Below are 50,170 nucleotides of genomic sequence, written 5' to 3'. Positions count from 1 at the left end.
TGGCTGATTTGCTCAGGCGTAAGCACGGCGGCGCTGTTGAGCCGACGCAAGTCCTGTAGGACGTCGGTATGCTTCTCCAGCAGGCTGTTGATGTTCGCGGTCTGCGGCACATCCGTTGTGATCGGATTTCCACCCTGGTCGACAATCGCGCTGGTCCTCGTCTCTGTCGCGGTGCGGTCGAGCAGGTTGCGGATGGATTGCGGCACATTCGGCGACGTGAGGTCGGTGCCCTGATTTCTCAGTTCGGTCCGGATGGCGGCGTTCAGGCTCTCGGTCGGCACCGACACGCTGTCGGTCGGGTCGATCGCCGCGCGTAGTTCGCGCGTATGTTGATCGGCTGCCGCCTGCTCGGTGCCGCGAATTTCGCGGAGGCCCGCGCCGGTACGAGCGCGATCCACTTCCGGCAGGCTCTCGCCCATTTCCCGGATCCGCCCTTCGGTGCCGGCGATTCCCCGCTCAACAGCCGTTTGCGCGCCGCTCACCCGCTGGCTGGCCGCGCGGCCGACAATGTCCTCTGGCGGAACAGCGCCCGCCGGCGGCGGGGCTACCTCGTCGGCGAAGCCGCGAATCGCTCCCGCGCTCTGGTCGTGCCGGGCCTGCGCCGTACGAAGCTGGTCGCCGGTCGCCTTGCCCCCGATCTCCACCTCTTTGTTGAGCAGCACCGGGTCGTTCGTGCGCTGCGCCAGGCTCGGCTCGAAGCCGGGGATTCGCTCTTTGAGCGCGTCGACCCGGGTCATCTCCTGCTGGGTACCCGGGGACCGTAGTATCGGCGCGACTTCTTCCGCCACGGCGCTCACCGCTTGCTGCCCGCGTTTCTCGGCGGCGCGAGCGCGGACGCTTTCCGGGATGAACTTCGCTTCGTCCGGTACGAAAAGGTGACTGAACTTTTGCGCGGTGGCGGGGGCGGCTTTCGCCAGCAGCCTCGTAGGCGACACCATGCCGTAAGTGGCCGGCGCCATGCCGCCGAGCACGCCCGCCAGCGTTTGCCCCACAACACCTTGGTCATTGTCCTTGGCGATCTGCTGGCCCGCCCCGGCGCCCACGTTGCTAACCACATCCGATGCGGTTGTCGCGACCGGCTTCTGGGCAAAACTTTCGAGGATCGAGTTGACGGAGCGGCGGCCCGCCTCCATCAGCGTAGGCGCCGCCTTTTCCGCCACGCGCACGCCTGCGCCCGCTAAGCCGGCGCCGCCGGCGAGCAGGGGAACCGACTCGCCGACAAATTGGCCACCGGTTTGCAGACTGCGGCCGATCGGCGTTTGCGGCTCGGGTACAGGATCGGCAGTGTACTGCTTGATGAGGTTCTCGATCGGGTGCACGCCTTCGCCACCAAGCGCCTTGCTGGCGAAATACGGAACCACGTCGAGCGCGCGGCCCGCCGTTTCGGCCAGCGCGGTGTTGAACCCCTTGAACGGCTGCAACGCTTCCGCCGCGAAGCCGGTGTCCGGCGGCTGGAAACTGGGCGCTTGCTCCGTGGGAGTCAGCTCCGGCAGCCCCTGCTCAGGGGTTATGCCCGCCTCCGGCGTGTCGAACTGGTCGAAGAAGTTCGGTCGCGCCGTGGGTTTCAACGGTGCCCCTGCCGGGGCGTCGAACTGGTCGAAAAAGTTGGCCATCACTGGCCCCCGAGCGCACGATCCGCGGCGCCCGGCCCGTACTTCTGGTCGAACTGGTACTGCAACCGCGGGTTCGTTCGCAGAGCCTCGATGGCGGCGGGCGGGGGTTCAGCCGCTTCGGGCGCTGAACCTTGCGGAGCCGCAGGAGCGCCATCCGCCGGCTCGGTCAACATCCCGAGCGCCTTTTCGTTGTCATTGAGCGCAGCCTGGTACTGCTCGCGCAAGCGCCCCGGCGCGGTTCGCACCAGGACTTCACGCAAACGCTGGTTCTCCGTCGAGAGCTGGTCGACCAGTGTGCCGATCTTGTTGGCTTCCGAAACCGGGTTCTTAAGGAAAGCATCTCCGGGTAACAGGGCCATAACGCGCCGCTGCTCCTCTACCGGGAACTCGCCCCTCGACGAGCTTTTGAACGCGCGCATGATGGTCTGGTTCATCAGGTTGAGGCGGGCGCGTGAGCGCTCGATGTTCGCGCCGACTTCGCCCGCGTACCCTCCGGTGATCATGCCCCACAGCCGGTTCGCCTCAGCCTGCCCGAAGGCCACCGGACCCGTTGTACTGAACGCATCCGCGGCGGCGGCGCTCGTCTCGGCCGGCGGTGTTGCCAATGGTTGCGTCAGCCTTTGGTTCTCTTGCTCGGTTCGTGCCTCCCCGACGGCGACGCGCGGGTCGGTGGGCAGCCACCCCCCGGTTGCTGGAACGGTGCTGCCGTCTGCCTTGGTGACGGTGCGGTTTCCGTCGTAAGATATGCCGGCCTCGTGTGTAAGGGGGTTAGTCATCGGGCGCCCGATGGGAGGCGCGGTCGGCTGCCCGCCGATAACCGATTGCGCGGCTGGCGGGAGCGCCTGTACGGCCTCGGGGGTCGCCCCGTACTGCTGCCCGAACGCGCCTTGGTACTCGGTGCGCGGCAGCACCGGCGTCTGGCCGTAAGCTTCGCTCTGTGGCGCAATAATCGGCCCCGTCGGCCCCAAGATGTTCGTCGGCTTCATCCCCGCGACACGTTCACGGGAGGTGTCCGACGCTGCCGCGCGAGCGGCCGCTGCGTTGAGCGCCTGTGTCACCCCCGTAGGCGTACTGCCGAACGACGTACCCGGCACCGCCATCATGGCTGGCGTCCACGTCGATGGATCGGTCGGGTTCTGTAGAACGGTGCGGCCTTGATTGTAGCCGAATCCCTTCTTCGGATCGATGCCGCTCAACACCATCAACCGCGTCATCTCAGCAGGGTCAGCCCCACGAGCTGCAGCGTCCGCGAAAAGTGGAATATTGGTGTTCTCGCGCTGAAGCCCCTGCAACTTTCCTCGCGCCAGCGCGCCCGTCATCTGGCCGGGGCCGAACGCCGTCTCGCCAAGTTGGGCGAGAACCTTCCCGAGCGGGTTGTCGGTGTTGTATGAGTTTACGATCGTTGGCACGTTAGCGGCCCCACGGGAATGCGGTGGATGCGCCCCACCACGGAGCGGCTGGCGCCGCGGTCGACACCGCATGGCCGAGCGCCTTCGGGGCGCTCGCGCCAAACACCGCTGGGTTCAAGCCACCAGCCGCCGCGCCCCCGAGCGAGCCGAGCCCCTGCAAGATGCCCCCGAGCCCTGACGGCGGCCTGCGGTTTGCGTAGCCCACCAGGTCTTGCTCCAGCGGCAGCATCGAGGTGTTGGCGCGCGAGAAGTTGTTGAACGTGTCGATCATCCGGCCGGGCTGGAGCATCGCGCGGTCGTTCTGGCCCCACGTGTCGCCGTAGGCCGAGAACTTACCCTTCGCCTTCGCCTCGTTGGTGGCGTCGTTGAACGCGCTCAGCATCCGGTTGGCGATCTGGCCCTTGACGACCGACGGCGCATTGCCGGACAGCGGGATCGCGCCGGCGTCGGCCGGCTGCGCGTTGGTGTCGATGGCCTGCGAACGCTGCTCGACGTTCTCGGCCTGCTTGGCGGTTTGCTTCGTCTCGTCGAGCTCGCCGCGCGCCTTGGCGGCTTGTTCCTGGTTCTGCGCGTGGAGGTTCCGCTGCCGCTCCATGTACTGTTCGAGCACACGATTGCGGGCTGCGGCCTCGTTGGCGGCGGAACTCTGGGCTTCACTTTGCTGGAGCAAGCCGCCGCCGGCGGACGCCGCGGTGCTGGCGAGCATGATGCCGGCTGTGATTGGATCGCACATTATCGGTAACCCCCGCTACCCGGCGGGAACAAAGACCGCACATCGTGCGCGATGTTTTGAGATTGGTAGCCTTGCATTTCTCGGCGATCACCAAGGCTCATGCCCAAACCCCCGTAGGAACGTGCTCCCTCGGGGAGAGTGTTCGGGTTCGCGAGCCCCGCACGAGTCGTGTTGTAAAACGCACGCTCTTGCTGGCTCTGCCCGCCGGACATCGCGGCGGCCAACGCCTCCAAAAGCTGAGCGAGCGTACCTTCGCGACCGGGAAGCGGAGCGTATTTCGGGGGAAGATCAGGCATTACTTATACACCGCCGAACTGCCACCGCCCGAAGACGGCGCAAAGAAGCTCCTGACGCGCCCGCCGGCCGGGTTGTACGCGTCGGCGCGAGCGAAGTTGGCGAACGGCGCCAGCACGTTGCCGAACAGGTCGCCAAGCTGTGAAGTCGATTGCGGCGGCGTCAGCGCGGTTGTCTGACCGAGCGCCTGCGCGGCGATCATCTTGGGATCGGCGGCCGCTTGGTTAAGCGAGTAGAGATTCGACTTCGACTTCTCGACCCGGTCCCGGAACGCATTCTCGGCGTCGAAGGCTTCGTTGGTGGCCCGGCCAGTCGCCTCGGTGCGCGTGCGCTCCAGGTCGCCGAACGCGTTGCCGGCGATCGAACTGTTCAGCACACCGCGATCCGCCAGCATGGCGGACAGCTTGCCGCTGGACTTGTCGTACTGCCTCTGGATCTGCGGCGTCTGGGTGCCGAGGTAATCGCTCCGGACACCCTGGTAGTACGGGCCGTCGAACTGTCGGAAATTGCGGTCGATCTCGCGCTGGCCGGTTCGGACATCCCCCCGGCGCTCCTTTTCCTCCTGCCGCATCCGAATGCGGTCTTGCCCAGCCTGCTGGCGCGAGGCCGCGCCGGGGTCACCGAAAATGTCACACACGGGATGGCCCCCTGGATTGGCCGAGCGGGAACCGCCCGATTTGCGGAAGCGCCTTCACGGCCTGGTCGTAATTGGCTTGGTTTGCGTCGAACGGCGCCGGAGCGTTTGCGGGGTTGAGCGCCGGGAACCGCCCCACCTGGGGCAGCCGCTTCGCCGCTTGATCGTAGTTGGCTTGGTTCTCGTCGAACGGCGCCTGCGCGGGGGTCAGCCCCCGCTCGCCCAATTCGAGCCAACCGGTAGCCGTCTTCGGGCGTTCCTGCCCGATCGTCTGCCACACGTTGCCGGAAGTGGACTGGCCGCCGGAGTCACCGAAAATGTCACACACGAAATCGCAAGCCCAGACTTTGGGAACCGGGGCGGCGATCTCCGGGGCATACGTCCGCGTGGCTAGAGTGTAGACTATTAGGCCGGCGTAGGCAAGCCCGTGTCTCGCTTTTCGACAACCGGCGCAGGAGCTTCCAGCGGCTTCAGCCGGAACAGCAGAGCTTGGCCGTTGTATTCCCCCATGAACTCGTAACCGAACAGCTTGTGCCACCGAACTATGTCCGGGTGCCGGGAGTTGGTGTAACTGTCGAATTTGACGCCCGGGTACAAAAGCTGCAATGTTTTCATGTATTTACGGGCAATCAACATGGTTCGTAAGCCATGCTCGAAGAACGCCTGACGGTAGCGCGTCCACGTGAACCGGGTGTATGGATCGCGGTTTGCGGGGATATGCCCCAAAACAGCGATCGGCTCGCCACCCCAAATGAGGGCGTCGACCGGCCCTTGCTTGCACAGTTCCCGTGTGAGCGGGAGGGCCTGCCACCACGTCTTGCCCCGTAGGACTTCAGATGCCGATACTCCCGACAAATCCGCCATCACGGCGTGAACGTCGGCCAACGTGGCCTCGCGGATGAAAGGCTTCACCGTGATTCATCGCCTTTGAAGTGCATCGACGCCGTCGAGATTGTCGCAAGCCCGCCCTTGGTGCACTCGAATTCAAACGCGAATTGCGCCGTTCGGGCCGACACCGGGATGTGGGGGATGACCGACGTATTCTTGTAGATGCGCCCGATCTCCACCTTCTCGTCTTCGTCGTTCGGGTTGACCAGCACTTTCACAAGCCATTCGTTCTGACACGAGATATCGAACCCGGTGATTTGCTTCTCGGTGTTGGGAGCGTCCGCATCCATGAACGGCGTGCTCACCAGCACGGGCATCTCGTCGGCTTCCGGGTACTCCACATGGCTCTGCCCGCCGTAGAGGTAGATTATGTCCCCACCACGGCAGTACAGCCGGCGGCCTCTGCGTACGAAATCGGTGATCGGCACCGGCGGCTCGTAGAAGCTCCACGCCGTTATCTTGCTGGCCGGAAAGAACGACAGCACGTAAACTCTCTCTCCAAGAGCCAGCCAGAACCGGCTGTCGCTGGGCTCGATGGTGGCCACTGCTTGGCTCGCGACCGTCGACGCCAACACCGCGAGATGATCCTGGATAAACGTATCCAGCGGGGCGCCGATGTCCGTCACGAAAGAGGCGTTGATGGTGTCGCGCGCCCGGATCGACCGAATACCGTTTGAATCGAGATAGTAGACATCGTTGTTGCCGTAGGTGATAACCGACCGCCCCGAGTGCGTGCCGGTGTTGTCGAGCGTCTGTTCGTGCTTGATCTGCTCGGCGTCCGCGAAGATCGCGTACATCCGGACCTGATCCTTAGCGAATAGCGCGATGAGGTTCTGGTACTCGGCCGCCCCCACCAGGATGCCGGACCCTTGCGATTCGTTCGACGTGTCGATCGTGACGGCGCCGGACGACGCATCGCTATCCGTCCAGTTGGTGGGATCGTTGAGCTTGGACCCGCGCAGCAGCGTCTCGGCCAGTGCCCAGATGCGGGACTTGTAGGCGAACACAAACGCACCCGCCGAGCTGCCGCCATCGCCGGTCAGCGAGTACGATGTGCCCTCCACCGTGACGGTGTACAGGTCGGCGCCCTCGTAAGTTCCGCCGAGCGCGATCGTGTTCTTCTGGCGTCTCGCGTTAGCGTGATTGACGCCGCCTGAAAAATTGGTCTCGTTGACGGTTACCGCGCTGTTGTGGTTGGTGGACATCGAACGCCCGTTGGCGGCTGTCCCCTCGCCGACCGGGGCTTTTATGAATATCTGATTGCCGTCGCGGGTCGCCGTGTACCCGTGGACCGCCGTCTTAGCGTTGATCTGGCTCTTGGTTTCAGCGGTCAACCGGCCTTCCTGCGTGGGTATGGGGTTGACCGCCACCTCCGCGGCGGCCTTCAGCAATTGCACGCCGTTGCTGGTCGTGATCTGGGCGATGCGCGGCTTAATGGTTGCGCTCCCCGGCACGTTGATTGTGACCCGCCCCTCGGCGCGCACCTCCGCGACTTCCTCGACGGCGGCCTGCGTCTCGGTGTTGACGGCTGTTTGGTCGTCCACGCCGCCCGCGCCGTTGATGGCCGACGCCGAGATGGTGATTTCCTCGCCGGCGGTGCGCGCTTCGAGCAGGATCGAAGCACCGGAGGCGGTAGCCGAAACGTCTTCCGATTCGTCGATCTTGGCCGCCAGGTTGGAGGCAAACTGCGTGAAATCGCCCGACGCCGGGTCGAAGTCCGATACCAGTACGCCGTCGTAGAAGTGGTACGTCGTGCCGTCGTCGAACGCCGCGACGACGTACAGCTTGCCCGCAAATGCCGCGACACCCAGAACTTCCGTCATGACGGGATCGCCGGGCGCCTGGAGCCGCTGGTAGTTCACCCCGTCGGGCACGGACGCTTCGAGGTCTTCCGACCCGAACACGTATATGTCTTCGCGCAGGCGGGCCATGCTGTGCGTGCCGGCCGGAAGGGTGAACGTAGGGACGAACCGCTTGGCGCGCTCGATGTCGCCGCCGCGCGTGATGTGGGCGTTCTTGAGCACCCACAGCGTACCGGGAACACCCGTCACCCGGGGGCGGCGGCGGTCGAGCCCGAATTTGAAGTCTTTGATGTGGAGCTGGGCCATTTACTGGGGCCGGTCTTTGGCGTGCGAACGCTGCATCGCCGCCGCTATGGCTTGAGAAATCGTTGGGTACTGCCCCGTGGGCTCGTTCACGCCCCACCGGTGCATCTGAACCGCTGCGTCGGGGGGCAACTCCACGCCGTTCACGATGGAAGGCATGTTTGTGTACGGGCCGCCGCCGACGGTGATCGTTCTCTCGGTTGAGAAACTGCCATCGCCGTTGTCAATAACTGGGCGCGACCAATCAATCGGCCGTTCCCAGATCGGCGGTGTCATTGCGGCAAGACGGCGGAATAACTCCTCCATCCGTCACCGCCCCACCAGCACCGCCAGCGTGAACGGCTTCTTTTCCAGGTGGCCGCCGAGCGTGTAGGTGCGGCTGCCGCCCTTGCTTCGCCCCTTGAGCCGCGTGTAGAGCGCCTGCGCGGCCGCCCCCTTGGCGCCGGCGTCCTTGCTCTCCTGCCGCGCCAGCAGCTCGGCCGCGCTGAACAGCACCACGAGATTGTCGTCGAGCAGGCAAATGTCGCTGTCGTTCACGAGCCGCGTGAACTTCCGGAAGCCCGTGAAGTGGAGCTTCTGGTCATTCGTGTCGGGGATCGGCCAGACTTCGATCTGTTCCGCGTCACCGGTGAACCGCACATCCCACTTCAGAACGGGGCCGTTGCGCTCGTCTTCTTCGCTGTCGATTGAGTTATAGTCGTTGGCGTCTATGCCTCGCTCGACCGGGTAGGAAAGGCCCGACCACCGGACATCGATCCGCTCGATCCGGTCATAGTCCATCGGCGCGGGGATGTCGGGGTCGGATGGCACCGACGGCGGGTCGTAGTAGCGTTCGCCCTGGAGCAGCGGGATGGTTGCGAACTGGCGCAGATGCGGCCAGTCGTAGTCGGCGTAGAGGGCTTCGTAGTTGCGGTTGATCGTGCGCTTCAGCGACGCCACGTCGCCGGTGCTGACCGCTACGTCATTGGTGCGGCCCAGTTCATCACGTAACATCGTGACCATTTCGAGGAACTGGGAACCGCGCACTGGTTACGCCTCGATCTGCGCCGGCTCTGCCTTGGGGAGCTTGGTGCGACGAACGTCCTTCATGGCTTCCAGATCAACGATCTCGCCCTCGTCATCCACGACCGGTGTGACCGTGGTGGCCAGCTGGATGTCGGAGACTTCGCGCGGCAGCGCGGTGCCGATGCCGAATATGCTGTTCACCAGCACTTCGCCGGAAGTCTTGGACGACGTGTATCGGCGCGCCAAGTACGCGCGCTCCTGCACATCGTTGCGCCGAGCGGCCTTCTTGGATTTGGTCGGCACGATATCGACAACGCCGGGATTGCCGCGCTCGTTGCCGCCGTGAATCTTCTGCAGCACTTGGATCTCGGCTGCTGTCACCGTCTTGCGAACCTGATTTTCCTTGGAGCCGTGAAGCTGCACGGTGCAGTCGTAGAGGGGTCGTAGGTCAGACATCGATCACCTTCTAGTGGGGAGAGAGGTGCAGTTCTGCACCTCTCTCAGTTTTCAACTTAGCCAGCGAACTGGTCGATGCCGCGGTTCGCCGGATCAGGCAGAACCACCAGCAGCTTGAACGACGTGGAGCCGTCGGCCCCCGTGTTCGGGTCGTAGGTGCCGCGCACGTCGCCGGTCGTACCCGTCGGCGTGGTGTTGACACCCAGAACCAGCGTGCCGGCAACCGCCGCTGCGCCATCTTCGAGTTCGGCCAGCACATACGCCGCGCTGCCGATGTAGGCCGGCAGGCCGAGCACGTCCAAGGTACCGACCGAAGCCCCCGTGATGGTCGCCGAGGTCGTGACCTCCGTGACCTTCTTGAACGCCTTCGTGCCGGTGTGCCCTGTACCAGAGGCCGAAACCTCGACCATCACGTTGCCGTAAACGTCCTCACCCGTGATGGTGATGACCGCCGTGTTGGTCCACGCCCCCACAAGAGCGCGGGGCGCGTCCATGATGGCCTCGCCGCCAGACACGAGGATGCCGTCCAGGTCGAACGCCGTTCCCACACCCGTGACGGTTTGGGATTCCGCCACCCCGTTCGGGTCCGCCGTGACAGGCGCACCCAAGTCGATCAGGTATACGTCCAACGGGACGGTCGCGATCGGCAACTCGAACGCGCCCGGGGCCTGGTCGTCGGACCCGAGAATGTCGAGCTGCGCGTTGATGCGCGAGCCGGCCGCGATGGTGGTCGACCCATTGTAAGTGACGGTGATCTCCGACGCGCCGAAGGACAGCGAAATCTCGCCGGCCGCCGCCGTGTAGAGGTACTGATGGGTGTCAACCCAAGCAGCGTGTTTGTTGCCGCCCGCGAACGTACCGGACGACGTGTTCTCGGGGTAAGCCACCGTGAACGTGCCGGCCGTAACGACCGCCGAGGAGACAGTGGTTTCTACGATCTTGAAAGTCATCTGTTTTCCCCTTAAGCGATCGAGTACACGCCGTGGCAGTTGCGCTGGTCACAGACCAGGCCACCAACCCACGTCTTGGCGCGATACATGACGTACTTCTCGGCAGGCCGAGCCGGCTTGTGGTCCTGCATGGACTCGCCCTCGATCGCCATCGGGTAGATGTGCCGAGAGTCGAGCGCGTACAGGTACTTCGACTTCGACATGTCATCGAGCGTCGGGTCGTACATGATCGGCTTGCCCTTGAAGGCAATGTCCGCCACGCTGGCGTCGATCGAGCCCTTGTTGGCCCAGCCGTCGAGCGTGTAGTTGCCCTTCGCGCGAAGTTCCTGCTCGAACCAGTCCATGAAGTCGGAACCGGCCAGGAGGACATCCGGGCGGCCGCCGAAGCGGCGGAGCTGCCGGAACTCGCGCTGAAGCGTCTGCACGACGTTCTGATCGGCAGCGGTCGTCGCCGTGAGCGCGAGCGCCGCACGGTTGCGCCACCAATCGTTGGCCACCTGGTCGATGCCGCCGACCGTCACCGCGCTGGTGGGGTCGTCGAGTACGAAGCTGGTGAGGCCGGGCACTTCCTTGGCGTCCTGGGAACCGTCTTCCCAAAACATGTTGTTCATGCCCCGCTCGCCGCCTTCCTGCATGTCCTCGACCTTGTCGTCGAGCAGGTTGGCAAGGCGAATCATCTCACCTTCGTGGGCGGTGGTGCTCTGCTCACCAGGCGAGATCGAGATGCCGTTCTTCAGCAACTCGTGCTTGGTGACCTTGATGCCCCAGTGAACGAGCTTCCACGGGTACACGGCGGTCTTGATATTCGCCGGGTTGCCGTAGCTGACATCGTCGTCGTGCTCGAAGCCCTGAATGTCCGTGGTGTAGATACCCTTCACCCGGACAGTCATGTTCTCCAGCGCGCCCGGGAAGGACTTCTCCTTGCCCATCAGCTTGTCGAACAGCGGGCGATCCTGGATCGTCTGCTTGACGATCTTGCCCTTCTTGAAGTGGAAGTCGATCGCGGCCTGGGCCGCATTCTCAAGTTCTGCTACCGTAAACGGCATTTCCTCTACGCCTTCGTGTTATCCGTCACGACGCGAGCCGCTGCTTGATCGCCTCAAGCACGCTTGTTGGCTCCGCGACCGCGCGGTTCGAAGTCTCACCGGAGTTGTTGGGTTTCACTTCAGTGACCGCCGGTCGGAACCGCTTGATCTCTTTGGTGACCTTGTCGTGGATGCCGTTCAGCATCTTGGACAGGTCATCATTCGACCGCGGGTAACCATCCCGACGAACATGAAGCTCGACCAGTTCGTGAACTCGGTCAGCCTTCAAGTGCCAGTCAGGATCCGAAGTACGTTTTGCCGTTTCCCACTTAGTCGCCGTGTCAGAAACCGTCCGAACTATGTCGGCCTGCTCACGCTGCCGTTTGTCCTGCTCCGTCTGCTCGGCCGTCTTCTGGGCACGAACATCGGCGAAGTGGGTACGACTGCGAAGCTGAGCCATCTCCTGAGCGTGTTCCTGGGTGACATACCCAAGACGAACTTGCTCTTGCAGGTCGGCCGGTAGAACAGCGCCCGCCTGCTTTTGGAAATGCTCGACGATGGGGCCGAGTGCTTGAAGCACCCCGTGGGGATCAGTGCCTTCCTTTATCAGCGAGACAATCCGCAACGTGTTGTTGAACTCGTCGCTAGACAGATTGGTCTGCTGCATGTAGGCGCGTAACTGGTCTGCTTCCGCCGCTTTTGGCTTGAGGCTTGCGACCTCGTCCGTCAGCGTTTTCCGCTCGTTTGCCAGATACTCGATCCGACGCCTCGTCTTGCCGGATAGTGCGGTCAGCTCCTCTTCGGTAACGTCGGGTGGCTCGCCGTCGGGGTCTTCCCCCTCGGGCTTGTCCTTCGTTTCCTGGGTTTGCGAACCTGGCGGGGGTTCTTCAGCCTTCGGAGCCAAGGCAGCCTTTACGCTGTCGAGGATCGTAGGCTCTGCGCCACTCGCCGCTGACGAATCGGCTTTTGCGTCGGAAATGCCTGCGGGTGATTCAGGCGTTACACCCTGGGTAACGGTACTCTCCGCGGCTTGCGCCGCAGCGTCCGGGGACGAATCCGGCATTACGTCTCCATTTTCAGGGCGCTCGCCCCAAGGCCTCGTAAGGCCCTCGGGCAAGCGTCATGCCAATCTGTAGGTCTACACCTATCACATATTCCGACAGGCTGTCAAATCTGCGTGAGGGGCTACATCACCCCCGGCGCCTGACCGGTCATCGGCCCCGGGAACGCCGGCTGCCCGCCGGCTTCGTTCTCGTTCTCCTGCGGCCCTTGGGCGTTATTCGCTCCTTCCGGCCCCTGCTGGCCGGGATCGCTCTCAGCGCCCTCGCCGGCCCCGAATGGCGAAATCGGCTTCGACGCCATCGCGTTCATCGCGGTGATCGACGGCGCCCCGGCAACGTACAGTTCCTCCATGTCGATACCGAGCAATTCGGCGTACTTCTCGGCCAACGGTTGCGGGTTCACGCCCGGTAGCTGGATCAGGTACGGTAGCGCCCGCTCCATGTTGGCGAGATCGGCGGCTTGGTTCGGCCGGCCGCTCGACCCCGCCTTGATCTCCAGCAGCAAGTCCTTGGCGATCTCCTCGCGGGTCGGCGGCGCATCCGGCCACACAGCACCGGGGCCAGCGATCTCGATAGCGGTATCCTTGGTGACTTCCAGCAGCATCAACTGGCCAGTCGCCTTAGCGAGCGCGGACAAGAACTCGTCCAGGTCGTCAATATTGTCGGCGATCGACGACATGCGCGACTGCTCGGCGATCGACGATTCGGTGGCGGTGCCGCCCGAAAGCGACCCCAGATTGGCCTCCTGGGTGCCGACTGCACGAAGCGCGTCCTGGTACGCCGTCTCGACCTCGTACTGATTCGGGTCGATCCCGACGTGATCGAACTTCTGGACCTTCTTGTTGATGTCCTCGTTCGGCGACAAATTCACCTCGATGACGGCGTGCGCCGGCGCGGACTCCATTCCCTTGAGATCGGCGTCTTCCAACGATCCTTTCCCCGCGAAATACTTCGGCCGGTTCGCGTGCCGATGTTCCCGCCGCGCCTCCCGGGCGCGGTTCATGTCGAACTGCGCATGGCGCATCAGCCACACGTCGGACTGTGGGTATTTCTGGTTCTCGTGCTCCACCTCGTTGAATACGAGCGGGAACAGCGGGAAAAATCGCTCCAGCTTCACGTCAGACGCCTGCGGCTCGACGACGAAATCCGGATAGCCCTCGATCAGCACGAAGCACTGCCGGTTTCGCTTGTCGTGAACCTTGTGGACCCGGCACATGGTCATTTTCTTGTCGCCGTTGCGCTTCTCGGCGCTCTTGTACTTCGTGTAAGCGTCCTTCAGATCGAGCGGTTTCCCGTCCGCGCCGTTGTACGTTTCCGCAACTTGCCTCGGCGTCATGTCGAACCAGCGGGAATACCAATTCGCCCCACGAAGCGTCTTCAGGTTCTTCAGGTTCTCGTCGATGATGATGTTGCGCGGGTTCGGCCAATCGAACACCGGCCCCTCGCGAACGACCAAGCTCTCTTGCTGCTGCAGGTCTTGCAGATTGAGCCGCAATTCTTCAATGGTCGGGCTGTCTTCTTCCAGTTTGCCCTCGGCCATCTGCCCCATCGCGGCCTCGGTGGCCTTGATCTTGGCCGTCACGTCGGAAATCTGCGCGTCCACATCAGGCCGCGGCTCTAAGATGCGCTGGTAGCCAAGCTCACAGAAGCCAACCGAACACACCTTCGTGCGCCGCACGAGCGCCTTCAGTTCAGCCTTGAAGTCGCAATCCTGCTCGCCGGTGTAGTGGCCCCATAGGATTTCCAGCGTCTTGCCAATCTTGTCGACCATCTTGTTGTATTGGTCGACCGCGACTATTTCCTGCGACAGCGCGTCCATCTCAGGGGGCAGCGGCGTCATGACGCCGGCTTCCGCTGCCTCCGCCTGCATAGCCATCGCCTGCTGGAGCATCTGAAGCGACTGCGGATCGCCGTCCCAGACCTGGTACATCAGTTGCTTGCGGCGCTTCGCGAGTACGCGAGGATCCTTGGCGTACAGCGCAGCGACGATCTGGTTGATGTGCCGCGGAATGATCGGCACCGTGTACTTGTCGGCGTCGACCCATTTCTTGTCGGCGCCCTCCGCCGCCCACTGCTCGCATTTGTCCATGCGCTTGAAGACGTGGTCCCAGTGCTTCCTGGCGCATTCGATACGCTCGAACCACTCCTTGACGAGCGCGGCGCGCGCCGGCTCGACCTCGGGGCCGACGCCGTCATACGACGTGTTCTCCGCCTGCGGGGAGTCCTTCACCCCCGGATCCATTACATCAACCACTTTCAGAACCCCGCTGACCCGGCGGCACGCTTCTCGGCGCCCGCCCGTTCCTTGGAACTTTTCAAAATCCACTCGATGCTGCCTACCGGCGGGCCTTCGGCCTCGTGTCGTTCGACAGGCGCCCTGATTTCCTTCATCAGGCCCAAGCCGATGTAGGCAAGCCAGTCCACGAAGTCGTCATGGGCGCCGGTCGGGAAACGCAGCATCTCGCCCCGCGCCTGCTGCCACCACGGGGCGAACCGCGGAAACCGCACCTTCCCCATCCGCATCCGGCCCTGGATCGCCCGGGCGCGAAGCGCCTTGTCGGTCTTGTGCGGGCTGATAGGGTCCAGCGCGACGTACACGCGCTCCTCGCGCATCCGCTTGAGCAGAAACGGCCCAAACGACTTCGATATGTTCTCGTCCTCGATCCACCACAGCATCGGCTTGTGGTTCTTGAACTGGATCAGCAGTTCGTCCACCGCCCTGTCGGTTGCAAATCTGTCCCGCACAAGGGTAGGCAATACCCAAATGTCATCATTTTCATCAATGCCCACGCACCCCATGACGGTGAAGTCGCGGTCCTGCTTGGTGCTGACCGCGTGATCGCTGGCGCCGTAGACGCGGAGGTTCTTGGGCAGCTCGTCCCGATCGTACTCGACCAGGTCGGCCGCCCGGAAGTAGTCACCGTCCTCGGGCGACGGCTGCCCCATGTAGAGCGACGAGAACCCGCGCTTGTCGAGCCGCTTGGCACGCGCCAGCCGCTCCAGCGAGTGCCGGTCTTCCCACAACGCGACAAGCGGCTTATCGCCAAACTGCGCGCGTACGAGATCGTTTTTCGGTGTCTCCAGTGTGAGCCCGAGGGCTTTCGCCAGATCTGGGTCAGCAATCACGGCGGGGATGTTGATGGACATCCAATCATCCGCGATACCGGCGTACTCTTTGTCGCGGTCGGGATGCTCAGGGTCGCAGAGACGGCCGATCAGATCGTCGCTGTTCCACCGCGTGTGGACCACCACCATCGCCGAATCGTTGTGAATGCGGGTGGACGCGACGCGCGTGAACCAATTCCATAACCGCTGTCGGTAGATGTCGGACTGCGCCTCCTCGTCGGACTTGATCGGGTCGTCGACCACGAAAATGTCGGCGGGCTTGCCGGTGCCCGAACCGCCGACGCCCACGAACGCGGCCTTACCGCCGGCGGCGGTGATGAGCATGTCCTTGGCCTTGCCGCCGGTACGCAGTTCGCACTCGGGGAAGACCTGGCGGAACATCGGCGACTCGACGATCGCCCGCACATCGTCGCCAAAGCCGTTCGCCATGTCCTGGTTGTAGCTCCCCAGGATCATGTTGATTCGTGGATTGCGGCCGATCTGCCACGCCGGAAAAGCCCGGCTGATGATCTGGCTCTTACCGGTCTGCGGGGCAATCGACAGCGCGAAATTGCGCGCGCCGGTCTTCGTCAGTATCTCGCGCCGGTCAATCTTATGCAGTATCTCGCAGAGCAGCCGCGCCTGTGGAGTGACCTGGTAAAGCGACTTCGCCGGGTCGTCGATATCCTCTGGGTCCGGCATCGTCAGGCGCATGAACGCCAACAGATCGTCGTGCGCCTCCCGCACCGCGATGAGGCGTTTCGTTGCCCTGAGAAGTTCCTGTTTGTCAGCGCTCACTTCCGCTTCCGTTCAGCCGGCCCCGAGCCGATCATCCAACTCTCGACATCGTCGAACGACCGCCGCACACCGTGAGGCGGGACCCGCGCCGATCGTGTGCGCGCCTGTTTCATGCCGCCACCGCCAGCATCTGCGGCGAGATGACGACGCGCGACACCTCACCAAACTTCTTGTGGTAGGTGATGACCTTGGCTGAGCGGCCGGCGAGCCACCCACCGTTCGCCGCGTAGGCATCCGGCGCGGACAACGTCTCGTGCCGCTCCACCTTCATGAGGTTGGTGGACTTGAGTTCGTCGGAGTGCAGATGCCCTATGTGGGCGTAGCTGTGCTTCGTGCGGCCGAACACGTCGCGGAACTGACCGGCGAACACCGAATCCACGTCGGCGATTTTGCGCTTGTGGCCGTGGTGATAGAACAGCGACGTTTCGCCGTGCTCGTAGCAGTAGTAGGTACTGGCGCTACTGTCGACCGTCACGCGCGGCTCATCCTCGAAGAACGCCGCGAACATCTCGCGCAGCCACGCGCCGCCGGCGGGGTCGTGGTTGGCGTCCGCCATCACGATGTGGACGCGCTCGTGTTTGGCCAGCAGCCTCGCAACGATCTGGCGCAAACACCGGATAACGACGCGAATCATTTTCTGTAATCGGCTGTCCGCGTCGAGCACGTGCGCGTGCGTCGGCGTGACGCTGAGGTGCGAGTCGTGGTGCAGCAAATCGCCGAGCTGCGCCAGGATGGCGGTAGCGGCCGGCGGTGACAGTTCGATCGCGGCGGTGAACCAATTGAGTAACGTCCGCTCGGCTTCTTTCAAATCCCACGCTTCTTTGCGGGCGTTTTCTTCCGGCCATGCCAGCATGCCAAAATGCAGGTCGGTGACGGTGAATTGATTGAGCAACTCGGTGTCGCCCGGCCGAAGCGGCGCCGCGACCGGCTCCGCCCGCGGGACTTCCTCCTTGAGCGCCGCCACCACGGCGCGCATCGCGGCTTCCTGCTGCTCGGCGTCAGGCATGTACCGCGGCCACGATTGAACTATGCGCCCTTCGGCGTCTACGTGTGCGGTGATCTTGCCGAGTACGTGTGTCGGCGGCGGTTCGTACCTCTCGCCGTGCTCTTGCTTCTGTGTGACGTGCTGACTGCCGTCCGGGGCGGTCGTGACCTTCGTTATCTCGAACCCCGGCATGGCCGGCGGTTCATCAAGCAACAGCCCCCGCCGCGCCGCTACCGCGAGCCGGGAATGGAACGTCCGGCGGTCAATGCCGAGCGCGTTGGCCGCCAAGTACTTGCGACCGTGCGTGTGGAGGGCGTCAACCGCCTCCTGTAGTACCTCGTCTGACAGCGGGGGCGTCGGCATCAGTCGGTCACCGCCACCACGTCCTCACAACCTCGATCGCGATGTTGGCGGCCCCCGCCAGCACAAACGTCATCACCGACACCACCTTGAGCCCAAATCGCTTGGTTCGCCGGTAGTCCTCGACGTGCGGGTGCATTTCCGCCACCTTTTCGACCACTGCGGGGAGCTGCGTCTTCATGTCGATCAGATCCCTTGCAATCGACTCGGTTTTCGCCTCGTGGGCGGCGCCGCGCGCCAATAGCGTCTTCACGGCGTTGTTAACCTCGCCCAACCGGAAAGACACTTCGTCGAGCGAGCTCATAACGTTGTAGGTTTCTGCGACATTTGTCGTCCTACGTCAAGCCGGTCACTTTCCTGTTGCGTCACCTCCCGGTTGCGCGCTAGACTGCCCCGCATGGTTGCTCTCCCGTGTCCCCACTGTGGGCACTTCCCCCGTATGGTCGCCCGCGAACCAGCGTGGATCTGGACGTGTGAGTGCGACCCGGTGCCGGAGCCCGATTACTACGCTCCCGACGAAGTGAGCGAAGCGGACGAACTGTACGGGCCGAAGTAATCACCCCTGAAACCCACCCGAGCACGCCGCGAAGTCGTTCGTGCTCTGAGGGGCGTTCAGGTTAGCGGTGCTGCCTGACGACAGGAAAAACTCCGGCTGCGTCGGAACGCTGCCCGTTGCGTTGAAGCCTTGCTTCACGTAGCATCCGACGATAGCCCCGCGCACGCTGTTGTTTATGCCGCTGATGCACTGATCCACCACGGTATTGTTGCGACTGAAGAACTCAGTCCCCATGATGGCGACCTGCTTAACCCCAGCGCCGGAAAACGTAATCATGTTGCCGTTTCCGGTCGTCAACTGGCAGCCGCTCATGCGCAATTGGACGGAGCTGTCGTCTGTCTTTCCGTTTTGCACAACCAAACTCTTGGCCTCTGAGCCAGCGGTGTTGCCTGCGTCCGCGACGCAGTTGCTGAAACCGACGTTGATGAACGAAGCCGGACCGCTAGACCCCATCGCTAGGCGAATGCTCGCGACCTCGGCGCGGTCGAACACGCAATTCGTGAAGACGCGATTCCCGATCAAGCGGCTGGTCGCCGAGATGTCCAAAGAAAAACCCATATTGGCGTTCGTCATGTTGAACTCGCAATTTTCCACCTTCCAGGCATCGCCTAGATTGTTCTCGCCGGGGTGCATCCAGATGCCCCGGCCACCCAAGTTGGTGCCTCCTCCAATCGAGCTGACGAACGAATTGGTGAGCTTGATGTTTGCGCTTCCCACGTCGTTGAAGGCCGCCTGAGCGCCTATCGTGCTGGCGGCGATCAGGTCGATGCGAATCCGATCCATATTTCCTTGGCGAGCATTCGTCTCATCAGCGACGTTACCCAGGATGATCCCATCGACACACCGATCAATTTTAACGTCATCGAGTTTCCAGTTTCGGAGGGCATTTCGTATATCGAACGCCGACCCGACCAGATCGGCGTCAGCGCCGGAGAGCAGCCCGTGGTCGATCCCGATGTGCGAAATATGCCAGCTACGCGCGATGTTTAAACTGTCCCCGATTCGGAAAACGTTCGTATTTGTGGTGCCGGTTTTTTTGATGATCGTCAGTTGCTGGTGCGCCCCACGGATTTCCCAATCGCTCGCCGTGATTGCACCCAGGACGCCACCCGAGACACGAGAAATGCCCTCGGGGACGAAGATTTTCTTGTATACATCCGAATTGAGCATCCCGACGACGGTCAGCCACGCAGTGCGGTCGTCCGTAGAGTCATCCAGGAGCATCCCGAACATCTTGGTGTTGACGGTCTCCTCGTCGGGCTCCCACCAGTCGTTTCCGGCGTCCTGGAACTTCGCAGTGTGGGTAGGCTCGGACGTGCTGACGTTGCGCCAGTGGCCATGGCCGCCATCGCCGAGCGACGCATAGCCGTGGACGTAGAGCCGGTCGTACGCCGACACGTCAGCCGCGGCCGCGGCCGTCGTGGTGGAAAACTGCGGAATGCTGCCGAGGTTCGCGAGCGTCGCGGGCGCGTCGCCAACGTCGAGCGCACCTTCAATCTCGAAATTGCCGAGTTGGTCGACCTCCCAGACCTTTACGCCGGCCGTAGACCCGCGGCGCAGGTACGCCGAAAGTTTGCCGGTCTGCGTCCCTGTTCTTTCCGCGAGTATGGAAGCGGTAAACTGCTCGCCCCCCGTGGCCACAGCAAGCGCCAAGACTGACTTGTTTCCGGTGCCGTCGTTATTGGATACTCGGGCCGAGTGGCCCAACTGCGCGTTTGTGAGCGTGCCGCCTACGGTGGTCGTAGCCGTGTCTGCGGTATTCCGCTGGAAGATTTGTGGGTTAGAGTTGACGAACGTATTGCCCGACGCCAAATGCGCCAAAACAGCCGGATCGGGCGTGAACTCCTGGCCTGTCAATATAAGGCCGGCACCGGCCATGTATGAATTGGCCGCCTGGGTCTGAACCCACGTGATATTGGTCGAGCCGACGGTCGGGGCTTCGGTGTTCGAACATTTCCATTTCGTGGCGGCGTTCGCGGTGCCCTCCAGCACCAGCACTTGCCGGCCGACGAACTCGTCCGATTCATCGTTGTCGGTCGCGCGAGTCGGAGTGCCTGTCGCCTCGACCGTGTAGACGCCGTTGTTCGTCGCGCCTGCCTGGTTCTTGATGAGGATGCGATCGCCGGTGGCGAGCACTACGCCGTCTACCGTGTCGCCATCCTCGAAGCTCGAAGCAAGCGTTCCGGCGACCACGGTCGCCACGCGCACCGGATCGAGATCGACAAACCCAGTCGCTAACAGCGTCTCGGCGAACACCTTGACGGCGTGCTCGGTGACGAGATCGGTTTCACTGTCGTCGCCGAGCGTCACGTCATTGCTGAGCCCGGCCACTGCCGCAGCGCCAAGCTCCAGTGCGGTGCGGGCGCCAGATGCATCGGCGGCGCCGGTGCCACCGTTGGCGAGCGCCAGGATGGACGACCCGACCGCCGCAGCCTCGGAGAGATCGATCGAACCGAACGCCAGTGCGTCGCCGGCGGCGCTGCCACGGAGAACCTGGTAGGCCGCGGCCTGCATATCGGCGCGATTGGCCGTGCTGTTGCCAGTGACGCCCACCACCGAGCGGGCGGAGCCTTGCGCCAACTTGGCATTCGACACCGCGTTGTCGGCGATGGTTACGACCCCTTCGGAGTCGACCGTGATGTCGCCCGACAGGGACAAGGGGTCGGTGGCCAGGTCCAGCAGGAGTTCCCAGAAGCCGGTGTTCAGGTCTTCCGAGAAATCCGCCGTGGACGTGTGCGACTCGATGGCGCGGTAGAGCGACGTGAAACTGATGACCGTATCGCCGACGACGTAGACGGTGCCGGCCGCCCAGACGGTGGCGGGATTGATGCCGACCAGTACTTCGGCTTTGAGCTGGTCGAACCCGACAGACTGGTTGGCGAGCGCGGTGTCGTCGCGCTGGATGAGCGCGAGATTGGCCAAAATCTCGTTGAAGGTGTTGACGACCGCGTTGAGCTCGGTGTCGAGCGTCTGCCCCGGGAGCGGGGTCGACGGCGAAAGCGCCTGGAGGTCCTGGAAATTGGCTACGCGTTCGTAGGGAGTCGGTTGTGCCACGTTGCGCCCGTGCGGTCAAACGCCGTGGGCGAAACGGCAGAACGTCCCTAGTGGATACTACACTGTCGGAATATGAGACGCAAGTAGGGCGCTAAAGCCCCGTCGCGTCAACGTGAACGTTCACGCGCCCGAGCGCGCCACCTGTAGCGCTGGCCGTCCCGACCTGTACGCGCAGGCCGACGTTGGTTGCGTCGACGCTGTGGACACGCATGAAATCGACAACAAAATCAGTCACAGCCGTTTCCAGGGACAGAGACGCCACAACCTGCAAGAGTAAAGGCGTCTTCGCAAGACCGTGAGCGATTGTGACGGTCTTTAAGCCGGTCGAATCCAGTTCAAACGTCCCAGACAGTTTCGCCTGGGTCTTGTACCCCTTTACGGCGCTGAAGATGTTCCCTGTCCCGCCATCGGACACCACCTCGACTTCCCCGCCACAAACCACGTTGTTGTTGGCACCAGAGGCAAATTCTAAATCCGAGGTGTCGTTGTCGGTGCAGATGTTATCGCGGTAAACGCCATCGTCAGCAGCGGACACGATGCCCTTGTCGTTCCCGGTGACGCGATTGCCGTGTACAATGGCGCGGGAATTGTTGAGAGCAACTTCAATGCCTGTGCCGCACCCCGTAATGTGCTGCCCCTCGATCAAGCTCTCCACCCCATTGCCCGCGGCGTGAACGCCGCGTTCTGCCCCCTCTACATAGCCTGGACCAATCGACAAAGCGCCTTCTTGGTCGTGGATACCGCGTGTATTCGTGACACCAGAAGCCCCGGGGGACGCGATCAGGCGGTGGCCGTAGACATAACTCTGCCGCGGGCCGTGGCCGCGCCCCTGCGTCGTGTTGGTGCTTTTGCCGCGAATCCCGCTCTGGTTCTTATCGTGTGCGCCAAATTCAAGGATGGTGGGGTTGCTGATAACCCACCCACGACCCATGAAATCGAGAGACGCTGACGGACTTGTGGATGCAACCCCGCCGATCCCGCACCGCCTCAGCCACGCCCGATCGATGACGTTTCCGTAGCTAATCGAACCGTAGTCCTTGACATCGATGCCGTCGTAAAGGCTGTCTTCGCCGTGGAACCCGACAATCTGACAATCCTGTATGGCCCCGCCTTGCAGACCGATCAGGTAGTGCGGATTATCGTGGAAGTAGCAGTCGATCAGTCTCCATCCGCGTGAACCCCACGCGCGTATGACCGCGCCTTCGTGTTCGCCGAGAAGCGGCCAGCACCGTACCTCTCGGAACATGGCGTAATCGTCTTGTGTGTCAGACTGGACTCGCATCGCGAGGTAGTACGTCCCCGCCGTGGATGGGGTCCATTGAAAGTTGACACCGCCCGCAGCGCTGAGAATTGCCGTCGTGCTGACTGCCGCCCCCGTCTGAGTATCCGAGACAAATACTCGTGCGCTGGCGCCAACCGCCACATCAGTGACGCGACATGTGATCTGATAAACCACCGAGCCGTCGATGTTTGCCTGAGGCACCTCAAAAGGATAACGATAATCTCTATTAACCACCGCACCACTGGCGTCGTTCTTGGTGACCTTGAAACTGGTCGGCCGAACAGACGTGTCTTCCCCGCGGAAAATCTCGAATGTCGTTGCGGAACCGCCTGCGCCTTCGACCCATCCTGCTGTTCCGGTAAGCTCAGGATCACCCGCGACCTGTTGCAACCCAAGACCGCCGTCAACCTCTAGGCCGTAAATCCCCCCGCCCGTGAAGTAGAATACACCACGGTCTGTGACCTCGCTGAGCGGCCGCCAGTCCCACACGTGCCCCGCGTCCTCCACAATCCCTGGGGTGCGCTTACGCACCAGTTTGGCGCCATAGCCATACACAAACAAATTACTTGGCGTCCCCTGAAGGCAAAATTCTTGCCCTGACACCTTCAACACTTGGTACGTCTGAGGCCGCAGCATCAACATGCACGGGCGGCCGAGAGCCGTCGCCTTGTCGATAGCCTTCTGGATCGCTGCCGTCACCCTGCCGGCGGCAGCATCATCCAGCCCCGCCCCGTAGGTGATGTTGGGCTCGATGTCGTAATCTTCCGGCGTAATGACGTTGCCGTGAACCATTTCCGCGAGGTTGCGGAACACGGCTTCTGCGTCATCAGGCGCTTTGACGTTGACCGCTACATCGGTGAGAGACCCGCCCGTGAGCGCGACATCGTCCGCGGCCTGGGTGGCAATCGTGCCGAGACCCAGGGCTGTGCGGGCGGCCTCTGGCGCTACCGCAACCGGGTTCTCGCTCGAACCCTGCCCGACCCAGAACTGGTCGGCGGCCAAGTCAGGCAAACCGATGTTTTTCCGGGCTTCAAACCTCTGCGACTGACCTAGTCCTTGCGATTCGGCGTAGCTGACCACGGCCAGCGTCTCGACCTGCTCGGCCACCGTAGCGTCGTCCAACAGCGCCCGGCCGGCGTCCGTGATCGTGACCGCTTCAACGCCGTCGAGCACGCCGACGGCCAGCTGCTCCAAACCAACGCTCTCGTTCGCCAGTTTTCCGTCATCACGCTGGATCAGCGCGAGATTGGCCAGAATCTCATTAAAGGTGTTAACGACCGCATTGTATTCAGAATCAAGCGACTGCCCTGGGATTGGAGTCGACGGCGAAAGCGCCTGAATGTCCTGGAAACTGGCTACGCGTTCGTAGGGGGTCGGCTGAGCCATGTCTTAGGCCAACACCAAATTCGGCGACGCATTCGCAAAAATCGACGCCATGTCATTGCGTTTCGGCTTTTTTCCGCCCTCGGGGGGCTTTTCGGCCGCGGGCGGCTGTTGCGCGGAGAGCAACTGCGCCATCAGGGGGCCGAGACCGTCAGTTGGAGCGGCGGGGGTCAGAGGTGCCACCCCTGGCGCCCCCGCCGCGTCGGGAGCGGTCGCGGCTCGCGAGCCCACGGGCTGAGTCCCCGCCCCGAACTTCTTTGTCCACAAATTGGCGAAATCCCCGGCCGTCATGCCGGGTTGGCCGGCGTTGAGCCGAATCGCGTCTTCACTGACGACGCTTGACGCCGGCTGAGTGGGATTCCGCAGCAGATTAATGCCACCTTGGCCGCCCTGCTGGTGCATGAGATAAAATTGATCACCGGTCGGATCGCTGCCGAAGGTTTTACGGTAGGCCGCCTGGTTATCGCGCCAAAACCGGGCAGCCGCGTCGGCGCTGGCCACCGGGTCGAACCTATCGCCTCGGCCATACTGTTTCCAATTGCTGTCAATCTGCTGAAAAAGACCACCGGCGCTCGAATTGGGATTCCGGGCAGCCGGGTTCATGCCCGATTCAAGCTGCGCCGCCCGCATCAGGTACTCAGGCGGGATCCCGTACTGCGCGGCGGCCTGTTGGATGATGTCGGCAATCGTAGGCATGTCGCGCCTACAATACCACGGGCGGTAGTGGCTGCACAAGCGGCCAGAAAGTGTTCCCGTAAGTCCCCACGATCACGATCCCCTGGTTGGTCGATGCGTGCTGCGGGAGATTGCTCGTCAAAAAGCGGATAAGCCGGGTACTGGCTACAAAGAGCTTAGGGTGCATCTCTGAAAAGGAACGGCCCCAACGCCCAAGGTGCTACGCATTGCATACAGGCGACCGGCGTCGGGGCCGTAAGTCTGAGACAGTTGAGACTAGACAGAAGGGCTTTTCAGGCCCGAGTCGGAATGTAGGATACTGAGACGGGTGTTGTCAAGCGGAGAATTAAGCCAACGCGGGTTCGGTCCATACTCTCCGGGTTTCACGGAGCACCCGCCATCAACCGAACTATCAGTGGGCCAGTTAGCCAGCATTTCCGCGTGGCCACGCGTTGACCTAAACGGCCGGGGCCATTGTCCCATCCTTGGAGGCGATCAACTCTCCCGGTCTTGGTTTTGTTCCCCGGTCGGAGCGGCCGATTGCATACCGATCAGTGGCAGAGGCAGGTCCGGCCTATTCGCCAATTCCTGAAAAAGAGGGCGGCAAGTGAACCGCTGAGCGACAGTACCGCCCCGGCCGGCGTCGGGGGCGAATCCCTTACGGGGCTAACCCAACGTCGGATTTGTAGGCAGATGTAGGTTGGATTGTCAAGCGTCATACTCATAATCCGACAGAAAGTGTCGTTTTTCGCGCATGGGCCTTGAAATTCAAAGTAATTCGACAGAAAGTGTCGTTTTTCACACATGGGCCTTGAAATTCAAATTTTGCAAAATTAGCGGAAGCGCCCCCGGGCTCTGGATCAACGCGCGCGCGGCCCCCGGCCGGGGGGCGGGGCCGGCCTCCGAAGGGCCGGTGTAGCATACCTTATCGCTGATACGGCAGCGTACATGCTACCTAGCCCCGCGATACCGCCTAACCTAGGCGGCGTTAGTCTAGCCAAGCCAAAGGCTTAGTGTCGGCGTCATGGGCGTTTTGAGCGTTAACGGGCGTTGCGCGGCCGGCGAGCTCTGATTCAAGCTTGGCCACGAGCTCGTGCAGTTCGTGCGTCGTGCGTTCGGTCAGAGGCTTCTCGATAGCCGACTCGGCACCCTCTGCCTTTGGCGGTACCCAACCGGCAAGGCCTATCAGGTCTCTAGCGCAGTTGCGCCGGACTGCAGGCGGCACGCGTTCATCGTGCGCCAGTTCGTCGAGCACTCGCGCCGCACCGGGCGCCGCGGTGCTCAGGAAGCGGGACACCTCGACCCGTATCGCGGCAAGCACGCCCTGGTGTCGGAGGAGCGTGCTGGAGATAGAATCCAGGTTTTCAGATTCGTATCCCGCGAGTCGGGCAGACTCGGCTTTTGCTCTTCCTGAGCAAAAGTGGCGAACGAATTGCGCCTGCTTTTCCGTCAGTCCAAGCGCCTTGCTGGCACCCACGATTCCGTGTCTCGGCGACAAAACACCAGCCACTAAAATATTTCTCCCGTCATCACATTATTTTGTAGACATGCCGCACGACGTATGCCTACAATGCCGACACTAGCACACTGAGACACGAAGGGACAAGACGATGCCCGACCTTACCAAGCTATCCGCCGCCAAGCTTCAAGCGCTGTACGACAAGCGCTACGCGGCCGTATCGGCGAATTGTACTGCGCTGATCGAAGCCGGGTTTGGCAACATGCGCGGCAGTGAGATTCGCGCAATGGACCATCCCCTCGCCGGCGAACACCGCCGCGTCAACGACTCATTTTATGAGGTCGTCGCCGAACAAGACGCGCGCAAGCGCTGGCACGGTTCGCTTAAGCCGATCAAGCGCGTCGCCTAGCCGCGCGCCTTCCTCCCTTGATCTGGTGCTGTGTCAGAGCCCGGATGCGCCGTCATGTCATATATACATACATCACCAACAACGGAGAACGACGATGACAGCCACCTACACGCTCACCACTACCGAGGCCCGCGAGTACGACAGCGGCGACGACGAGCGCGCCCAGCGCGTGATTAGCAGCCTCCGCGATCGGTACGGCCGCGAGGCTAACCGCACGGGTAATGGCGTGACGGAGATCAGGCACCCCAGCGGATACACCATTGGCCACTACCGCCACGACTAGGCCGCTGACGAAGCCAAGCCGAAACGTGCTAAAAGCACATCTTGAGACAGAATGGAGAGACAGATGACAACGCCGACACCCGGCCGATGCGCGGCCTAGACAGACAGAAGGGACAAGACGATGACCACCATCCGAGACCTAGTACTCATATCACGAATAGCCGCACGCCTTCCTCGCTGAATACTGAGGCGAATCACCGCAGACATGAAGGGACAAGACGATGCATCTCACCGACATGACCTACGACCAAGCGAATCACATGCTGCGCACCGGCCGCGCATCGGAAACCGCCGCCCGTGAGTATGTCGCCACATGGAACGCCTACAAAGTCTCGACGCAAGCCACGCTGATTGAGGTCAGGGACAACGGCTTTCGTCACGTCGAGATCATCGTTGTGGACGCGCCCTAACCTAGCCGCGCGCCTTCCTTGTTGGATACTGAGACAGATAGGAGCAGACACATGACGAATCGCGAACAAACCGCCCTGCTGAACCGATATCTGCGGCGGCATACATGGGATGATGCGCATTGGATGATCGCAAACATATGCGCCCTGCGCTCGGGGCGCGCTTGCCCCTGGGCTCCACCATTCCCTTACAAATTCAGTATTTGAGGCGAAACGGCGCCCCAAGCGCCGTCCGGCCGGGATGGCTTCCGGCCGCTGATGAGCCAAGCCGAAACGTGCTACAAAGCACATCTTGAGACAGAACGGAGAGACAGATGTTTACCTATGACCAGCGCCTCGACACGATCGTCACCCACGCTTGGGAAATTTGGACTAAGAACGGCCTGCGCCTGGACGACGAAACGCGCGCCGAGACCACTAAAACGGTACAGGATGCCGCCGCCAACAGCTATGTCGACGACATCAGCGACCGCGATTGGCTCGCCGCAACGCTGGCGCGGTTACCTGAGACAGAATGGAGAGAACAGATGCCGCATAACCCGAACTGCGACGGCGACCATTGCCGCGTTGAAACCGGCGAGGTTCGCGTCTACCCTCTCGGCGCCGGCGGAAATTTAATCCTTTGCATTGCGTGCTTCGCCCATGAGAACCGCTACCACTACAACCGCGGCCACGAAACCGGACGCCCGGACGACTGGCCGCACGTCAATTGGAACACCGCCGAGAAATACCCACAGGAGGGCTAAATGATCACACTCCTTTCCGCCCTCCTGCGCCTCCTGATGATGGCCGCCGTCATGGCCACATGGGTTGCGTATGCCGCCAACGCGTGAAACTGAGACAGATGATGACACGCACAGATATTCTCAAGCGCAAAGCCGACTGGGCCGAGCGCAAATGTGACGAAGCGGCGGCTTCTTCAGCGCCATGGGCGCTGGGAAACCTCCGCCTCTACCAGAACCTCGCATCGAAGTTTTGGGGCGAATACTACGCCGCCTTGACGCAAACTGAGACAAACCCATGACCACAATCACCATCGCAATCAACGGCGCCGTCCGCCTCCGCGGCGAATACGACCCCGCAACGCAAGCCGCTCAATTGGCCGCCGAGCTCGATCACGCCTTACCGACCCTCCGCCAACAGGGGAGGGTAGCCATATGGGCCGAAGCCGCCGACGGCGTGGCTCACCTGATCCACCCTTACGCATCTTAGACGCGTGAAAGTGAGACAGACGATGACAGACACAATCGCCAAAGTCCGAGACATGATCGCCGAGGCTCAATCCCGAGGACTCGACTGGGGGCAAATGCGCGCGAACGCCCACAAGCAAGCGGAATCTCTTGGGGCCGAAATCGCCGCGTGCGTCGTGTCCCCGAACACCGCCAATGACGGCCGCATAACCCAACTCGCGGAACGGGCCGAAACCTTCCGGGCGGAGTACGCCGCATTCGTCGATCTGTGGTTCGCGAGCGCCGACGAACAAGACCGAGAACCCGCCGCCTAACCCCCCTTCGCCTATCCCCCCCCCTACCTCAGCCGCCGCCTTGGCGGCTTTTTTCTTTTGCGGCTATGCCGCCCTCCAGAAGCCCGTACAGCCACACCGGCTCCTCCCCTACGCCAGCCGCCTGCCGCGCCATAATCTCACCAGGCGTCCGCTGCGCCCCGTCGTGAGCCGGGTTGCGGGTGCGGGTCAACCAGCCCTTCTCCCGCATGTGCACCAGCGCTATGGCCGCTTGATCCTTGAGCATGCCAGCGGCCTCGTACAGGTCGCGCGCGCCGTACCACCCACCCGGCTCCATCAGCCTCAGAAGGCGCCCCTGGTTGTTGGTGGCCAGGTCGCGGCCTTTGAGCCACCGCGCCCGAGCAGCCGCGTGCCGTTCCGCCGTTGCGGTCGAGACTGCCTCGCGCTGTCGCCGCGCCAGGTTGGCGTCCCTCGACCGCTGCCGCTTCTCATTCGACTCCTTCCGGTGCCGATCGCCTTTCCGCATGACGCGCCGGTCCGTCGCGGCCGCCATGATCATGTCCCACGCCTCTTGGTCGAAACGCCATTCGGGGGTTTTAGCCATCACCACGAACCAACATCAAACTCACAAGCGTTGTCCCCGAACGCCCAATCAACTCTGCTGCGCGGGTAACGAATCGCAGCCCAGTTCAACTTTCCAACCATCATCTTTTCCTTTCCTGCTATCCGGTCAAACGGACATCTCCCCCTTTATATAGGGGGGGAGAGGTTTGTCCGCTTCTAGACAACTAAATTGTCCGCTTTTGTCCGCTTCTGTCCGCTTCTCACAACATACTGGCCGCGCTTGTGTTTTTTCCATCCCAACTTCTGTCCGCTTCTGTCCGCTAACTTCCTGATTGCGTCTTTTGATCCTACAACCGGACAAAGGTTCTTGTCCGCTTTTAAATACCATGCTACCTTTATTTCGTCCAACGTGACGATTGTTTCGCCGGCCGGATTTGGGGTTTTTCCGTCTGCGATTTCCTCCACGACGGACGCCATGTCCTCCTCGGCTGGCGTCAGTTCCAGGTCAAACTCGGGGGCCGTCACGTAATTCACCACGCACGCCGTCACCGGGTCGCCGTCCGCATCGACTCCAAGGTGGAGCGATTCGAGCTTGAAGCCCGCGGACGTGACCTTCTCCAGGTCGCGTTGCTTGGTGTCCCTGACGGTGTTGTCGTGCACCTCGATCTCGGTGTCGATCGTTCCCAGCAGCCCCGACCAGCCGCGGGCGCCGCGGCCTATGTCCTTACCCGCGTGGTGAACGGTGCACACGTGTGCCCCGGTAGCCGCCTGGATGGCCGCCGCGTGTTTGAGATACAGCCCCATGTCCGAAGGATCGGTGTCGCTGCCGCCTGCCAACGCCGCCACCAAGGTGTCGATAGCCAAAAAGACAATCGGCCCGATCTCAGCCTCGATCTCCTTCAGGATACCGAGGAGCCTCTTCACCCCATCCGCGCTTCGCAGGTTGAACGCCTGTGGGATGATAACCAACGGCACATCGTCGGGGGTGTCGTGCTTGCGCTTGAGGGCTTCGAGGCGTTTGAACAGCCCCCTTGCACCCTCCATCGCCACGTAGACGGCTACTCCCTGCGCCACCTTGCGGCCCATCCAGGGTGTCCCGGTGGCGATCCTCCACGCCCAGTCGAGCACGATGTACGATTTGCCTGCGTTGGGCTGCCCGAACACGACCGAGAGCGCCGCGCTGTCGAGCAGTCCCTTTATGAGGGGCCGGGTGTTGGTGAGCGCGCGGCGCCGGCCTTCTCCGAACGTGACCCATGCGCGCGCAGCCACCACAGGCTCGAACTCGTTCGCCGGGTTGGCGATGCCTGGTGGCGTCTTTCTGTAGCGCGCCGCGTTGTCAACTTTCCGTGACAAATCCTCCAAGTCCCACGGTGGCTCGCATCGTGGGTTGTAGTGTTCCGCCATGAGGTTCAGACACACGCCCGGCGACAGCCCGAAGTCTGTAGCGCGAGCTGCGACCATGAACGTGGTGGCGTCGCCGCCGGCGTTCTCGATCGCCGGCTCGGCGTCGTGCTGCAGGTAGTGGCTGGCAAGCCCGATGGCTGATTCGGTGTCGAGCTCGCCGATGGGGGCTACGCCGCCTTCGGGCCGCTCGATCGGTGCGGAGAGTTTCGACGGCAGCCAATCGGGGATCGGCGCCAGTTCAGAGAATTTCATACGCCACCCCGTCGATCACGCTGCCCGGGCCAACGACCAGCCCGCCGTCACCCCGTATGTCTACATCGTCCGCTATTTTCGACACGGAGTTCCTGACTGGGCGGTCGATCCTCAAATAAACGTGAAGCCCGCCGGTGGCCGTGCGGACGCGCATCGTGTCCGGTAGCCCCCAGATGTTCTCGTGCACCGCGAGCGATTCGGCGCCGCGCTTGCCTGGCTTGGTGTCGTAGTCGATCACCACGAGCCCGCGGCCGGTGGCGATCCCGACGTTGCAGTTCGGGCCTTTCGACGCTAGCGGGTCGCTATTCCGGCCGTGCGGCTTGTTGCCCCACCACGTCTCTATTTGTGCTTGATCGGTCGTTGCCAGATTCTGCCAATTTGTAATCGCTGGTGTTTTACCGTTTGGTATCAACGGGAAGACGCGGAAGCCTTTTCGCGCCAACGCGAGCGCATGATCCTTGAGCGGCATATTGCCTCGACGATTTTGTGTAGGATTTTGTCGGACTCCAGTTGACAACATACGGCGCGGGGGCGTACTGAGTCAAACAACCCGCCGGGGTGAAGCGGGCTTTGACGACCGAAAATGAACAACAGGCAACGGGACGCAAGGGATAATCGATGAAACTCGCCGTGGATTTGGGAACTAAAACCGGCTACGCGTTCACCACATCGACGGCCGCCAACATCGTCTCAGGTGTCTGGGACATGAAGCCCGGCCGGTTCGACGGCGGCGGGATGCGGATCCTGAAGTTCCGCGAGAACCTGGCCAAGATCCACGCCGCGCATCCGATTGACGTTGTGTGGTACGAGGAAGTGCGCCGGCATCTCGGCACGGACGCGGCTCACCTGTACGGCGCTTTGGGGGGCCAGCTTATGGCGTTCTGCGAGGAGCAGACCCCCAAGATCCCCTACGAGGGTGTGCCGGTCGGCGCCATCAAGAAGTGGTGGACCGGCAAAGGCAATGCGCCGAAGGAGCTCATGGTCGAGATGGCCCGGCGGTGGGGCTACGAACCGGTCGACGACAACGAAGCGGACGCGATCGCGATTTTACACATGAAACTGAGTTGAGAACAGGAGGGACACATGAAGGTCGTGTACAACTCTTGCTACGGCAGGTTCGGTTTGAGCGTCGAAGGGATGCGCCGGTACGCAGAGATCAAGGGCGTCGAACCCGATGACTGCGACTACGGCATTCCACGCGACGACCCGGCTTTGGCCCAGGTCGTCGAGGAGCTCGGTACGGCGGCGAACGCTTCGAGCGCCCGATTGGCCATCGAGGATGTCCCGGTGGGCACCAAATGGAAAATTGATAAGGACGACGGTTTCGAATCTGTGATGACGGTCGATGACTACGACTGGCACACCGCGCGCTGATTTATGGGGCGGTCCCCGACGCGTACACATGAAACTGAGTTGAGAACAGGAGGGACATGAAATGGCTATCCGGATGAAGCACTACGCGGGAGTTTTGACGCGACGGGCCGACGCGGTGATAGGCTCCGACGCGTGGGATCGGGTCGGTCGTCTCGTTGACGAACGTACAAACGGATTCACCGACCACCGGCGTCTGGGCAGGTTGCTGGACGCGGCAGTCGCGGTGGCCGGCCGGAACAAATTCACTGAAGCCGATTTCGTAAAGGCTTTTTCTAGATGTTGATGCACGAACTCCCCAAGGCTCGCCTGATCTCACTCCAATGGTCATGGCGCTATTTCTTTTTTGCGAGGTTCCGTCTTGCGAACGCGGTGCGATTCCAAGTCGGATGGCTTGTGATCCTTGTCCGCGCACCATGGCTTGAACGGTCCGCGCGCGCCATTTATCCGCATTTGGCTGACTAGTCATGGTGAGCCAGCGCCCAATGTCCGAAAAACCTAGCGATATTTCGGACATCTTCGGCCCCAACGTCGGCCCGCCCACGGAAAAGCCGATCAAAGGCGTCGATACGGACGACATGGGGTTTTGAAATGGATATTAGCGAACGATTACTGGTGGCCGGCAAGCACCTTGGGAAATGCCTTTCCGGATATCGAGACGACGATCTCAGGTCGGCGGCAAGGGGCGCCGTCGATCTCGCTGAACTCATTCTTGACGCTGCTGATGAAATCGACCGGCTACAGGCTGAGTTGAAAATAGCCCGAGACGAGGCGAATTTGTAGGAAACTGAGACGATAGGAGAACGACAGATGACGCCGTTGCAGATTCAAATGATGCTGCACTACTTTGCGATTGCGGCACCGTACGCTGAGCGCGACCCGGCGCACGCGTTCTCGCCCGCGGTGGTGGGCCAACGGGGCGATCTTATCCGATCCGGGTTGCTCCGAGTGGACGATTCTCCTTCCGGCTACGAGGTCACGGCACGCGGCCGCGCCTACGTGGAGGCGCTTAAGCGCGTGCCGTTGCCCGGGCAACAGTGGGTGGCGGTTTGGCCGAAGGACTGACCCCCGACTGGTTCTCCCTCGACGAGGCCGAACCGCCACGCCGGCGCAAGAAGCCCCTACCAGAGCCGCGGCCGCTTAGCCCGGACGACGTACGTGACACAGAGATTCGCCGAGCCTGCGCCAAGGCGCTGGCCGGCTACCTGAAGGGGCTGAACCTGTCGCGGCCGTTTCGATCGCTCACCCGCCCCGAGGCCGAGGCCATGGCGCAAGCCGTGATCTCCGAATGGGTGGTGCAGGCGTCGCGGCGGGTGGCGGCTGAGCCGGAGGCGAATGTGGAACTGCGAACCTGGTTGATGGGTGGATAGGAAGATGCCTCTGCTTTACCGATCGCCCAACGTGCTCGTCGACGGTTGTGTGTGGCACGTGCGCGTCACGGTGCAGCAGCGCAACGGCAAGCGCGTCGTGCAGTACCTGTGGCGCCGGTACCGTAACGATCCGTGGCGCGCTGCGCGAGAGTGGCCGGCCGGTCGCTTGCCGAAAGGTTTGAAAGATTTGGTCGCGTGCAAAGGGCAGATTCGCTCGGCGCTCGTGTCACCTGACCCGGCCTTTCTGCCGGTGCGCTCATGTTAGGGGAATGCTGCCCCCTCTGCGCGGGCAAGGGCCAAGTCGATCTATCCTATTGGCTACCGCGCCAACAGCGTCTCATTTTTGAGGCGGTGCTGAAGCGCCCGCGGACGTGTGTTGAACTTCAGGATGTTCTCTACGCCGACGACCCGAGCGGCGGTCCCGATAGAGCCGATCGTATCGTGTGGGTCCAGGTGAACAACCTGAACAGCCGCTTGGCGCCTCGTGGGTTGCGCGTGACTGCAGCGCCAGGTGGCAGGGGCGCTCGCTACCATATCGAACGTCTTCACGATGCGGTGAAGCCTGTTGCGCCGCATGTCGAAAACTGAGACAAGCACCAACCTACAAAGAGGAGTCTACCTGTGATCCGACTTGAAGTGACTGGCAACGACACGGCCGAGTTCCTGAAGAACCTCGGTGGTTTCCTGGTGATGCTGCGGAGTGTGCAGCAGGCGCCGATACCCGCTGCGCCGGCCAACGACCAGCCTGCCGACACGAGCGAGCCGAAGGCCGAAACGCCTAACGCAGAAACGCTCGCCGCCATGCAAGAAGCCGAACAGCCGAAAGAAGGCGAAGTCATCCCGCCCGAGCCCGACAAGAAGACGCGCGGCCGGCCGAAGAAGGAAGCGCCGACGATCGACGCGACCGCCGAGAAGGCCCCCGAGATCGGTGACGTGCGTACCGCCTTGATGGAACTCATCAAGCACGCTGACGAGACCACCGCGATCGACCTGCTGAAGGACAAAGGCGGCACCGCGAAGCTGAAGGACGTGCCGGCTGAGAAATACGCCGCGGTCATCAAGGCGGCGCACGTCGAGATCGACCGCGTGAAGGCGACCGCGTGATGTTCAAAGAGAGCTCGGATTACTGGTTCGGCCGGTGCATGGAGGCGGAGGAGAACAATCGCATGTTGCGCCTCTGTCTCATACTGGCCGCGGCGCTGGCCCTGCTGGGCGTTTGCCTGGTTGTCGCATGACCCACTCCACCCGCGCCCACGCCAAGCTCTCGCCGTCCGCCGCGCATCGCTGGTTCGCGTGCCCTGGCTCGATCCGACTCTCGGCCGGCATCGTGGACAAGTCCAGCGTCTACGCCGACGAAGGGACTGCGGCGCATATGTTGGCGGAACGATGTCTCACGAATAATGCCGACGCGGACCAGTACGCAAATGACACCATCACCGTCCGCGACGGCGTCGAGTTCACCGTCGACCAAGAGATGGGCGAAGCCGTCCAGGTCTTCCTCGACCGGGTGCGCCACTACGAATCGCTTGGCTACGAGATCCAAGTCGAACAGCGGCTCGATCTGGGCCACCTCTCGCCCGGCCAGTTCGGCACCGGTGACGCGATCGCCTTCAAAGACGGCGACCTGCACCTTTTCGAATACAAACACGGCCGTGGCGTCGCGGTCGATCCGAAGGACAATCCGCAGCTCCTAAGCTACGTGTCCGGTGCGGCGAAACGCTACCACAATCGCCGCGTCGAGTTCGTGACGTGCCACGTGGTGCAGCCGCGGGCGCCGCATAAAGATGGCCCGGTGCGCATGTGGGCTACGACGCCCAAGGTGCTGGCCGCGTTCGAGCAGGAGTTCCGGGAAGCCGCCGGGCGCACCGCCGACCCGAACGCTCCGCTCGTCGCCGGCGATCACTGCCGCTTCTGCCCCGCGGCCGCCATCTGTCCGGCGTTGCGCGACAAGTCGATGGAGATCGCTCGCGCGGAGTTCGACGACCCGGCCGAGGTCGCGAAGCTCACGCCCGCCGATGTCGGCGAGATACTGCACGGGCTCGACTTGGTGGAAGCGCGCTGCCGCCGCATTCGCGAGTTCGCCCACCAGGAGGCCAACGACGGCCGCACGCCGGAAGGTTGGAAGCTCGTTTACAAGCGCGCGAATCGCCGATGGGCTGATGAGGGCAAAGCCGCGCAAGCCCTGAAGCTGGGCTTCGACCTTGGCGACGACGAGATATTCGAGCGCAAGCTGGTGTCGCCCGCCAAGGCCGATTCGCTGGTTGGCAAGAAGGCCGCTGCAGCTTTGAAGCCCCTGATCGACAAGACGCCGAGCGGCACCGCGCTGGCGCCGGTCGACGATCCGAGGCCGGCTGCGAAGGCCGATGCAAGTGTGGAGTTTGGAACATGACACCTGGGGACCAAGACGAATACTTTCTCGGCAACGCGGAACCGCCGCAAACTTGGCAGGCAGATTTCGAGTTGCGGTGGAATCTAACCAAGGACGATGGCGTGCTGGAGCGCCGGTGGCGCTGCTTAGAATCTGGCGAGGAAAGGTGGGAGGCTATCCCCTCCTGGCCGTGACCGACTTCTCCGGCGAGCCCGACCTGCCGTGACAATCCTGTCGAACGCGTCGGAAACTGAGGAAACTGTAGACAATGGTTGACTTCAATACCTGCGTTGAAACCAAAGCCGGCACGCTCTTGCTGCCGAAAGGCCGGCTCTCCTACCCGAACCTGTTCGTGGCTCGCGCCATGAAGGGCGAACCCGCCGAGAAGGCGATGTACGGCGCCACGATCCTGTTGCCCCCCGGTGTCGATCTGAAGCTCGCGGTCGCGGTGGTCGACAAGGTCGTCACCGAGAAATGGGGCGCCGGCGCGAAGGTGAAAAAGAAGCCGTTCCTGAAGTCGGCCGAGAAGATGGAAGACGAGGAGCTCGCCAAAGCGTTTCCCATCATGATTCGGTCGTCCAGCAAGCAGCGGCCGGGTATCATTTTTGCTAACTGCGATCCCTGCACCGACGAGGAGGAGGTCTACCCCGGCCGGTGGGCGCGCCTCAGCGTGCGTGCGTACTGCTGGGATCACCCCGCGAACGGCCGCGGCGTGTCGTTCGGCCTCTCGAACGTGCAGCTGCTCGAGCACGACGAGCGGATCGGCGGCGGTCGCGCCAAAGCCGAAGACGAGTTCTCGCCGGTCGAGGTTGCGGGTGGCGACGCCGGCGCGACGGCTGATTCGATCTTCGGTGATTGATGGACCACGTACCCGACTACGTCGGAAGCGCGGGTGAGTCCTACGGGCTCGTTCAGCGGATCATCGCGTACTGGCGAGCCCGAGGCTATGCGGGCTGCAAGCCCAAGGTTCTGAACCTCGGCTCGCCAGAGTTTCCCATATGGTCTGTGCGGTCAAACATCGGGCCGGACGGCTATCCACCAAAGGAGAAAGTAGCGTGAACATCAATAATGTGACCCTTCAAGGTGGGTCGGCGCAAGTCGCCGCCAACAAGAAGCCGTCCCCGTTCGACGAACTGTACCGCGCCGTCACCAACGTCGAGCAGGTATGCGCGCGTCTTGAGTCTTTAGGGGCGCAGTTGGTTGGCCCGTCAGTACAACCATCCGCGCTGTCGTCCAGCAAGGATCAACTGTCGTCGGGCGAGTTCGACAGGATCGCCGACGCGGCGGTGCGCCTCCAGGCGTCCACCACTTCCATGAACCTGGCGATCAACCGCGTCACGGAGCAACTGCCATGACCGAAACCGCAGGCCACAACAGCAAAGAGCAGATCAAGGCGTTCGTCGAGCGTGTCGAACGGCTGGAGGAGGAAAAGAAGGCAGCCGCGGACGACATCCGCGAAGTCTACCAAGAAGTCAAGGGCAACGGCTTCGACACCAAGGCGCTTCGCCGCGTCGTGGCACTGCGTAAGCAGGACCGCGAGAAGCTGAAGGAGCACCAGGCGATCTTGGAGACGTACCTGGATGCGCTCGGAATGGATTGGCTGCTGTGAGGATCAACATTTACACCGAGGAACTGGCTGACGCGACGACGCCGCGCCCCCACGCCGAAATCGTGACCGCCGACTACGTCAGCAGCCGCACTGGTCTTCCGATGACCAACTACGGTTTGAGGGTGTATCTCAAATCGCATCCCGATCTCCATTTCGTTCCGCCGCGCGACGATGACCGCTCGGCTATCACGTTCTGGTGCGGGAGCAAGTCGAAGAACCTGATGCAATTCGTCGACGTGTTGCGGCAAGTGGTCGACGTGGACAATCTGCACCGGTTTCGCGAAACAGTCGCAGTTGCCAACGCCGAAGCTGAGGTCGCTGAGGCGGCACGAAATGGAGATCGGGGGTGCGATAGCGCGGGGTGGCCCGACGTAGCGGGCACGCGCGGTCGATGATCTCCTACGCCCTCGTCTTCGCGGCCAGCTTCGGCTTCATCTTTCTGAAGGCGTTCCAGCAACGGAACGTGGCCTTCGACAACTACGGTTGGGTGGCGCCGACCTCGCTCGCGATGGCGGGGGCGGAAGTGTTCGTGATCGCCAACATCGCGCGCAACGGATGGGCGTGGCCGCTGGTGCTGGTGATCGGTTTGGGTTCAGGCGCAGGCGCGCTGGCCGCTATGTTGGTTCACAAGAGGTGGGTGAAGTGAAGCGTATCTTGATTGGATTCACCGGCCGCATCGGCGCCGGCAAGAGCACGGCCGCGCGGGCGCTCTATAACCGCGGCTTCACGCGGGTTCGGTTCGCCGGCCCGCTGAAGGCCATGATGGCGTGCCTGGGGCTCTCCGAGCAGGAGGTGGACGGCAGCCTGAAGGAGGAGCCGTGCGATCTGCTGTGCGGCAAGACGCCCCGTTACGCCATGCAGACGATCGGCACTGAGTGGGGCCGGCAGATGATTGGTGACGACATCTGGATCCGGGCGTTTAAGCGTGCTGTGCAAGACTATCCATACCGTATGTTGGTTTGCGACGACGTGCGGTTTCAGAATGAAGCGAACGCGATTCGCGAGCTCGGCGGCGCGGTGGTGCGGGTGGTTCGGGGCGACTCGGCGGGGGCGGTGGGCCACGCCAGTGAGCGGCAGGACTTCCTGGCGGATGCGACGCTGTACAACGCGGGGTCGGTTTCCGAGTTCATACGCGACGTGGTGGCTTACGCAGACACGCTGCGGCTCGGCGCTGATATCGCGAATCCTTTTGCTCCGAGGAGGCAATGACAATGACGGATGAACTGGTGAAGCGGCTATTATCCCTTGCAGACTGCGATGCGCGTTCTGGCGAGCCTTTAGGGAAGTGCATGCGCGAAGCCGCCGCCGAACTCACCCGCCTCACCGCAGCCCTCGCCGAAGAGCAAGAAGCCAAGCGCGTGCTCTCGACTGATCTGAGGGATGAGCGGGCGGAACGGGAGATGTTGCGAGAGAGCGTCGCCTGCGCAGGCATGAGCCTTGTAACGGCAGCGATAGTCATGCGTAAGCTCGGCAGTGAGGACAACGCTAAACTATTCGACCGCGCGGCAGAGGCCGCAGAAAAGGTCAAAGACTGGTCACCAGCGAAACAAGATTTCGCGCGTCGCGTGACTCAACCCACCCCCGCCCCGGCAAAGACCGGAGAGCTTGGCGAGCCAAAGAAGCCCTTCGCAGAAACGTTCAGCGCCGAGACTGTAATTATGGATACGTTTTCCCCCGCGCATCCGTCCAGGGATGCGGTGCTGGAGGAAGAACGTAAGATCATCGCTGACAAGGCTCGCGAGTATGCCGGCCATTATGGGCCGCACTCGGATGGCCGGAATACTTTTGTTCTGTTCGCCGAATGGGTAGAAGCCCGCGCCCTGAAGTCCCAACCGGGAGAGGGCTGACCGCCCGTGGCTCTCTCCATTCTCCACATCGACGATGAAACCCACAGCGCCGTCGACCTGCGGAAGACCGGCGTTCACGTCTATGCGGAGGATGAGACCACCGACGTGTGGGGCATGTCGTACGCCTTCGGCGATGACCCCGTGCAGGACTGGGAAGCTGAAGATCTGTTCTGCCCGCCCGAGATCGTCGACCATGTCCGATCCGGCGGGTTGGTCTGCGCCCATAACGCGGCGTTTGAACGCGCAGTCTGGAAGTACATCAAGACCCGGCGCTACGGCTGGCCGGAGGTTCCGGTTGAACAATGGCGCTGCACGATGGCGGCCGCCTACGCGATGGCGCTGCCTGGCGCACTGGGCGACTTGGCGGCGGCGCTGGGTCTCGACATCCAGAAGGATATGAAAGGCCGCGCGCTGATGATGCGCATGGCCAAGCCGCGCGGCCGAGACGCCGGCGGCAACCTGATCTGGTGGGACGACGAAGACCGCAAACAGCGGCTTCGCCTATACCGCCGCCAGGACGTGGAGACCGAGCGGGCTATCCATAAGCGCCTCTTGCCGCTCCGGCCGTCCGAGCAGTCCTTGTGGCATCTCGATCAGGAAATCAACGACCGCGGGGTCCACGTCGACGAGGCGCTTTGCCAAGCAGCCCTGAAGATTGTCGGGCAAACGACTGACGGGCTGAACGCCGAGGTGCGCGAAGTCTCCGGCGGCGAGGTGGGCGCGTGCTCGAACGTGCAGGAGATCGCGGCGTTCTGCGCCAAGCGCGGTATCGAGACCGAAACCATTCGTAAGGATGAACTCGCCGCGATCTTATGCAAGGTTATCCCCGACGACGCGCGCCGCGTGCTGGAGCTCCGCCAGGAGGCCGGCAAGGCGTCGGTCACCAAGATCAAGGCGCTGCTCGCCGGTCGCTCGCGCGATGGCCGCGCCCGGGGGATGCTGCAGTTCCACGCCGCGTCGACTGGCCGCTGGGCGGGGCGCCGGTTCCAGCCGCAGAATTTGAAGCGGCCAGAAATCGTTACGAATGAGGCACTTACCGAGCAGGCGATTCAGCTAGTCCTGGGAGGCCATACGGATGCCGTGGAGTGGCTGTTCGGGCCACCGCTGTCTGTGGTGGGAGACCTGGTTCGCTCCACTGTGCGGGCCGCGCCGGGGCACGTTTTGTACGTCGCGGACTTCTCGGCGATCGAGGGCCGCGGTCGTGATTGGCTTACGGGTGAAGAATGGAAATTAGAAGCGTACCGACTGTATGACGCAGGGCTTGGCCCCGGCATCTACGAGAAGACCGCCGGTGGGATTCTGGGGAAGCCCCCGGAGGATGTGACGAAAGAGGAGCGGCAACCGTACGGCAAAGTCGCGGAGCTCGCGCTGGGCTTTCAGGGCGGCGTCGGCGCCTTCCAGACGATGGCGCATACCTACGGGGTCAAGGTCACCGACGAGGAAGCCGAGGCGATCAAGGCCGCCTGGCGAGAGAAGCACCCCCGCACGAAGCAGTTCTGGTACGATATCGACGAAGCGGCGATCCGGGCGGTCAGCACTCCAGGGGAAACGATCCCATGCGGCCGGCTCGCCTTCAAGGTGGCGGGCAGCTTCTTGTTCATGCGGCTGCCGAGTGGCCGCTGTCTCTGCTACCCCTACCCGCGGGTCGAGTGGGTCGATACCCCGTGGGGCTCGCGCAAGCAGGCGCTCACCTTCAAGTCGGTGCTGACGCCGTTCAACCAGAAGCGCCGCACCGGGGATCCGAGCGACACCCCCAAGTGGGGCCGGATTTCGACGTACGGGGGCTCTTTGACGGAGAACGCCGTCCAGGCGATCGCCCGCGACGTGATGGCCGAGGCGATGGTGCGGGTCGAGGCCGAGGGCTATCCGGTCGTTCTTTCTGTTCACGACGAGGTGGTGTCCGAGCGGCCGGAGGGTTCCGGCAGCGTCGTTGATTTCCGCCATTTGATGTCGGTCGTGCCGGATTGGGCCGAAGGGTTCCCGATCGCCGCCGAGGCGTGGGCTGGCGTCCGGTACAGGAAGGGATGAGCGATGTTCTGGCTTGATTGGAAATTGTTCGGCAACGGCTGCGGTATGGCATCGCCGTTTTTTGACGACGCGTTCTACTGGCTGCATGATGGCGGGCCAGCCTATCGAGGCGGGCGCTTCTACCGCTGGTTCGGCGGTTTTGGCGCGCAGATGCATAGCGTCGAGTGGTTTGCACCGAAGGCCGGAACACGTCGACGGCTCTTTGGCCATGACTTTGTTGTGTTCAGCACCCACCGGAAATGGCTCCGCGTCGAGGTGTCTTGGGCGCTTGTGCGCGGCGTGGGTGAGTATTCCGACGTGGGCGCGTTGAGGCAAAGCCTCCAGACGTGGGGGCACGGTCAATGAGCACCCCCCTCATAGCGGTCGTCACGCTGATCTACGTCGGGGTCGCGGTGTCCGAGTTCTATGCCGAGCGGCCCGGGATGGCGGTGGTGTTCGGCGGTTACGCGGCTGCGAATGTGGGGCTGATTTGGAGTATATGGTGATGAGCAAGCTGACCGCCGAAGAAGTTCAAAAGATCGTGGACGCGCGGCCTTTCGCCGAGTGGCTGCACGCGGAAACACGGGTCCGCTGGACCACGGGGCAATCTAAGAAGCGCATACGGCGTGAAATCCGGCAAATTATACTGGAGAGATCGCCAGAATTGGCTTCTGTGTGGGATGCCATTCTATCGGATATTTTGGCGACGCGTTGTGAGGTTAAAATGCCGGACGGCACGAAATTTCGCCCCCTGACTGATGTGTAAACCCTGAGCGTAACGCCCCGTCCGCGTAGACATTTTGTCGGCATTTGCAGACCTACATCGCCGAAAACGCAACAGGATCAATGTAGGCATGTAGGTCTACAAAAGACTACGGAGCCCTAAACAGGCGGAAACGCGGGTCCGAGTCCCGTAGGGCGCGCTAGAAATTTGGGTTAGGGATCAGTTGGCTCGGATACTGAGACAGGTGCCGGACCCGTGAACGAACCGGCATCTTGGGCGCTACGTTGGGCGTTACGCCACCACGAGACCGGGGATCGATCTATCTTGAAATCAGGTGGCGGGGGCAAAATGCTGCCGTTCTCGTCGACCCCGGCGAGGTCGGATACCCGTTTCCACACTTCGTCGATCCTGCTCATCCCTTCTCCTCCAATGTCCCCGCCATGAAGTCGGGGCTGAAACGTGATGATCCAGGGGGTAAATTACCCAAGGAGGCCCGCGCGTCTTTAGGCTTGCGCCCTGGACATTCACGCGCGGCCCCTGGACCTGTCCCACTTAGCCAGTTTTCTCATCCAAATCTCTCGCGGCCCGCCGGAGTATATGGGTTTTCGCCAACGTGTGCGCTTCGCTTTTGATAGTTCTTTCCAGTAATCATTCTGCGGGAGTACGCGCTCCGCAGTGGACACAGGCGCCCCGCCATAGCGAAACGTTTCCCATTCCCAATCGATTAGGGTGGTTTTGCGACGGCACATTGCTCATCCCTTCTCCTCCAACGTCCCCGCCATGAAGCCGGGGCTGAAGTGGCCGTACACCCGCTCCACCGTAGCGACTGTATCGCCCAAGAGCTTCGCCACGTCCCAGAGCGACACGCCGGCTTGCAGCAGGTGTGTAGCGCGGGAGTGGCGAAGGATATGGGGGTTCCGCTTGTGCCCGAGCCCGATGGCTTCCATGTGGCTCCTGAAAGGCCAATACAGATCGGGCGCCGGATCGCCGAACAGATACGTTTCCCCGGGCCCCAGCGTCAGCAGCCGAGGTTCTATCACCGCCCGAGCTGCTGTGGTGAGCGGCACGACGACCCGGCGCTTCGTCGATCGCCGCTGGCCGTCGGTCTCGTTGGGGTTCCGGAGGTTGATCCGGTTGTTCTGCAGATCGATCTGGAAGCGGGTCAGCGTCTCTATGGCGGTACGCCGGCTCGCGGTCTCGTAGGCCAGCACCATGAAGTCGTGCAGCCGGCCGTCGGCCTGGGAGACAGCCCAACGGTATTCCTCGCGCGTCAGGTACTTGTCGTCCGCTAACGCTTCCGAGCGCGTCTCGGCCGGGAGCTCGATCTGCGGGAGGTCGTTCGCCGTGATGCGCTTCCAACGGAGGGCATGGCGAGCAGCCGCTCCAAGTACGACGAGCTCTCGGCGGATAGTGGAATCGGACCCCTGACGTATGGATCGCCGTTCACCTCCGCCCACCTTACCAGACCGGCGGGCGCCCGCGTACGCGCGGCTTGCCGGTATGTCCACCTCGGCCAATTGATTATCACCGAACCACTCCTTCAGATGTGTGATGGCGTCTTCCGCCCGGTCCTTGTCGACCACCTTCACGGCGACGTGCTCGCGCCAGTAGTCGTCGAGCGCCTGCGTCACCGTGAGCCCGATCCGCTTCTCTCGGAACGCCCGCCCGTGTGTGAGCCATTCCGCGAAACGATCCTCTGCCACATCAAGGTCTCTTGCATCCAGCGACTTGCGCTTCGTGCGTCGCGTCTCCTTGTCGTACCAGAAGACGTAGTAGACGTCGTCGATCTTGTCGCAGTAGGCGACTTCCCGGAGTTTGCGTGGCATGACAGTTGCTCTACTTGTTCACTCGTGAACCTCGCCTGGCCGCCCGCGGTTCTGAACGCCGGGGTCAGCAGGCCCTCCTTGACGTGCCGCTGCACGGTGCGGGGCGACACCCCAAGCCGCGCAGCAACGTGGCTAGTTCTTGGGCCGGGCATTTTCTACCAACTGTTGGATACGGAGCCCTACGTCGGCTGGCAGCGTCATGTTGATCCGCACCCACGAATACCCATCGCCCGCGCTCGTAACGAGCAAGGGAGGAGCGTTGGCACCCGTGGCGGTCGGCAGTATGGTGTGGCCCAGGTCTTCCGAACTGATCCCTAAGGCCGCGCAAATGGCTTTCCGATGCGGCGGCCCCGGTAGGTTGCGGCCGCGCAAGTACCCAGAAACGACATCACGGCCCATTTTGCCAGATGGCATGTGCAGCCCCGCCTGGCGGGCCAGTTCACTCTGGTTCCAGCCTTTGCGGAGCATGTGCGCTTGCAGGTGAGATGCGAAGTCCTGCCGGATTGCCTCTATGGGCGCCCACGGGGGTGGTGCCACGAGCCCCGGCGGGGGATTCTGGTAGGCTGGAGTGCGCGGCACGCCTACGTGCCGGTTGCTGTCGGAGGGTTTTACCTCCGGGGTCCGCGCGGCCTTCCTCGCGCGGGTCTTGGGTGGCTTTTTGCGTTTCCTGGTCATCATGGTCTCCCGTTATCTGTAGGAAATAGCGGCTCATGGTGGAACAGCATTATCCTACACGGGGCTACGTATCACGCACCTGTGACGACGCCAAGAGTACAGAACGGCAACGGAACTATTTAATTTGTAGACAACTGTAAGCGAATCGGTTTCCGCTGGTCTACAGGGTACTTGGGTGCCTTCGGGGGCTTCAGATCACACACCAGGCAGCAATGGTCGGCCGCGCCGGAATCATAGTACGAGCCTAGGTCACCGGCGGTGTATGGGCATTTGTGGCAGGTGCGGACTTTCATGGCCGCCTCCTCGTCGGGCGGCAGCCATGCTCGATCCACCTGATTTCTGGGTCGACCAATGTGAAGCTGGTTTCAGCCGTGGTGCACGCTTCCAGAGTTGGAAACTGATGCACTGTTAGTTCCAGTTTAGGACCGGACATGAGAAAAATAGTCAGCACCAGTGTCCACATCACACGCCCCCCACCGGTTCCCAGCACAGGACGAACATCCCACCACCCACGAACACCACGTTGTGGTCGGTCGGGTTCTCGCTCGGCATACGCCGCAGCTTGTTCCGTGGGATCGGGATTCGGGTGCCGGCCGGGATGTGGGCGCGCGTGATCGTCCGGTGCGGCAGCACGACCGTGTTGGGCCGCTCGTCCGTGACGATGGCCACCAGCGCGCAGTCGGGGCCATCAAGCACGGTGCACTGCTCGACCTTGTCGGCGTAGTAGGCGTCGCCCTCGCCGCAGCAGGAGGCGTACGGGTTGTCGGGCTGGCGCAGGCTCTCGTAGTAGAGCGAGATGTCCGGGATGCCTTGGCGCTCTTGCGCCGCCAGCTCCGAGGCAACAGCGATGAGAACCACAAGGGCCAGCGCAGTTGCGGCGATTATCCCGCCGAAGAAGAAATCGTCGAAGCGCATCATTCGACGCGCTCCAAGCTGTCGATACAGTGCATCGCGTGGTAAGCGCCGATTTCGCTACGGACCACCGCGATACTACCGTCAACGATGGCTCGCAGGTCGAATACGGGCGTACTCGTTTTACACCACCGCACCCGATCACCGACCTGTAGCGGGCGGGGCTCGACGTGGACGATGTCGGAAAGGGGGGCAGCGGCCCGTGAGCCATATCCAAATTCGATGAGCCACACTCCCGCTGTGTGGTTCCCCACTCCACCTACTGATTGATACGCAGCGACGCCTTTTACGTGCACCACGTCTCCAACCTCGATGTCCTTCATGCTCCCATCTCCTCAATCTGAACCACGGTGAATTGCTCCATCGGCGGAGTCGGCTGGACGCCTTGCGGGCCGGCGAACCCCGTGACCGTGACGGCGATCACCAGGTAGGCTTTGTGGTCGTAGTTGATGTGCTTGACGACGCCGATCGGCAGGAACGTCACGGCGGCGAACGCGCACGCGGTGGGGTTTTCTTCTTCCTGGTTGATCGTCGCCACGGTGGTGACCGGGTTGGCGCCCATCTCTTGCGAGAGCTCGACGAACCGCTCGACCTGGGGGATGGTGTCGCACAACAGCCCGTGGCCGACGGTTGGCTCCTGTTCGGCAGAGAGTGCGGTGCCGGTCTGCCACCCCACCCAGAAGACGAAGACGCACCACCACAGGAACAGCGTGCGGGCGATGGTCATGGCGCTATCCCGGTGATGGCGTCCTTCGCCTGCTCGAACGTCCACTCACCCTCGATCGCCCGCGTGAGATAACGGAGAGCTTGCTGGGTGTACGCCGTATCGATGTGCACCGCGGGAGCCCAAAGGGCTTCGTCCTCTGCTTGAAGCGCCGTCAACTCGCGAAGTTGTTTCAGCGTTGCGTGCGTCATGCTTTCGTCTCCCCTTTTCCGAAGACACTCGGAATGAGATTGGAAATCGCCCCGAAGCCGACGCCGGCGAGCACGCCGCCGGAGATCATGAATGCCCACGAGAGCGCGCTGGCGTGCAGCGAGTTGTCGGCCTTGCCGTAGAGCAGCAACCACCAAACCATCGCGCCGTTGAACGCGAGCGCCGCCCACGCAAAGGCGATGCGCCACGACGTGTTGACGGGTTCAGGGGTGTCGGTCATTGCTCCGAACTCTCAAGCAACGCGTTGAGAGCTCGCGCGATCAGTTCCGCGTCGCGTTTCGCTTGACCGCGATCAGGTGAATACTCGGCGTCGTCTACCGGGTCCTCGCTGACGCGACATACACGCCGATAGCTGTCGGGGCGGTGATCCCAAATCTCGTAGGTGATCGAGCCGTCGTCCTCGTCGTAGCGATCCACGGCGTACGGACGAGTCTTGGAGTAGGTTTTGCGCAAGGGCTCGATCACTGCGCCAATCCCTTCGCGATGCTGTTGTAGAAGCCGATCAGCCGACGGCCGCAGCGCGACTTGGCGACTTCGGACCGCTTGAGCTCGGCGATCAGCCGCACGACCGCGCGCTTGCTCAACGGCCCCTTTGGCGCTTTGACGTACTGGCTGAAGCAGGTCTGCACGTCAGCCGGCACGGCCGGCAGCCGAATCTCAGCGTTCGGCTTCGGGCCAGACGGCGCGCAGTTCACCAGTGTCAGCGCCAGTAAGGCAAGCACCGTCAACGATGCGAGTTTCGACTTCATCGGATGCTTCCTTGAGCTTGTTGATCTCTTGCTGGTCTTCCAACGCACGCAGGTTGTCGTCAGCCGCGGCTTGCTGGTATGTCGTCAGTTGTCGGCGGAGGTCTGCCGCAATTTGCTGCTCGGCGGCCAAAGCGGTTTTCGCCGCGGCGGCGTCGCAGAATGCGTCACGGGTCTTCCACCCGGCGCCGTAGACCACCAGCACGAGCGCGCCGACCGCGGCGGCTTTGACCCACCAGGGGATAAGACTAATCATCCGATCTTCCCTCGTATCCATGCAGCAACGCGCTGACGACCGAAAAGAAACAACGCGATCGCGAGGGCGATCAGCGCCACCACGATCGCCCCTCCGATCAGCACCGCCCAAACCCACGGGTCGGTCAGAAACGCGAAAATGCTGAACCCGCCGACGCCGCTTGCGCCCTTCCAGCGGCGCTTCATCCAGCCCCACACGCCGTGCTCGACTGGTGCTTCGATCGGCTCCACGTCGGGTGGCATGTACGGAGGAATTTCGGGCGGCAATTCTTCAGGGACGGGTTCGGGCGTCTCCTTAACCATGGCGAGCGCCTTGGCCCGCACTTCCACGACGCGCCGGCTCCACCCCTTGCCGAACGTGGGCCATGTCCGGATGCGCTTGAGAAACGCCAACCGGGCGTCGCACAGCCGGGCGATGGTTTCTGCGTCCGACCCGCCGATGGCTTTCGCTAGATAGGTTCTGGCCCGCATCACACCGGAGTTGACCGCGAAATCGAACGCCGCGTAGTCGACGCCGGACGCCAGATTGTCGCCGCGAACCGCGTCCCAGTAGCGGGTTTTGTATACGCGGTGCACCACGCTCATCGGGATGTCACGCATCGGCCCGGCGTAGCCGTTGGCGCGAGCGACGGCGATTGTGATGCCGTACATCGTCTCCCCGCCAGGGTCGCGGGGGTGATTGGCATATCCCCCCTCATGCCGGAGAACTTCCGCCAGGCAGGTTCCAAAATTGGCTTTCACGGGCGGACTCCACGTGTAGGCAGCAGGTTGTCCACGCTTGTCTCATCTTCCGACATGGCAGTCAAGCGAATTCGTGCTGCATCTGATTCTTTCAGGCTGGTTCGGTCCCCGTCACGCGCAATGCGTAACCTGGGCCGGCTGTTTCGCTTAGCGTAAGGTCCTCGCCGGTGAGGTCTCCTGTGGCGAAGGCCCTTGCCTGACCGCTTATTCGGTCGGTCGTACCGGTGATGAATGCGCCTGGATGGAACTCTCCGGTGCCGGGCACCACGTACGGCGCAGCGAGTGTGTGATCCACCCATCCGCCGCCCGGATGGCTGAAAGCCTCCGACACCACGACGTCGTAGTTCCCGGGGCTGTTCCTAATTGCGATCTTGATCGTCGTCTCACGCGCATTCGTCTGATACAGCCCGATGGAGTTGATGGTCGCTCCGTTGTCGACGGCGAAGGCTCTCGCAAAAATCGTCGCGGTGCTGGTCGTTTGATTGGCGAGGTTCGGATCAGACGTGCTTTCCGTGTAGGGCTCTGCGCCGCCCCCCTGCGGCAGCACACCCGGGACACTGGTGAACCCTAAGCCCAGCCCGAGCATCAGTAGAGCGCCCAGATGTCGTCGGCGTCGCCGCCGGTGCGGACCTGCTGGCAGGCCAGCGGGTTGTAGCCGGCCTGGAGCGGAACATCCGTTCGGATCGCGCCGCTCGCGTCCATCAGGTTGGCGGTGCCGGCGGTTCCCACCAGCAGTGCGCGGCAAGTGCCGCCCGGCAGGTCGCTGTTGGCCTTGGTGACCGGCACGAACTTGGCGGCCGGGTTGGTCGAGTAGATAGCCATTTACTTCTCCGTTACGTGTGGTAGGCTAGCGTCCATGTTCTGGCTCATTGCCATCCCGGTTGACCTGTTCATCTTGTGGCTGCTCGTGAACTTCGGCGGCCCGATACTCCTGTTTCTGGCCTACGCCATCCTGTGGGGCACGGTCGGCCTACTTACCATCGCGGGGGTTGTAGCCTTCCTGCGTTGGCTCTCCTGGCGCTCCGCTATCCGGCTGCACCGCTGAGACGGGCACCAGCGCCATATAGCTCTGCATCCGTTCGGCCTGCATCTTCGTCGCCCGCCCGATTTTCGATACCGTCGCCATGTTCTCCGCGGCTTTCGGATCGTAGAGCGCAGCCCGCCACGCGGCTTCGGCCTCGCGCGAAGTCAGGTTCTTGTACCAATTGAGCACGATACGGGGGATTTCGTAGACCGGGTTTGACCGGCCGCGCGAGAGCGTCGTGACGGTTGTCGCGATGGTCTCCGGCCGCATCCCGACCTGTTCGGAGAACTTATCCGAGAAGCCCTGCGGCGCCGGCACCGCTCCCGCCGGGCGCGGCACACGGGCTTGCGTGCGAGTGGCGTCGATGATTGTTTGGATGTCGCCGCGGTGCTTCGGCGTAAGCAGGATGTCGAGCGACCGGGCATTGGTCTTCAACGCCTGCTCGATCTTGTCGACATTGAACAGCGCATCCTTGCCTTCCTCGCCGAGCACGCGCGTCCACACCGCGCGGGTCAACGCCGCCTCGTTTTCCGGATTGCCCCGTACTGAATTTTTCAGAGCTCGCGCCGCGCGCCAGTCCTTCATGGCCTTGTCGATCGCCACGCCGGGCTCGCTGCCGAGCATTTTGCTGACCGTGCTGTCCGCTACGGCCGTCCGACGGCTGTTGAGGCTGCCGAGCCGCTCGTAAAGCGCGGATGGGTCTCGGGCGGAAACGGCGTCGCGGATCCACGGCATCTCGTTGACCACGCGGCTGTTGCGGTTCAACCACGCATCCACCGCGCCCCTCTTTATCTGGCCGGTTGCCGGGTCGATCGCCTTCTGCCGCAAATCGTCCAGCGCGTAGTCGGTCATCAACCGCCGCGCCTCCGGGTTCTCGCCGTAGAGGCGGTTGAACTGTCGCGCCCCGCTGACGTTGTTCGGCTGGAAGAACTCTTTAGGTACATCTTCGTCGGCGACGAACCTTTTGCTGTAGCCCGTTTGGTCATAGCGACCGACTTCGCGGGAAGCGCCCTCCCGGAACCGCGGCACATATTCGCCCCGGTAGTAGTCGCGGTACGCGGCAAGCCGCTGCTGGACGCCGGGGTCAGGCAACTGGAGGCCGCCGATGAAATCGTTCAGCCGGGTGAGCGTCCCGTTCAGAACGTCCCGTT

At 62.6% G+C, this 50,170-nt stretch carries 62 protein-coding genes and 1 other RNA gene; 24 read left to right on the top strand and 39 right to left on the bottom strand.

Translation table 11 applies throughout. The annotated features are described in order from the left end of the window. The 21 genes from GEV06_16860 to GEV06_16760 all read right to left on the bottom strand — a co-directional run. Positions 1 to 1,613: hypothetical protein (locus GEV06_16860; protein ID MPZ19569.1), on the bottom strand; the 1,613-nt coding region annotated here is incomplete at its 3' end. Then, the gene (locus GEV06_16855) at positions 1,613 to 3,022 is read right to left on the bottom strand and encodes a hypothetical protein (GenBank protein ID MPZ19568.1); all 1,410 of its coding nucleotides are present in this window, start codon (positions 3,020 to 3,022) and stop codon (positions 1,613 to 1,615) included. The genes GEV06_16855 and GEV06_16860, both read right to left, overlap by 1 nt. A 1-nt stretch (position 3,023) precedes the next feature. Next, on the bottom strand, positions 3,024 to 3,755 hold the full coding sequence (locus tag GEV06_16850) for a hypothetical protein (protein MPZ19567.1): 732 nt from the start codon (positions 3,753 to 3,755) through the stop codon (positions 3,024 to 3,026). A gap of 295 nt (positions 3,756 to 4,050) precedes the next feature. Then, positions 4,051 to 4,620 carry a hypothetical protein gene (locus GEV06_16845; protein ID MPZ19566.1) on the bottom strand — a complete coding sequence of 190 codons (570 nt, stop codon included), beginning with the start codon at positions 4,618 to 4,620 and terminating at the stop codon, positions 4,051 to 4,053. 58 nt (positions 4,621 to 4,678) lie between these two features. Then, the gene (locus GEV06_16840) at positions 4,679 to 5,011 is read right to left on the bottom strand and encodes a hypothetical protein (protein ID MPZ19565.1); all 333 of its coding nucleotides are present in this window, start codon (positions 5,009 to 5,011) and stop codon (positions 4,679 to 4,681) included. Between the two features lie 77 nt (positions 5,012 to 5,088). Further along, positions 5,089 to 5,595: a hypothetical protein gene (locus GEV06_16835; protein ID MPZ19564.1), complete on the bottom strand. Its 507-nt coding sequence runs from the start codon at positions 5,593 to 5,595 to the stop codon at positions 5,089 to 5,091. Next, entirely contained in the window at positions 5,592 to 7,679 is a 2,088-nt protein-coding gene (locus GEV06_16830) for a hypothetical protein (GenBank protein MPZ19563.1), read from the bottom strand. The genes GEV06_16835 and GEV06_16830 overlap by 4 nt, the downstream gene beginning before the upstream one ends. Next, a complete protein-coding gene (locus tag GEV06_16825; protein MPZ19562.1) occupies positions 7,680 to 7,982 on the bottom strand; it encodes a hypothetical protein in 303 nt (100 codons plus the stop codon). Between the two features lie 3 nt (positions 7,983 to 7,985). Then, complete coding sequence (locus tag GEV06_16820) at positions 7,986 to 8,702, bottom strand: hypothetical protein (GenBank protein ID MPZ19561.1); 717 nt, start codon at positions 8,700 to 8,702, stop codon at positions 7,986 to 7,988. Positions 8,703 to 8,705: 3 nt separating this feature from the next. After that, entirely contained in the window at positions 8,706 to 9,137 is a 432-nt protein-coding gene (locus GEV06_16815; GenBank protein MPZ19560.1) for a hypothetical protein, read from the bottom strand. Between the two features lie 56 nt (positions 9,138 to 9,193). Continuing rightward, complete coding sequence (locus GEV06_16810) at positions 9,194 to 10,087, bottom strand: hypothetical protein (protein ID MPZ19559.1); 894 nt, start codon at positions 10,085 to 10,087, stop codon at positions 9,194 to 9,196. 11 nt (positions 10,088 to 10,098) lie between these two features. Further along, the gene (locus GEV06_16805; GenBank protein MPZ19558.1) at positions 10,099 to 11,133 is read right to left on the bottom strand and encodes a phage major capsid protein; all 1,035 of its coding nucleotides are present in this window, start codon (positions 11,131 to 11,133) and stop codon (positions 10,099 to 10,101) included. A gap of 25 nt (positions 11,134 to 11,158) precedes the next feature. Next, positions 11,159 to 12,175 carry a hypothetical protein gene (locus tag GEV06_16800; GenBank protein MPZ19557.1) on the bottom strand — a complete coding sequence of 339 codons (1,017 nt, stop codon included), beginning with the start codon at positions 12,173 to 12,175 and terminating at the stop codon, positions 11,159 to 11,161. A 122-nt stretch (positions 12,176 to 12,297) separates the two neighbouring features. Continuing rightward, positions 12,298 to 14,415 (bottom strand): hypothetical protein, encoded by a 2,118-nt coding sequence (locus tag GEV06_16795; protein MPZ19556.1) that lies wholly within the window; start codon positions 14,413 to 14,415, stop codon positions 12,298 to 12,300. Between the two features lie 14 nt (positions 14,416 to 14,429). After that, positions 14,430 to 16,076 (bottom strand): phage terminase large subunit, encoded by a 1,647-nt coding sequence (terL, locus tag GEV06_16790; protein MPZ19555.1) that lies wholly within the window; start codon positions 16,074 to 16,076, stop codon positions 14,430 to 14,432. 109 nt (positions 16,077 to 16,185) lie between these two features. Next, positions 16,186 to 17,424 carry an oxidoreductase gene (locus GEV06_16785; protein ID MPZ19554.1) on the bottom strand — a complete coding sequence of 413 codons (1,239 nt, stop codon included), beginning with the start codon at positions 17,422 to 17,424 and terminating at the stop codon, positions 16,186 to 16,188. A gap of 7 nt (positions 17,425 to 17,431) precedes the next feature. Then, positions 17,432 to 17,725, bottom strand: a complete 294-nt coding sequence (locus tag GEV06_16780) for a hypothetical protein (protein MPZ19553.1) — start codon at positions 17,723 to 17,725, stop codon at positions 17,432 to 17,434. Between the two features lie 252 nt (positions 17,726 to 17,977). Further along, the gene (locus tag GEV06_16775; protein ID MPZ19552.1) at positions 17,978 to 21,031 is read right to left on the bottom strand and encodes a hypothetical protein; all 3,054 of its coding nucleotides are present in this window, start codon (positions 21,029 to 21,031) and stop codon (positions 17,978 to 17,980) included. A 91-nt stretch (positions 21,032 to 21,122) separates the two neighbouring features. Beyond that, positions 21,123 to 23,699 (bottom strand): hypothetical protein, encoded by a 2,577-nt coding sequence (locus GEV06_16770; GenBank protein MPZ19551.1) that lies wholly within the window; start codon positions 23,697 to 23,699, stop codon positions 21,123 to 21,125. Positions 23,700 to 23,702: 3 nt separating this feature from the next. Beyond that, positions 23,703 to 24,392, bottom strand: coding sequence for a transglycosylase SLT domain-containing protein (locus GEV06_16765; protein ID MPZ19550.1), 690 nt, complete (start codon positions 24,390 to 24,392; stop codon positions 23,703 to 23,705). 967 nt (positions 24,393 to 25,359) lie between these two features. Further along, positions 25,360 to 25,887 carry a hypothetical protein gene (locus GEV06_16760; protein MPZ19549.1) on the bottom strand — a complete coding sequence of 176 codons (528 nt, stop codon included), beginning with the start codon at positions 25,885 to 25,887 and terminating at the stop codon, positions 25,360 to 25,362. A gap of 94 nt (positions 25,888 to 25,981) precedes the next feature. Between GEV06_16760 and GEV06_16755 the strand changes: the two genes are divergently transcribed. The 7 genes from GEV06_16755 to GEV06_16725 all read left to right on the top strand — a co-directional run bounded on the left by GEV06_16755 (position 25,982) and on the right by GEV06_16725 (position 28,432). Beyond that, positions 25,982 to 26,239, top strand: coding sequence for a hypothetical protein (locus tag GEV06_16755; GenBank protein MPZ19548.1), 258 nt, complete (start codon positions 25,982 to 25,984; stop codon positions 26,237 to 26,239). Positions 26,240 to 26,333: 94 nt separating this feature from the next. Continuing rightward, positions 26,334 to 26,522 (top strand): hypothetical protein, encoded by a 189-nt coding sequence (locus GEV06_16750; protein MPZ19547.1) that lies wholly within the window; start codon positions 26,334 to 26,336, stop codon positions 26,520 to 26,522. A 220-nt stretch (positions 26,523 to 26,742) separates the two neighbouring features. After that, positions 26,743 to 26,931: a hypothetical protein gene (locus GEV06_16745; protein ID MPZ19546.1), complete on the top strand. Its 189-nt coding sequence runs from the start codon at positions 26,743 to 26,745 to the stop codon at positions 26,929 to 26,931. A 203-nt stretch (positions 26,932 to 27,134) separates the two neighbouring features. After that, positions 27,135 to 27,202: hammerhead ribozyme type II (locus GEV06_16740), an RNA gene on the top strand. A 40-nt stretch (positions 27,203 to 27,242) separates the two neighbouring features. Further along, complete coding sequence (locus tag GEV06_16735; protein MPZ19545.1) at positions 27,243 to 27,674, top strand: hypothetical protein; 432 nt, start codon at positions 27,243 to 27,245, stop codon at positions 27,672 to 27,674. Between the two features lie 274 nt (positions 27,675 to 27,948). Continuing rightward, positions 27,949 to 28,140 carry a hypothetical protein gene (locus GEV06_16730; protein ID MPZ19544.1) on the top strand — a complete coding sequence of 64 codons (192 nt, stop codon included), beginning with the start codon at positions 27,949 to 27,951 and terminating at the stop codon, positions 28,138 to 28,140. A 52-nt stretch (positions 28,141 to 28,192) separates the two neighbouring features. Beyond that, positions 28,193 to 28,432, top strand: coding sequence for a hypothetical protein (locus GEV06_16725; GenBank protein ID MPZ19543.1), 240 nt, complete (start codon positions 28,193 to 28,195; stop codon positions 28,430 to 28,432). 28 nt (positions 28,433 to 28,460) lie between these two features. Here the strand turns inward: GEV06_16725 and GEV06_16720 are convergent, their stop codons facing one another. The 3 genes from GEV06_16720 to GEV06_16710 all read right to left on the bottom strand — a co-directional run bounded on the left by GEV06_16720 (position 28,461) and on the right by GEV06_16710 (position 31,130). Further along, complete coding sequence (locus GEV06_16720) at positions 28,461 to 28,994, bottom strand: hypothetical protein (protein ID MPZ19542.1); 534 nt, start codon at positions 28,992 to 28,994, stop codon at positions 28,461 to 28,463. A gap of 176 nt (positions 28,995 to 29,170) precedes the next feature. Beyond that, the gene (locus GEV06_16715; protein MPZ19541.1) at positions 29,171 to 30,610 is read right to left on the bottom strand and encodes an AAA family ATPase; all 1,440 of its coding nucleotides are present in this window, start codon (positions 30,608 to 30,610) and stop codon (positions 29,171 to 29,173) included. Then, positions 30,597 to 31,130 (bottom strand): hypothetical protein, encoded by a 534-nt coding sequence (locus GEV06_16710; protein MPZ19540.1) that lies wholly within the window; start codon positions 31,128 to 31,130, stop codon positions 30,597 to 30,599. The genes GEV06_16715 and GEV06_16710 overlap by 14 nt, the downstream gene beginning before the upstream one ends. Before the next feature lie 98 nt (positions 31,131 to 31,228). Here GEV06_16710 and GEV06_16705 point away from each other — a divergent pair, with 98 nt between their 5' ends. Both GEV06_16705 and GEV06_16700 read left to right on the top strand, forming a co-directional pair. Then, positions 31,229 to 31,678, top strand: coding sequence for a hypothetical protein (locus tag GEV06_16705; GenBank protein ID MPZ19539.1), 450 nt, complete (start codon positions 31,229 to 31,231; stop codon positions 31,676 to 31,678). A 15-nt stretch (positions 31,679 to 31,693) separates the two neighbouring features. After that, positions 31,694 to 31,984 carry a hypothetical protein gene (locus GEV06_16700; protein ID MPZ19538.1) on the top strand — a complete coding sequence of 97 codons (291 nt, stop codon included), beginning with the start codon at positions 31,694 to 31,696 and terminating at the stop codon, positions 31,982 to 31,984. A 1-nt stretch (position 31,985) separates the two neighbouring features. On the opposite strand, the gene GEV06_16695 is transcribed toward GEV06_16700, so the two are convergent. Then, complete coding sequence (locus GEV06_16695; protein ID MPZ19537.1) at positions 31,986 to 32,561, bottom strand: hypothetical protein; 576 nt, start codon at positions 32,559 to 32,561, stop codon at positions 31,986 to 31,988. A 230-nt stretch (positions 32,562 to 32,791) separates the two neighbouring features. On the opposite strand from GEV06_16695, the gene GEV06_16690 reads away from it, so the two are divergent. The 15 genes from GEV06_16690 to GEV06_16620 all read left to right on the top strand — a co-directional run bounded on the left by GEV06_16690 (position 32,792) and on the right by GEV06_16620 (position 41,948). After that, positions 32,792 to 33,046, top strand: a complete 255-nt coding sequence (locus tag GEV06_16690) for a hypothetical protein (GenBank protein MPZ19536.1) — start codon at positions 32,792 to 32,794, stop codon at positions 33,044 to 33,046. Next, the gene (locus GEV06_16685; GenBank protein ID MPZ19535.1) at positions 33,031 to 33,351 is read left to right on the top strand and encodes a hypothetical protein; all 321 of its coding nucleotides are present in this window, start codon (positions 33,031 to 33,033) and stop codon (positions 33,349 to 33,351) included. Before GEV06_16690 ends, GEV06_16685 begins: the two co-directional genes overlap by 16 nt. Positions 33,352 to 33,355: 4 nt before the next feature. Then, a complete protein-coding gene (locus tag GEV06_16680; protein MPZ19534.1) occupies positions 33,356 to 33,616 on the top strand; it encodes a hypothetical protein in 261 nt (86 codons plus the stop codon). A 356-nt stretch (positions 33,617 to 33,972) separates the two neighbouring features. Beyond that, on the top strand, positions 33,973 to 34,455 hold the full coding sequence (locus GEV06_16675; GenBank protein MPZ19533.1) for a hypothetical protein: 483 nt from the start codon (positions 33,973 to 33,975) through the stop codon (positions 34,453 to 34,455). A gap of 127 nt (positions 34,456 to 34,582) precedes the next feature. Next, a complete protein-coding gene (locus GEV06_16670; GenBank protein MPZ19532.1) occupies positions 34,583 to 35,740 on the top strand; it encodes a DUF2800 domain-containing protein in 1,158 nt (385 codons plus the stop codon). 247 nt (positions 35,741 to 35,987) lie between these two features. Further along, on the top strand, positions 35,988 to 36,578 hold the full coding sequence (locus GEV06_16665) for a DUF2815 family protein (protein ID MPZ19531.1): 591 nt from the start codon (positions 35,988 to 35,990) through the stop codon (positions 36,576 to 36,578). Positions 36,579 to 36,774: 196 nt separating this feature from the next. Beyond that, positions 36,775 to 37,074 (top strand): hypothetical protein, encoded by a 300-nt coding sequence (locus GEV06_16660; GenBank protein ID MPZ19530.1) that lies wholly within the window; start codon positions 36,775 to 36,777, stop codon positions 37,072 to 37,074. Next, complete coding sequence (locus GEV06_16655; protein ID MPZ19529.1) at positions 37,071 to 37,328, top strand: DUF2312 domain-containing protein; 258 nt, start codon at positions 37,071 to 37,073, stop codon at positions 37,326 to 37,328. The genes GEV06_16660 and GEV06_16655 overlap by 4 nt, the downstream gene beginning before the upstream one ends. After that, positions 37,325 to 37,723: a hypothetical protein gene (locus GEV06_16650; GenBank protein MPZ19528.1), complete on the top strand. Its 399-nt coding sequence runs from the start codon at positions 37,325 to 37,327 to the stop codon at positions 37,721 to 37,723. The genes GEV06_16655 and GEV06_16650 overlap by 4 nt, the downstream gene beginning before the upstream one ends. Continuing rightward, positions 37,720 to 37,974, top strand: a complete 255-nt coding sequence (locus GEV06_16645; protein MPZ19527.1) for a hypothetical protein — start codon at positions 37,720 to 37,722, stop codon at positions 37,972 to 37,974. The genes GEV06_16650 and GEV06_16645 overlap by 4 nt, the downstream gene beginning before the upstream one ends. After that, positions 37,971 to 38,537 (top strand): deoxynucleotide monophosphate kinase, encoded by a 567-nt coding sequence (locus GEV06_16640; protein ID MPZ19526.1) that lies wholly within the window; start codon positions 37,971 to 37,973, stop codon positions 38,535 to 38,537. The genes GEV06_16645 and GEV06_16640 overlap by 4 nt, the downstream gene beginning before the upstream one ends. Positions 38,538 to 38,539: 2 nt before the next feature. Then, positions 38,540 to 39,175, top strand: coding sequence for a hypothetical protein (locus GEV06_16635; GenBank protein ID MPZ19525.1), 636 nt, complete (start codon positions 38,540 to 38,542; stop codon positions 39,173 to 39,175). Positions 39,176 to 39,181: 6 nt separating this feature from the next. Further along, positions 39,182 to 41,203 (top strand): XRE family transcriptional regulator, encoded by a 2,022-nt coding sequence (locus GEV06_16630; protein MPZ19524.1) that lies wholly within the window; start codon positions 39,182 to 39,184, stop codon positions 41,201 to 41,203. Positions 41,204 to 41,206: 3 nt separating this feature from the next. After that, positions 41,207 to 41,548: a hypothetical protein gene (locus GEV06_16625; GenBank protein MPZ19523.1), complete on the top strand. Its 342-nt coding sequence runs from the start codon at positions 41,207 to 41,209 to the stop codon at positions 41,546 to 41,548. A gap of 139 nt (positions 41,549 to 41,687) precedes the next feature. Further along, the gene (locus GEV06_16620) at positions 41,688 to 41,948 is read left to right on the top strand and encodes a hypothetical protein (GenBank protein MPZ19522.1); all 261 of its coding nucleotides are present in this window, start codon (positions 41,688 to 41,690) and stop codon (positions 41,946 to 41,948) included. Positions 41,949 to 42,658: 710 nt separating this feature from the next. Here the strand turns inward: GEV06_16620 and GEV06_16615 are convergent. The 14 genes from GEV06_16615 to GEV06_16550 all read right to left on the bottom strand — a co-directional run bounded on the left by GEV06_16615 (position 42,659) and on the right by GEV06_16550 (position 48,817). Further along, positions 42,659 to 43,732: a tyrosine-type recombinase/integrase gene (locus GEV06_16615; protein ID MPZ19521.1), complete on the bottom strand. Its 1,074-nt coding sequence runs from the start codon at positions 43,730 to 43,732 to the stop codon at positions 42,659 to 42,661. Beyond that, a complete protein-coding gene (locus GEV06_16610) occupies positions 43,534 to 43,884 on the bottom strand; it encodes a MerR family transcriptional regulator (protein MPZ19520.1) in 351 nt (116 codons plus the stop codon). The genes GEV06_16615 and GEV06_16610 overlap by 199 nt, the downstream gene beginning before the upstream one ends. Then, positions 43,865 to 44,410, bottom strand: a complete 546-nt coding sequence (locus GEV06_16605; protein ID MPZ19519.1) for a helix-turn-helix domain-containing protein — start codon at positions 44,408 to 44,410, stop codon at positions 43,865 to 43,867. The genes GEV06_16610 and GEV06_16605 overlap by 20 nt, the downstream gene beginning before the upstream one ends. Before the next feature lie 459 nt (positions 44,411 to 44,869). Then, a complete protein-coding gene (locus tag GEV06_16600; protein MPZ19518.1) occupies positions 44,870 to 45,325 on the bottom strand; it encodes a hypothetical protein in 456 nt (151 codons plus the stop codon). Beyond that, positions 45,322 to 45,642 (bottom strand): hypothetical protein, encoded by a 321-nt coding sequence (locus tag GEV06_16595; protein MPZ19517.1) that lies wholly within the window; start codon positions 45,640 to 45,642, stop codon positions 45,322 to 45,324. The genes GEV06_16600 and GEV06_16595 overlap by 4 nt, the downstream gene beginning before the upstream one ends. Continuing rightward, on the bottom strand, positions 45,639 to 46,046 hold the full coding sequence (locus GEV06_16590; protein ID MPZ19516.1) for a hypothetical protein: 408 nt from the start codon (positions 46,044 to 46,046) through the stop codon (positions 45,639 to 45,641). Before GEV06_16590 ends, GEV06_16595 begins: the two co-directional genes overlap by 4 nt. After that, positions 46,043 to 46,234: a hypothetical protein gene (locus GEV06_16585; protein ID MPZ19515.1), complete on the bottom strand. Its 192-nt coding sequence runs from the start codon at positions 46,232 to 46,234 to the stop codon at positions 46,043 to 46,045. Before GEV06_16585 ends, GEV06_16590 begins: the two co-directional genes overlap by 4 nt. After that, positions 46,231 to 46,473 carry a hypothetical protein gene (locus GEV06_16580; GenBank protein MPZ19514.1) on the bottom strand — a complete coding sequence of 81 codons (243 nt, stop codon included), beginning with the start codon at positions 46,471 to 46,473 and terminating at the stop codon, positions 46,231 to 46,233. Before GEV06_16580 ends, GEV06_16585 begins: the two co-directional genes overlap by 4 nt. Then, the gene (locus tag GEV06_16575) at positions 46,470 to 46,718 is read right to left on the bottom strand and encodes a hypothetical protein (protein MPZ19513.1); all 249 of its coding nucleotides are present in this window, start codon (positions 46,716 to 46,718) and stop codon (positions 46,470 to 46,472) included. Before GEV06_16575 ends, GEV06_16580 begins: the two co-directional genes overlap by 4 nt. Continuing rightward, the gene (locus GEV06_16570) at positions 46,715 to 46,894 is read right to left on the bottom strand and encodes a hypothetical protein (protein ID MPZ19512.1); all 180 of its coding nucleotides are present in this window, start codon (positions 46,892 to 46,894) and stop codon (positions 46,715 to 46,717) included. The genes GEV06_16575 and GEV06_16570 overlap by 4 nt, the downstream gene beginning before the upstream one ends. Before the next feature lie 16 nt (positions 46,895 to 46,910). Next, positions 46,911 to 47,255, bottom strand: coding sequence for a hypothetical protein (locus GEV06_16565; protein MPZ19511.1), 345 nt, complete (start codon positions 47,253 to 47,255; stop codon positions 46,911 to 46,913). Continuing rightward, complete coding sequence (locus tag GEV06_16560) at positions 47,252 to 47,995, bottom strand: hypothetical protein (GenBank protein ID MPZ19510.1); 744 nt, start codon at positions 47,993 to 47,995, stop codon at positions 47,252 to 47,254. Before GEV06_16560 ends, GEV06_16565 begins: the two co-directional genes overlap by 4 nt. A 91-nt stretch (positions 47,996 to 48,086) precedes the next feature. After that, a complete protein-coding gene (locus GEV06_16555) occupies positions 48,087 to 48,581 on the bottom strand; it encodes a hypothetical protein (protein MPZ19509.1) in 495 nt (164 codons plus the stop codon). Beyond that, on the bottom strand, positions 48,581 to 48,817 hold the full coding sequence (locus tag GEV06_16550) for a hypothetical protein (GenBank protein ID MPZ19508.1): 237 nt from the start codon (positions 48,815 to 48,817) through the stop codon (positions 48,581 to 48,583). The genes GEV06_16555 and GEV06_16550 overlap by 1 nt, the downstream gene beginning before the upstream one ends. Positions 48,818 to 50,170: the final 1,353 nt, after the last annotated feature.

Source organism: Luteitalea sp., assembly GCA_009377605.1.
Classification (GTDB): Bacteria; Acidobacteriota; Vicinamibacteria; order Vicinamibacterales; family Vicinamibacteraceae; genus WHTT01.
The sequence above is the reverse complement of the archived record's forward strand: the minus strand, read 5'-3'. Positions and strand labels throughout refer to the sequence as shown.

Bases quoted from the DNA above. Each gene is read 5' to 3' on its own strand.
- GEV06_16850 (MPZ19567.1), bottom strand. From the start codon at position 3,755: ATGTGCGATCCAATCACAGCCGGCATCATGCTCGCCAGCACCGCGGCG.
- GEV06_16845 (MPZ19566.1), bottom strand. From the start codon at position 4,620: ATGCGGCAGGAGGAAAAGGAGCGCCGGGGGGATGTCCGAACCGGCCAG.
- GEV06_16830 (MPZ19563.1), bottom strand. From the start codon at position 7,679: ATGGCCCAGCTCCACATCAAAGACTTCAAATTCGGGCTCGACCGCCGC.
- GEV06_16825 (MPZ19562.1), bottom strand. From the start codon at position 7,982: ATGGAGGAGTTATTCCGCCGTCTTGCCGCAATGACACCGCCGATCTGG.
- GEV06_16815 (MPZ19560.1), bottom strand. From the start codon at position 9,137: ATGTCTGACCTACGACCCCTCTACGACTGCACCGTGCAGCTTCACGGC.
- GEV06_16810 (MPZ19559.1), bottom strand. From the start codon at position 10,087: ATGACTTTCAAGATCGTAGAAACCACTGTCTCCTCGGCGGTCGTTACG.
- GEV06_16805 (MPZ19558.1), bottom strand. From the start codon at position 11,133: ATGCCGTTTACGGTAGCAGAACTTGAGAATGCGGCCCAGGCCGCGATC.
- GEV06_16800 (MPZ19557.1), bottom strand. From the start codon at position 12,175: ATGCCGGATTCGTCCCCGGACGCTGCGGCGCAAGCCGCGGAGAGTACC.
- GEV06_16795 (MPZ19556.1), bottom strand. From the start codon at position 14,415: ATGGATCCGGGGGTGAAGGACTCCCCGCAGGCGGAGAACACGTCGTAT.
- GEV06_16785 (MPZ19554.1), bottom strand. From the start codon at position 17,424: ATGCCGACGCCCCCGCTGTCAGACGAGGTACTACAGGAGGCGGTTGAC.
- GEV06_16780 (MPZ19553.1), bottom strand. From the start codon at position 17,725: ATGAGCTCGCTCGACGAAGTGTCTTTCCGGTTGGGCGAGGTTAACAAC.
- GEV06_16770 (MPZ19551.1), bottom strand. From the start codon at position 23,699: ATGGCTCAGCCGACCCCCTACGAACGCGTAGCCAGTTTCCAGGACATT.
- GEV06_16765 (MPZ19550.1), bottom strand. From the start codon at position 24,392: ATGCCTACGATTGCCGACATCATCCAACAGGCCGCCGCGCAGTACGGG.
- GEV06_16755 (MPZ19548.1), top strand. From the start codon at position 25,982: ATGCCCGACCTTACCAAGCTATCCGCCGCCAAGCTTCAAGCGCTGTAC.
- GEV06_16750 (MPZ19547.1), top strand. From the start codon at position 26,334: ATGACAGCCACCTACACGCTCACCACTACCGAGGCCCGCGAGTACGAC.
- GEV06_16745 (MPZ19546.1), top strand. From the start codon at position 26,743: ATGCATCTCACCGACATGACCTACGACCAAGCGAATCACATGCTGCGC.
- GEV06_16735 (MPZ19545.1), top strand. From the start codon at position 27,243: ATGTTTACCTATGACCAGCGCCTCGACACGATCGTCACCCACGCTTGG.
- GEV06_16730 (MPZ19544.1), top strand. From the start codon at position 27,949: ATGACCACAATCACCATCGCAATCAACGGCGCCGTCCGCCTCCGCGGC.
- GEV06_16725 (MPZ19543.1), top strand. From the start codon at position 28,193: ATGATCGCCGAGGCTCAATCCCGAGGACTCGACTGGGGGCAAATGCGC.
- GEV06_16720 (MPZ19542.1), bottom strand. From the start codon at position 28,994: ATGGCTAAAACCCCCGAATGGCGTTTCGACCAAGAGGCGTGGGACATG.
- GEV06_16715 (MPZ19541.1), bottom strand. From the start codon at position 30,610: ATGAAATTCTCTGAACTGGCGCCGATCCCCGATTGGCTGCCGTCGAAA.
- GEV06_16710 (MPZ19540.1), bottom strand. From the start codon at position 31,130: ATGTTGTCAACTGGAGTCCGACAAAATCCTACACAAAATCGTCGAGGC.
- GEV06_16705 (MPZ19539.1), top strand. From the start codon at position 31,229: ATGAAACTCGCCGTGGATTTGGGAACTAAAACCGGCTACGCGTTCACC.
- GEV06_16700 (MPZ19538.1), top strand. From the start codon at position 31,694: ATGAAGGTCGTGTACAACTCTTGCTACGGCAGGTTCGGTTTGAGCGTC.
- GEV06_16695 (MPZ19537.1), bottom strand. From the start codon at position 32,561: ATGTCGTCCGTATCGACGCCTTTGATCGGCTTTTCCGTGGGCGGGCCG.
- GEV06_16690 (MPZ19536.1), top strand. From the start codon at position 32,792: ATGACGCCGTTGCAGATTCAAATGATGCTGCACTACTTTGCGATTGCG.
- GEV06_16680 (MPZ19534.1), top strand. From the start codon at position 33,356: ATGCCTCTGCTTTACCGATCGCCCAACGTGCTCGTCGACGGTTGTGTG.
- GEV06_16670 (MPZ19532.1), top strand. From the start codon at position 34,583: ATGACCCACTCCACCCGCGCCCACGCCAAGCTCTCGCCGTCCGCCGCG.
- GEV06_16665 (MPZ19531.1), top strand. From the start codon at position 35,988: ATGGTTGACTTCAATACCTGCGTTGAAACCAAAGCCGGCACGCTCTTG.
- GEV06_16655 (MPZ19529.1), top strand. From the start codon at position 37,071: ATGACCGAAACCGCAGGCCACAACAGCAAAGAGCAGATCAAGGCGTTC.
- GEV06_16645 (MPZ19527.1), top strand. From the start codon at position 37,720: ATGATCTCCTACGCCCTCGTCTTCGCGGCCAGCTTCGGCTTCATCTTT.
- GEV06_16635 (MPZ19525.1), top strand. From the start codon at position 38,540: ATGACGGATGAACTGGTGAAGCGGCTATTATCCCTTGCAGACTGCGAT.
- GEV06_16625 (MPZ19523.1), top strand. From the start codon at position 41,207: ATGTTCTGGCTTGATTGGAAATTGTTCGGCAACGGCTGCGGTATGGCA.
- GEV06_16620 (MPZ19522.1), top strand. From the start codon at position 41,688: ATGAGCAAGCTGACCGCCGAAGAAGTTCAAAAGATCGTGGACGCGCGG.
- GEV06_16615 (MPZ19521.1), bottom strand. From the start codon at position 43,732: ATGCCACGCAAACTCCGGGAAGTCGCCTACTGCGACAAGATCGACGAC.
- GEV06_16610 (MPZ19520.1), bottom strand. From the start codon at position 43,884: ATGCCCGGCCCAAGAACTAGCCACGTTGCTGCGCGGCTTGGGGTGTCG.
- GEV06_16605 (MPZ19519.1), bottom strand. From the start codon at position 44,410: ATGATGACCAGGAAACGCAAAAAGCCACCCAAGACCCGCGCGAGGAAG.
- GEV06_16600 (MPZ19518.1), bottom strand. From the start codon at position 45,325: ATGATGCGCTTCGACGATTTCTTCTTCGGCGGGATAATCGCCGCAACT.
- GEV06_16595 (MPZ19517.1), bottom strand. From the start codon at position 45,642: ATGAAGGACATCGAGGTTGGAGACGTGGTGCACGTAAAAGGCGTCGCT.
- GEV06_16590 (MPZ19516.1), bottom strand. From the start codon at position 46,046: ATGACCATCGCCCGCACGCTGTTCCTGTGGTGGTGCGTCTTCGTCTTC.
- GEV06_16585 (MPZ19515.1), bottom strand. From the start codon at position 46,234: ATGACGCACGCAACGCTGAAACAACTTCGCGAGTTGACGGCGCTTCAA.
- GEV06_16580 (MPZ19514.1), bottom strand. From the start codon at position 46,473: ATGACCGACACCCCTGAACCCGTCAACACGTCGTGGCGCATCGCCTTT.
- GEV06_16565 (MPZ19511.1), bottom strand. From the start codon at position 47,255: ATGATTAGTCTTATCCCCTGGTGGGTCAAAGCCGCCGCGGTCGGCGCG.
- GEV06_16555 (MPZ19509.1), bottom strand. From the start codon at position 48,581: ATGCTCGGGCTGGGCTTAGGGTTCACCAGTGTCCCGGGTGTGCTGCCG.
- GEV06_16550 (MPZ19508.1), bottom strand. From the start codon at position 48,817: ATGGCTATCTACTCGACCAACCCGGCCGCCAAGTTCGTGCCGGTCACC.